Annotated in this window: 47 protein-coding genes, 1 tRNA gene and 2 pseudogenes (1 of these 50 only partly in view); 13 read left to right on the plus strand and 37 right to left on the minus strand. The window is 39.4% G+C overall.

Translation table 11 applies throughout. The features are described from left to right. Nucleotides 1-64: 64 nt before the first annotated feature. From dmsD to CYG50_RS16820, 4 genes and pseudogenes are all read right to left on the minus strand, one after another. Entirely contained in the window at nucleotides 65-697 is a 633-nt protein-coding gene (gene dmsD, locus CYG50_RS16805; protein WP_102138123.1) for a Tat proofreading chaperone DmsD, read from the minus strand. A 62-nt stretch (nucleotides 698-759) separates the two neighbouring features. Next, the gene (locus CYG50_RS16810) at nucleotides 760-1,611 is read right to left on the minus strand and encodes a DmsC/YnfH family molybdoenzyme membrane anchor subunit (RefSeq protein WP_102138124.1); all 852 of its coding nucleotides are present in this window, start codon (nucleotides 1,609-1,611) and stop codon (nucleotides 760-762) included. A 1-nt stretch (nucleotide 1,612) separates the two neighbouring features. Further along, nucleotides 1,613-2,230, minus strand: coding sequence for a DMSO/selenate family reductase complex B subunit (locus CYG50_RS16815; protein ID WP_102138125.1), 618 nt, complete (start codon nucleotides 2,228-2,230; stop codon nucleotides 1,613-1,615). 11 nt (nucleotides 2,231-2,241) lie between these two features. Continuing rightward, nucleotides 2,242-4,686: pseudogene (locus CYG50_RS16820) on the minus strand (DMSO/selenate family reductase complex A subunit). A 531-nt stretch (nucleotides 4,687-5,217) separates the two neighbouring features. Between CYG50_RS16820 and CYG50_RS16825 the strand changes: the two are divergent. Together CYG50_RS16825 and CYG50_RS16830 are read left to right on the plus strand one after the other, a co-directional pair. After that, nucleotides 5,218-6,096, plus strand: a complete 879-nt coding sequence (locus CYG50_RS16825; protein WP_102138126.1) for an SMP-30/gluconolactonase/LRE family protein — start codon at nucleotides 5,218-5,220, stop codon at nucleotides 6,094-6,096. A gap of 68 nt (nucleotides 6,097-6,164) precedes the next feature. Beyond that, nucleotides 6,165-7,505: an MFS transporter gene (locus CYG50_RS16830; RefSeq protein WP_102138127.1), complete on the plus strand. Its 1,341-nt coding sequence runs from the start codon at nucleotides 6,165-6,167 to the stop codon at nucleotides 7,503-7,505. 135 nt (nucleotides 7,506-7,640) lie between these two features. On the opposite strand, the gene CYG50_RS16835 is transcribed toward CYG50_RS16830, so the two are convergent. The 25 genes and pseudogenes from CYG50_RS16835 to CYG50_RS16960 form a co-directional block, all read right to left on the minus strand. Continuing rightward, nucleotides 7,641-8,381 carry an SDR family NAD(P)-dependent oxidoreductase gene (locus CYG50_RS16835; RefSeq protein ID WP_102138128.1) on the minus strand — a complete coding sequence of 247 codons (741 nt, stop codon included), beginning with the start codon at nucleotides 8,379-8,381 and terminating at the stop codon, nucleotides 7,641-7,643. 1 nt (nucleotide 8,382) lies between these two features. After that, the gene (locus tag CYG50_RS16840; RefSeq protein ID WP_102138129.1) at nucleotides 8,383-8,634 is read right to left on the minus strand and encodes an acyl carrier protein; all 252 of its coding nucleotides are present in this window, start codon (nucleotides 8,632-8,634) and stop codon (nucleotides 8,383-8,385) included. A 19-nt stretch (nucleotides 8,635-8,653) separates the two neighbouring features. Beyond that, nucleotides 8,654-9,463 (minus strand): hotdog family protein, encoded by an 810-nt coding sequence (locus CYG50_RS16845; RefSeq protein WP_102138130.1) that lies wholly within the window; start codon nucleotides 9,461-9,463, stop codon nucleotides 8,654-8,656. Continuing rightward, nucleotides 9,460-10,713, minus strand: coding sequence for a beta-ketoacyl-[acyl-carrier-protein] synthase family protein (locus CYG50_RS16850; protein WP_102138131.1), 1,254 nt, complete (start codon nucleotides 10,711-10,713; stop codon nucleotides 9,460-9,462). Before CYG50_RS16850 ends, CYG50_RS16845 begins: the two co-directional genes overlap by 4 nt. After that, nucleotides 10,710-12,122 (minus strand): efflux transporter outer membrane subunit, encoded by a 1,413-nt coding sequence (locus CYG50_RS16855; protein ID WP_102138258.1) that lies wholly within the window; start codon nucleotides 12,120-12,122, stop codon nucleotides 10,710-10,712. Before CYG50_RS16855 ends, CYG50_RS16850 begins: the two co-directional genes overlap by 4 nt. Before the next feature lie 2 nt (nucleotides 12,123-12,124). Further along, nucleotides 12,125-14,095, minus strand: coding sequence for an ABC transporter permease (locus CYG50_RS16860; protein WP_375373106.1), 1,971 nt, complete (start codon nucleotides 14,093-14,095; stop codon nucleotides 12,125-12,127). After that, the gene (locus CYG50_RS16865; protein ID WP_102138132.1) at nucleotides 14,095-15,279 is read right to left on the minus strand and encodes an efflux RND transporter periplasmic adaptor subunit; all 1,185 of its coding nucleotides are present in this window, start codon (nucleotides 15,277-15,279) and stop codon (nucleotides 14,095-14,097) included. The genes CYG50_RS16860 and CYG50_RS16865 overlap by 1 nt, the downstream gene beginning before the upstream one ends. After that, on the minus strand, nucleotides 15,276-17,477 hold the full coding sequence (locus CYG50_RS16870) for a peptidase domain-containing ABC transporter (protein ID WP_102138133.1): 2,202 nt from the start codon (nucleotides 17,475-17,477) through the stop codon (nucleotides 15,276-15,278). Before CYG50_RS16870 ends, CYG50_RS16865 begins: the two co-directional genes overlap by 4 nt. A gap of 6 nt (nucleotides 17,478-17,483) precedes the next feature. Next, entirely contained in the window at nucleotides 17,484-18,440 is a 957-nt protein-coding gene (locus CYG50_RS16875; RefSeq protein WP_102138134.1) for a lysophospholipid acyltransferase family protein, read from the minus strand. Further along, the gene (locus CYG50_RS16880; RefSeq protein WP_229597488.1) at nucleotides 18,437-19,123 is read right to left on the minus strand and encodes a DsbA family protein; all 687 of its coding nucleotides are present in this window, start codon (nucleotides 19,121-19,123) and stop codon (nucleotides 18,437-18,439) included. The genes CYG50_RS16875 and CYG50_RS16880 overlap by 4 nt, the downstream gene beginning before the upstream one ends. A 79-nt stretch (nucleotides 19,124-19,202) precedes the next feature. After that, nucleotides 19,203-19,400 (minus strand): DUF4762 family protein, encoded by a 198-nt coding sequence (locus tag CYG50_RS16885; protein WP_102138136.1) that lies wholly within the window; start codon nucleotides 19,398-19,400, stop codon nucleotides 19,203-19,205. Nucleotides 19,401-19,510: 110 nt separating this feature from the next. Continuing rightward, nucleotides 19,511-21,181 carry a PglL family O-oligosaccharyltransferase gene (locus CYG50_RS16890; RefSeq protein ID WP_102138137.1) on the minus strand — a complete coding sequence of 557 codons (1,671 nt, stop codon included), beginning with the start codon at nucleotides 21,179-21,181 and terminating at the stop codon, nucleotides 19,511-19,513. Between the two features lie 11 nt (nucleotides 21,182-21,192). Then, entirely contained in the window at nucleotides 21,193-21,756 is a 564-nt protein-coding gene (locus CYG50_RS16895; protein ID WP_229597489.1) for a fimbrial protein, read from the minus strand. Between the two features lie 8 nt (nucleotides 21,757-21,764). After that, on the minus strand, nucleotides 21,765-22,886 hold the full coding sequence (locus tag CYG50_RS16900) for a fimbrial protein (protein WP_102138139.1): 1,122 nt from the start codon (nucleotides 22,884-22,886) through the stop codon (nucleotides 21,765-21,767). A gap of 2 nt (nucleotides 22,887-22,888) precedes the next feature. After that, a complete protein-coding gene (locus CYG50_RS16905; RefSeq protein WP_102138140.1) occupies nucleotides 22,889-23,503 on the minus strand; it encodes a fimbrial protein in 615 nt (204 codons plus the stop codon). Between the two features lie 10 nt (nucleotides 23,504-23,513). Next, on the minus strand, nucleotides 23,514-24,266 hold the full coding sequence (locus CYG50_RS16910; RefSeq protein ID WP_102138141.1) for a fimbrial biogenesis chaperone: 753 nt from the start codon (nucleotides 24,264-24,266) through the stop codon (nucleotides 23,514-23,516). A 41-nt stretch (nucleotides 24,267-24,307) separates the two neighbouring features. Next, a complete protein-coding gene (locus tag CYG50_RS16915) occupies nucleotides 24,308-26,785 on the minus strand; it encodes a fimbria/pilus outer membrane usher protein (protein ID WP_102138142.1) in 2,478 nt (825 codons plus the stop codon). A gap of 70 nt (nucleotides 26,786-26,855) precedes the next feature. Continuing rightward, the gene (locus tag CYG50_RS16920) at nucleotides 26,856-27,395 is read right to left on the minus strand and encodes a fimbrial protein (protein ID WP_166264108.1); all 540 of its coding nucleotides are present in this window, start codon (nucleotides 27,393-27,395) and stop codon (nucleotides 26,856-26,858) included. An 83-nt stretch (nucleotides 27,396-27,478) separates the two neighbouring features. Next, nucleotides 27,479-28,021: a fimbrial protein gene (locus tag CYG50_RS16925; RefSeq protein WP_102138144.1), complete on the minus strand. Its 543-nt coding sequence runs from the start codon at nucleotides 28,019-28,021 to the stop codon at nucleotides 27,479-27,481. A 199-nt stretch (nucleotides 28,022-28,220) separates the two neighbouring features. Then, nucleotides 28,221-28,541: a helix-turn-helix domain-containing protein gene (locus CYG50_RS16930; RefSeq protein ID WP_102138145.1), complete on the minus strand. Its 321-nt coding sequence runs from the start codon at nucleotides 28,539-28,541 to the stop codon at nucleotides 28,221-28,223. 874 nt (nucleotides 28,542-29,415) lie between these two features. Further along, a complete protein-coding gene (gene msrQ, locus CYG50_RS16935; protein ID WP_102138146.1) occupies nucleotides 29,416-30,024 on the minus strand; it encodes a protein-methionine-sulfoxide reductase heme-binding subunit MsrQ in 609 nt (202 codons plus the stop codon). Beyond that, nucleotides 30,024-31,034, minus strand: a complete 1,011-nt coding sequence (msrP, locus tag CYG50_RS16940) for a protein-methionine-sulfoxide reductase catalytic subunit MsrP (RefSeq protein WP_181489904.1) — start codon at nucleotides 31,032-31,034, stop codon at nucleotides 30,024-30,026. Before msrP ends, msrQ begins: the two co-directional genes overlap by 1 nt. A gap of 85 nt (nucleotides 31,035-31,119) precedes the next feature. Further along, nucleotides 31,120-32,484, minus strand: coding sequence for a heavy metal sensor histidine kinase (locus CYG50_RS16945; RefSeq protein ID WP_102138148.1), 1,365 nt, complete (start codon nucleotides 32,482-32,484; stop codon nucleotides 31,120-31,122). Then, nucleotides 32,481-33,152 carry a heavy metal response regulator transcription factor gene (locus CYG50_RS16950; protein ID WP_102138149.1) on the minus strand — a complete coding sequence of 224 codons (672 nt, stop codon included), beginning with the start codon at nucleotides 33,150-33,152 and terminating at the stop codon, nucleotides 32,481-32,483. The genes CYG50_RS16945 and CYG50_RS16950 overlap by 4 nt, the downstream gene beginning before the upstream one ends. Nucleotides 33,153-33,445: 293 nt before the next feature. Then, nucleotides 33,446-33,929 (minus strand): annotated as a pseudogene (locus CYG50_RS16960) (tyrosine-type recombinase/integrase); the annotation flags it as partial. A gap of 436 nt (nucleotides 33,930-34,365) precedes the next feature. Between CYG50_RS16960 and CYG50_RS16965 the strand changes: the two are divergent. The 3 genes from CYG50_RS16965 to CYG50_RS16975 all read left to right on the plus strand — a co-directional run bounded on the left by CYG50_RS16965 (nucleotide 34,366) and on the right by CYG50_RS16975 (nucleotide 36,187). Further along, nucleotides 34,366-34,833, plus strand: coding sequence for a nickel transporter (locus CYG50_RS16965; protein ID WP_102138150.1), 468 nt, complete (start codon nucleotides 34,366-34,368; stop codon nucleotides 34,831-34,833). A gap of 96 nt (nucleotides 34,834-34,929) precedes the next feature. Then, a complete protein-coding gene (locus tag CYG50_RS16970; RefSeq protein WP_102138151.1) occupies nucleotides 34,930-35,394 on the plus strand; it encodes a hypothetical protein in 465 nt (154 codons plus the stop codon). Next, nucleotides 35,378-36,187: a hypothetical protein gene (locus CYG50_RS16975; RefSeq protein ID WP_102138152.1), complete on the plus strand. Its 810-nt coding sequence runs from the start codon at nucleotides 35,378-35,380 to the stop codon at nucleotides 36,185-36,187. Before CYG50_RS16970 ends, CYG50_RS16975 begins: the two co-directional genes overlap by 17 nt. Before the next feature lie 47 nt (nucleotides 36,188-36,234). On the opposite strand, the gene CYG50_RS16980 is transcribed toward CYG50_RS16975, so the two are convergent. The 6 genes from CYG50_RS16980 to CYG50_RS17005 all read right to left on the minus strand — a co-directional run bounded on the left by CYG50_RS16980 (nucleotide 36,235) and on the right by CYG50_RS17005 (nucleotide 40,986). Beyond that, on the minus strand, nucleotides 36,235-37,071 hold the full coding sequence (locus CYG50_RS16980) for a DUF932 domain-containing protein (protein ID WP_102138153.1): 837 nt from the start codon (nucleotides 37,069-37,071) through the stop codon (nucleotides 36,235-36,237). A gap of 61 nt (nucleotides 37,072-37,132) precedes the next feature. Further along, nucleotides 37,133-37,579, minus strand: a complete 447-nt coding sequence (locus CYG50_RS16985) for an antirestriction protein (RefSeq protein WP_238706808.1) — start codon at nucleotides 37,577-37,579, stop codon at nucleotides 37,133-37,135. A gap of 169 nt (nucleotides 37,580-37,748) precedes the next feature. Further along, complete coding sequence (locus CYG50_RS16990; protein ID WP_004907556.1) at nucleotides 37,749-38,090, minus strand: hypothetical protein; 342 nt, start codon at nucleotides 38,088-38,090, stop codon at nucleotides 37,749-37,751. A gap of 158 nt (nucleotides 38,091-38,248) precedes the next feature. Next, on the minus strand, nucleotides 38,249-38,713 hold the full coding sequence (locus CYG50_RS16995) for a YfjT/YkfB family phage-associated protein (RefSeq protein ID WP_102138154.1): 465 nt from the start codon (nucleotides 38,711-38,713) through the stop codon (nucleotides 38,249-38,251). 303 nt (nucleotides 38,714-39,016) lie between these two features. Continuing rightward, on the minus strand, nucleotides 39,017-39,904 hold the full coding sequence (locus CYG50_RS17000; RefSeq protein WP_102138155.1) for a GTPase family protein: 888 nt from the start codon (nucleotides 39,902-39,904) through the stop codon (nucleotides 39,017-39,019). Between the two features lie 131 nt (nucleotides 39,905-40,035). Then, the gene (locus CYG50_RS17005) at nucleotides 40,036-40,986 is read right to left on the minus strand and encodes a hypothetical protein (RefSeq protein WP_102138156.1); all 951 of its coding nucleotides are present in this window, start codon (nucleotides 40,984-40,986) and stop codon (nucleotides 40,036-40,038) included. Nucleotides 40,987-41,637: 651 nt separating this feature from the next. Here CYG50_RS17005 and CYG50_RS17010 point away from each other — a divergent pair. The 7 genes from CYG50_RS17010 to CYG50_RS17040 all read left to right on the plus strand — a co-directional run bounded on the left by CYG50_RS17010 (nucleotide 41,638) and on the right by CYG50_RS17040 (nucleotide 55,020). Beyond that, the gene (locus tag CYG50_RS17010; protein WP_102138157.1) at nucleotides 41,638-42,213 is read left to right on the plus strand and encodes an inovirus-type Gp2 protein; all 576 of its coding nucleotides are present in this window, start codon (nucleotides 41,638-41,640) and stop codon (nucleotides 42,211-42,213) included. 202 nt (nucleotides 42,214-42,415) lie between these two features. After that, a complete protein-coding gene (locus tag CYG50_RS17015; RefSeq protein WP_102138158.1) occupies nucleotides 42,416-42,631 on the plus strand; it encodes a helix-turn-helix transcriptional regulator in 216 nt (71 codons plus the stop codon). Between the two features lie 371 nt (nucleotides 42,632-43,002). After that, a complete protein-coding gene (locus tag CYG50_RS17020) occupies nucleotides 43,003-43,917 on the plus strand; it encodes a restriction endonuclease (RefSeq protein ID WP_102138159.1) in 915 nt (304 codons plus the stop codon). Between the two features lie 207 nt (nucleotides 43,918-44,124). Continuing rightward, complete coding sequence (locus CYG50_RS17025) at nucleotides 44,125-46,716, plus strand: type I restriction-modification system subunit M (protein ID WP_102138160.1); 2,592 nt, start codon at nucleotides 44,125-44,127, stop codon at nucleotides 46,714-46,716. A gap of 1 nt (nucleotide 46,717) precedes the next feature. Continuing rightward, nucleotides 46,718-47,938: a restriction endonuclease subunit S gene (locus CYG50_RS17030; protein WP_102138161.1), complete on the plus strand. Its 1,221-nt coding sequence runs from the start codon at nucleotides 46,718-46,720 to the stop codon at nucleotides 47,936-47,938. Nucleotides 47,939-47,947: 9 nt separating this feature from the next. Then, the gene (locus CYG50_RS17035; protein WP_102138162.1) at nucleotides 47,948-51,184 is read left to right on the plus strand and encodes a type I restriction endonuclease subunit R, EcoR124 family; all 3,237 of its coding nucleotides are present in this window, start codon (nucleotides 47,948-47,950) and stop codon (nucleotides 51,182-51,184) included. A gap of 809 nt (nucleotides 51,185-51,993) precedes the next feature. Continuing rightward, nucleotides 51,994-55,020 carry a DEAD/DEAH box helicase gene (locus CYG50_RS17040; RefSeq protein ID WP_102138163.1) on the plus strand — a complete coding sequence of 1,009 codons (3,027 nt, stop codon included), beginning with the start codon at nucleotides 51,994-51,996 and terminating at the stop codon, nucleotides 55,018-55,020. A gap of 213 nt (nucleotides 55,021-55,233) precedes the next feature. Here the strand turns inward: CYG50_RS17040 and CYG50_RS17045 are convergent, their stop codons facing one another. Together CYG50_RS17045 and CYG50_RS17050 are read right to left on the minus strand one after the other, a co-directional pair. Beyond that, complete coding sequence (locus CYG50_RS17045) at nucleotides 55,234-56,490, minus strand: tyrosine-type recombinase/integrase (protein WP_102138164.1); 1,257 nt, start codon at nucleotides 56,488-56,490, stop codon at nucleotides 55,234-55,236. Between the two features lie 197 nt (nucleotides 56,491-56,687). Next, nucleotides 56,688-56,772, minus strand: a tRNA-Leu gene (locus CYG50_RS17050). Between the two features lie 414 nt (nucleotides 56,773-57,186). Between CYG50_RS17050 and ampH the strand changes: the two genes are divergently transcribed. Beyond that, a protein-coding gene (ampH, locus tag CYG50_RS17055) for a D-alanyl-D-alanine-carboxypeptidase/endopeptidase AmpH (RefSeq protein WP_102138165.1) crosses the window boundary here: on the plus strand, nucleotides 57,187-57,671 show its start. The gene runs 739 nt beyond the window's last position; only the first 485 of its 1,224 coding nucleotides appear in the window; the start codon lies at nucleotides 57,187-57,189; its stop codon lies beyond the right edge, outside the window.

Consider the following 57,671-nt stretch of genomic DNA (forward strand, 5'->3'; position numbering starts at 1 on the left):
ATCAATAGCTGATTGATATGAAAAACCAATAGCACCGTGCAAATGATAGCGGTGCTATTTTTATTTATAACGTATCTTTGTAAAACACCACTTTCTCTAATACAGGCAATGTTAACTGTTGTTGATATCCATCCAATGTTTCTTTGGCCAGTATCGCCAATGCGCAGTAAAAATCGCTGTTAGCCGAATCTATCAATACTTCGAGAAAATGTGCCGACCAAGGTAATAGATGCCAAGCGAGTAACTCTTCTAAATCAGCTCTGCGATTTTGCTCAGCGAGCCAAGCCGCTAACATCAAAATCAGCCCAAAGTGGTCTTCTGGCTCTTTTTGTGTTGTCACTGGCTCAACACCTTTAGTACGCATCCATTGGCGCAGCTCAACGGTTGAGTCACCAAAAACAATCTTTTCTTTATCTAACCAGACTGAGCCCCAAGGAGGCGCGGGTAAAGCATAAGGCCCGATAAACAAGCGCTGCCATGCTTCACTGAGGGGTTCATTCTCCTGAGCACTGGATTGTAAAAGCTGGCTAATTTTTGCTAAAGAAGGTAAGGAAAATGGCCATTCTTCATGCCAAGTTGGCTCTTGTAAAATCGAAATAATCTCTGCGTTGTTTTCATTTTCTGGTGAGAAATAAAATAAAGACCCCAGAACTCGCCCTGTGACTGCGACGTGCTCAAGAAAGTGCGCTTCTTGCATATTGATTGTCTCTGAAGTTATCAGCGCAGGGAAACCATCTCCTGCGCTGAAAGGTTTACCAATTAAGCCACAGCCATACCGACTGTCATATGTAAACCATAGAATAGCCCACGACCGATAAATTCACCAATCAGTACCAGCACGGTACCCAGAAGTAGACTCAATACTGAAGGCTGATTTTGTCGCACAACAGGCAAAATCCATAGCAGTAACCCAAGACTGGTCACCACTAAGCGTATCACTTGTAAAACACCAAAATCAGGGACTAAATCCACTGCTTTTTGAACAGAAGTGGCAATTAATGCAATTTCTCCGCTTTGCAGTAGTACTGACGCGATAGTCACAATATAAGCCACGATACTAATTGCTGCTAACTTACCACTATTAAACGGAAATTTAGCTACGCGTAATAAAAGTGCGCCTAAAATTGGCCCAACAACAAACAAAGTCATAAAGAAACCAATGGTGGTATGTGGCGTATTCCATGTTGGCACCGTGCTTATCATATAAACTCGAGTCATTGCCCAAACAAATAACAGCCCCACCAGCATGGTGATGATTAACCACACTTTGTCTAACCCTGTTGGCATTTTTTTCATTGCAGATAACAGCCACCATAGGCCGCCCAAAGCAAAGAAAATGGAGCCAAACAGCACTTCGTTACTTAATGATGACGCAAACACACGGTTCATCGAGTTAAATGCACGCATCGGTGAGCCCATATGCATCATGGATGCGAGAAAGCCTAAGCCCATCAACACCCATAACGCCAACATTGCATTCACAATGCGCTGTTTTTGGGATTTATCATCTGTCGATAACCAAGCAAGCCCTGTCACAATCACGCCACCTGCAATACTTTGGCCTAATACCGTAAATAAAATCAGCGGCCATTCGTGTAATCCATTGCCCATGTTATACCTCCCGAGGATTGGCTAAATGGCCTGTCGTATCATTGACAGGACGGCTATTGGCATTGGGTTTAATGACAATATTGGGCTTGGTATAATGCGCTTCAGGTAGTGGCGCAATCTCTGCCAAATTGCCATGTTTTTCACGTAACTCTTCAATGGGACCAAAATCTAATGCACGCAGTGGGCAAGACTCAGCACAAATCGGTTTTTTGCCAACCGCAACACGTTCATAGCAACCATCGCACTTGGTCATATGCCCTTTTTCGCTATCAAATTGCGGCGCACCGTATGGGCAAGCCATATGGCAATAGCGGCAGCCAATACACACACTTTCATCCACAACGACAAAGCCATCTTCACGTTTATGCATCGCGCCACTTGGGCACACTTTCACACAAGCAGGGTCTTCGCAGTGGTTACATGAAATCGACAAATAATAACTAAATACGTTTTGATGCCATACACCGTTATCTTCTTGCCAATCTCCCCCTGCATATTCATAAATGCGTCTAAAATTCACCGCAGGAGATAAATTTTTGTAGTCCTTACACGCTAATTCACACGTTTTGCATCCGGTGCATCGTGCGGAATCAATATAAAAACCATATTGTGTTGTCATGATTTATCTCCCTATACCCTTGCCACTTCAACCAAATTACTGTGTTGCGGATTACCTTTCGCTAACGGTGACGGGCGCTGAGTCGTCAGGACGTTTAGGCTACCACCATGGTCCACCTTGTTTTCATCAGGTGCGTACCATGCCCCTTCCCCCATAGCCACAACCCCTGGGATGATGCGTGGGGTCACTTTGGCAGCGATCTGCACTTCCCCTCTATCGTTGTAAATACGCACTATGTCGCCATCTTTAATATTGCGACGTTTTGCATCAATAGGGTTGATCCACATCTCTTGTAAACAAGCAGCCTTAAGCACATCAATGTTGCCGTAAGTGGAGTGAACTCGTGATTTATAGTGGAAACCACTCAGTTGCAGTGGGTATTTTTCGGTGAGCTTATCATCATGGCTTTCAAAGCCTGGTGAATACATTGGGAGTGCTGATATCAAATCACCTTCTGCGAGCGTCCATGTTTTCGCGATATCCGCTAATTGAGATGAATAGATCTCAATCTTTCCTGACGGGGTATTTAATGGGTTTGCAATTGGGTCTTCGCGGAAGGCTTTATGTGCCACGACATGCCCTTGTGGGTTCATTTTTTTGTAAATCCCTTGCTGCTGGAATGTCTCAAAATCAGGTAGCTCAGGTAACTTTTGTCGTGAGATTTCATACAAATGGCGTAGCCACTCTTCTTGGGTTCGCCCTTCGGTAAATTTCTCTTCAACCCCCATACGGCGTGCGATTTGTGTACACATTTCATACACCGTTTTGCTCTCAAAACGTGGTTCAATGGCTTGGCTGGCGAAAATCACATACCCCATATTACTAGCAGCACCATCCAAGCAAAAATCCATTTGTTCAGACGCGGTACAATCTGGCAGGACTAAATCCGCATATTTCGCTGAAGCCGTCATATGGTTATCAATCACTACTATCATTTCACATTTTTTATCATCCTGAAGGATGTCATGCGTTTTATTAATATCAGAGTGTTGATTGATTAAACTGTTGCTGGCGTAGTTCCAAATAAACTTAATCGGAACATCCAGTTTATCTTTACCTCTTACCCCATCATGAGTTGCGGTCATTTCAGGGCCGCGCTCTATCGCATCGGTCCATAAAAATACGGAAATACTTGCTTTGACTGGGTTTTCTAACGTTGGCATCCGCTCAAATGGAATATCATAGTTCCCTTCACGAGCCCCCGTATTTCCCCCATTTATACCCACATTACCGGTTAAAATCGGTAACATCGCAATCGCACGTGCGGTTTGCTCGCCGTTCGAATGGCGCTGTGGCCCCCAACCTTGGCTAATATAAGCAGGTTTTGCGGAACCGATTTCACGCGCTAGTTTGATGATTTTATCAGCAGGAATACCGGTGATTTGCGCAGCCCATTGTGGTGTTTTTTCTACACCGTCATCCCCTTACCCTAAAATATATGCCTTGTAGTGGCTATTTTTCGGAGCATCTGCGGGTAGCGTTTTCTCATCATAGCCGACGCAGTATTTATCTAAGAAAGGTTGGTCAACCATATTTTCAGTGATCAGCACATGAGCGATCCCTGCCACCAATGCGGCGTCTGTTCCCGGACGGATTGGGATCCACTCGTCTTCACGCCCTGCTGCTGTATCAGTATAACGCGGGTCGATCACGATCATTCTTGCATTAGAACGCTCACGGGCTTGCTCGAGTTGATAAGTGATCCCACCACCGCTCATACGGGTTTCGGCAGGGTTGTTTCCGAACAGAACCACCAACTTGGAGTTTTCGATATCAGAAACGCTATTACCCGCCCCGCTACCATAGGTATAAGGCATCGCACAGCTGATTTGTGCTGTACTATAGGTACCGTAATGATTTAAATAGCCGCCCATGCAGTTCATCAAGCGGGCGATTGGTGAATTCGCTGGCGGCCATGAACGTGCGACTGTGCCACCTAATGTGCCTGTTCCATAGTTCAAGTACACCGCTTCATTGCCATAATCGGCAATAATCCGTTTTAGATTGTCGCTAATTAAATCGTAGGCTTCTTCCCAACTAATTTGTTTGAATTTACCTTCACCACGTGCCCCAACGCGCAGCATCGGGTATTTCAAGCGGTCAGGGTTATAGACACGACGGCGCATTGAGCGCCCGCGTAAACAGGCTTTAACTTGGTGCTTATTACCGTAAACATCATCACCGGTATTGTCAGTTTCGACATATTTGATTTCACCATCAACCACATGCATACGCAGTGGGCAACGGCTTCCACAGTTAACGGTACATGCGCTCCAAACTATTTTTTCTTCAGGTATGGCTGTTTTGGGTGTGATTTCACTGGTATCAGCAACACTATTAAAAGGTAAACTTAGCGCTCCACTTGCAAGTGCGAGTCCCCCGACGGTACTGGTTTGCATTAGCTTCCTGCGGCTGATCTCCGATTGGAGTACTCCCTCAGATAATGCTTTACTCATAATCTGCCTCACTTAACATTGCTTCAGCGTTTTAAAATGGCTTTTTTGAAATTTATTTTTATCTTTAATTTATTTATCGACTTCCAATTACCATTCTATAACCGAGGCACCGCGGGGTATTGTGCACGATCAACAATCCAGCACAAAAAGTATGGTTTTTATCCATTAGCAATCATTAAATAATATTGAAAATAAAACCATCCCAGTTTTTATCTTTAAAAATTAATTTAATTAAAATAAATATAGTGAGATTATTTCTTAAGTTGAGTTGATTTAACTATTTTAAAGCCTTTTTATTTAATAAATATTTTTTACTTAATAAATTGCGCCATTCATTTCTATTGTGCAAATGAACAAACAAATTAACAATTGGCCGTACAATAAATACAGCTATCTTCACATTATTTTAATAGTACTTCCCTACTATTAAGATTACCTCTAACCAATAGCCAATCATATATATCACATCATATCTAAATTAATTAGATACATTCCTTTTAATCAATCGATATTATTAATAAGGCTGTAAAAATGAAAATAAATGTATTATTAGATTTGAAGAATAATTTAGGGGAAGGCCCTGTTTGGGATATTCAACAGCAACGCTTATATTGGATTGACAGTTTAGATGGCCGTGTATTTTCCTGTACGGAACGTGGAACTGAAATTAAAAGCTGGGATGTTAGGCAGAAAATTGGTTCAATGGCTTTATGTAAAGATGGAAACTCCGCAATTGTTGCACTCGAGAAAGGAATTTATCTTCTTGATTTTGCTACGGGAGAAACAAATCTTCTGCACTCACCTGAAAGTGATAAACCTCATAATCGATTCAATGATGGGAAAGTGGATAGGCAAGGACGCTTTGTTGTCGGTTCGATGGATATGCAAGAAGAGACCCCGTCAGGTGCGTTATATCGGCTAGATACGGACTATTCCCTTCATAAAATTGAACAAAGTATTATTGTTTCAAATGCGCCTTGCTGGTCGCCTAAAGGCGATACTTTCTATTTCGCTGATACATGGACAGGTGAAATATGGAAATATGATTATGACGGCTTAACAGGCAATATCAGTAATCGCCAAACATTCTGTACCGTTAACACCTCATCGGGTGGAGCTGCTGATGGTGCGACCGTTGACAGTGAAGGCTATCTTTGGAATGCCCTTGTATATGCAGGAAAAGTCGTTCGATATAGCCCTACTGGCGAAATTGACAGAATTATCGAAATGCCTGTTAAGAAAGTCACCAGCGTCGCTTTTGGAGGTGAAAACTTAGATATTTTATATGTCACATCGATGGCAAGGCCGCCTTTACCTCGCTTTCCTGAAGATGGCCAATTACGCGGTAGTGTCTTCTCCATACATAATCTTGGTGTGACCGGTATTCCTGAAAAACGGTTTGGGGGTTAAATAACGTTTAAATCAAAAATGAATATCAACGGTTCACAAATTATTATACTTATAAAAGAGCTACAATTATGATTAAAAATAATGTTTCAAATAATAAAATATCATTTAAGAAAATACATCGTTTCTCGTGGGTCTCATTATTTGTTTGCTGGCTTATTTGGTTATTAAATGCTTATGATAGAGAAATGATATTAAGACTAGGCCCTGTTATTTCTCAGGAATTTAATTTAAGCCCTGAAGAATGGGGGAATATCGTTGCTATTATTATGATAGCCCTCGCTATTTTAGATATACCCGGTTCAGTTCTAAGTGATCGATATGGTTCAGGTTGGAAACGTGCTCGTTTTCAAGTTCCTTTAGTATTAGGTTATACCGCTATTTCATTTGTTTCTGGTTTTAAAGCTATTAGCCATAATTTAACCTATTTTATCCTATTAAGATTTGGAGTGAATCTCGGTGCCGGTTGGGGTGAACCTGTTGGAGTAAGTAATACGGCAGAATGGTGGCCAAAAGAAAAAAGAGGTTTTGCACTTGGTGTACACCATACTGGATATCCCATCGGAGCTTTATTAAGCGGTGTTGTTGCAAGTTTTATTATCTCTGAATTTGGCGAAGCGAACTGGCGATATAGCTTCTTTATACCACTCGTGGTCGCACTGCCTATTATGATTTTTTGGGCTAAATATTCAACCGCAGCACGGATCTCAATATTATATGAGCATATTGAAAAATCAGGCATGACCAAACCAGCAGAAAGTAGTAGTACTCAAGTACAAAAAGGCCAAGGATTTAAAATTTTTATTAAGACACTAAAAAATAGAAATATTGCACTAACAGCTGGGAATACATTATTAACTCAGATTGTTTATATGGGGATCAGCATGGTATTGCCCTCCTATTTATATCATGTCTCTGGGTTATCTTTAGCCGCTTCAGCGGGGCTGAGTATCATCTTCACATTAACGGGTGTACTCGGGCAAATTGTTTGGCCTTGGCTATCAGACATATTAGGTCGAAAAAGAACCTTAATCATTTGCGGTTTATGGATGAGCATTGGTATCGCTTTATTTTACTTCGCAACGTCAATGCCAAAAATTATCGCTATACAGCTGTTCTTCGGCTTGGTGGCTAATGCCGTTTGGCCAATTTACTACGCTATGGCATCTGATAATGCCAATGACCAATCCATTTCTACTGCAAATGGTATTATCACCACATCCATGTTCATTGGTGGTGCATTATCCCCGCTATTAATGGGCTGGTTAATTAATCTTGGTGGAGGCTGGAATAGCTCTTTAGGCTATATTTATACCTTCTTTGCAATGGCTGCCTGCGCACTACTTGGTGTCATATTACAGCTCTTTACTACCCACACATCACTGCATGAAAACCATACGGCAGCTGAATAAATCACTTTAAATAAGGTTGTTTAAACCCATAAAAAAACCCCTTAAACGGAAATTTACTAAAACGTTTAAGGGGAAATATAAAATATAAATTATCGAGTGAATATTTGTTCTGCTAACCGTAATTAAAACAATCCATTACGCAGTTAGGCCACCATCTAAGACCAATGTTTGCCCTGTTAAGTACTGGCTATTATCGCCAATCAAAAATTCAACTAGCTCTGCCACTTCTTGGGGTTGCCCTAAGCGGCGTAACGGGATGTTTTGGCACATAGCTTTTAATTTAGCTTCAGGCATTGCACGGGTCATATCACTATCAATAAGCCCCGGAGCAATACAATTCACACGTAACCCAAAACGCCCAACTTCATGAGCCAATGAACGCGTCAACCCCATCATCGCCGACTTACTCGCTGCATAAGCTGTTTGGCCAATATTGCCTTTTAGCCCAGTAATTGATGACATCAATACGATCGAGCCATTCCCCGTCATCAACATTGCAGGTAATAATTTACGGTGCCAATTCATCACGGAAATGACGTTGTTCTCTAGCACGTCTCGCCAGATTTCAGCATCTTGATGAATATGTAAGGCATCCCTAGTGATACCTGCATTATGAATAATAGCCGTAGGAGCCCCAAACTGTTCCAATAACGAGCTAGAAAGCGCATCAACTTGTGCTTCATTCTTGCCATCACACGGGGATCCTTTCACCCATGTATCTAAATCGGGGTTTTCAAGACTCGCTTGTGTTTCATTAACACCATCAACGTTACGCCCAGTAAAAACCACATTCCAGTGGCGTCGCAATTCACTAACCAGTGCGAGTCCAATTCCTCGGCTTCCTCCCGTCACGAGTATCCATTGATTATTTGCCATTTTAAGATTTCGGTTCCTTATCAATATGTTCACACAGTGCTTTTACCGAAATTTCTGGATGTTCTAGGAAAAATTCAGCATCTAAAACAACATTAAAGTCACGTTTAACAAGCACCATAAGTTCAACATAATCTAAGCTATCAAACTCTAACTGGACTAAAGTCATATCCGCATTCAACTCTTCTGCTTCTATATCTTTTGCGTCACAGATCATGTCACTAATTTTGATATAAATTTCTTGATATTGGCTCATTTTTTTTATCCTTGCATTCTTATTGAGTTATTGAATTAACTTTCAATGTTATTGAATTGTTTATTATTTTTTCCCCGTAATGGGCAGTGATACTGATACTTACTAATCGGCCACTCTCACTATCCGCAATGACTAAGGCGGGTAAAATACGTAGGTAAATAGGTTCAGGAGAGGTGATAGGAACCCATTTAGTCAGAAGTGCATGGTCAAAAACCACTTCTTGGTGGGTTTGTACGATAGGATAACGGCAAAAAATATCTTTCAACGTTGAGCCGGCTGGCAGCCATTGCGCGATCTCTTGTTGTTGAAATAAAGAGCTATCATGAATTAAGTACCAAAACAAAACTGCATCAATAAATTGCCATTCATACATTTCGTTGGGAAACTGAGAGAATATTGACTGCAATTTCACAAGTTCGGCGGTCGAAATCGTTATCTCATTTGCGATTTCATGTAATCGCGGTGGGGAGGTGACCGACAATTGGCAAGTTAAACAATTTTGTTGCTCATCAGAAGAGAGTAAAGCCACAGATCCCGCTTTATTTCGTGCAACTAATTGATAATCTTTATCGTTCCATAACGGATTGCGTAACCGCACGACACATTTGATAAACTCAGAGTCGATAACCTCTTGTGAAGCCAATAGTTCGTGATTTAATGATTCACTCGCAAATTGTTTCACATCGAGTAGTGCACGCATGCCATGTACACTCAGTTGCTCTCCGCCCTTCGCTTTGACCCATTCAAGGTCAAAATGAATCGGGTTATCATCACCAGAAAATGATGCCCACTGTTTTGCATCCTCAACGGTATAACGTAATGTCCTCATGACGCTTTCTCTAAAATCAGCGCCGCATTTGCCCCACCGAAGCCAAAACTCAGGTTTAGTGCACGCTTAACTTCACCAATACGGTGTTCGTTAGGGATATAATCGAGGTCACATTGCGGGTCCGAGTGATGTAAGTTAGCAGTTGCAGGCATCACGCCATGCGCCATCGCTTGCAAGCAAATAATGGTTTCAAAGCTACCAGCAGCGGCAATTAAGTGTCCGGTATAGGATTTAGTACTAGACATTGGGATTTGATAAGCTGCCGCACCTAATGCCTTTTTCAGTGATTCTGTTTCATTTAAGTCATTAAGAGCCGTTGAGGTCCCATGGGCATTGATATAATCGATAGATTCAGGAGCGGCTCCCGCTTGTTGTAAAGCCATTTCAATGGTTTTCACTCGGGCGACACAATCTTCTGCTGGTGATGTAAAATCAAATGCATCAGAAAAATTCGCATACCCTGTAATTTCACCCAAAATAGTGGCGCCACGTGAAATAGCGCTCTCACGCTCTTCTAAACACAACACGGCTGCACCTTCAGAAAGCACGAATCCACTACGGTCCGCACTGAATGGGCAACATGCACGAGTCGGGTCTTCCGCTTCACGAGTTAAAGCACCAAGAACATCGATATTCCATACAGCACAATCGGTCCGCAAGGACTCTCCTGCACCAGCGAGCATCATATCGGCTCGTCCATGACGGATCGCGTCAAAAGCATCACCAATCGCAATAGTGCCTGTCGCACAAGCCGCGATGGTCGTATTTTGATATCCACGCAGGTTCCAAAACTGGCTGCAAGCCGCTGTTGTCACACTTGGCATTGCATAAAAACAGTTGAAAGGCGAGGTCATCCCTGTCGCTTCGAATTCACTTACCGACATATAATTTTCATCAAGCCCTGCCCACCCCGATCCCATAATGACGCCACACATCAGAGGGTCATATAAATCCGTTAATGGCGTGTCTGCGAAGGCCATGTTCATGGCCTCTCGTGCGGCCCCCAAAGCTAAGCGCGTATGGCGCGGTAAACGACGACGAATAGCCGCGGGAACCCCTTTTAAGCTGGGTTCATTATCAATAAGCCCTAAAAAATGACTGTGGATATTTTGCGCAGTTTTATCAACGTAACGATAACCGAGCTTTTTATCCATAATCGCTTGCCAACATGCTGAAGCCGTATCCCCCAATGGAGTGACAGCCCCATAGCCTGTGACAACAACGCGTTTAAAGTGAGATTTTTGGTTCATAATGGGTTGTCCTCTTGTCGGGCGCTACCGCCACCTTGTGCTAGCCAAAGTTGCAGCGTTGCATAAAGATAATCGTATTGATTTTGAGCTAATGTGTTCTCAATAGTTAAAAGGTCATCTTGCGCATTAAGCAGTGTTTGATAATTCGCGGCACCAGCTCGGTAACGGCTGCTAGTGAGCTTTAACCGCTGCTGGCTAAGTGATAATGACTGTTGCAATTGCTGACGAATTTCATCCGCGGCAAAACGGGCTTCCATCGCGTTATCGACTTCTGATAATGCGGTATAAGCCGCACGACGAAATGCCACCGCAGCTTGTTGCACTTGTAAGTCGGATTGTTCAATGGTCAATTTCACCGTGTTCCACTGAATAAAAGGCAGAGAAATCGAACCTCCAACAACTCGTGTCGGGTCACTAAACCATTGAGAAAACAATTGGCTACCCGCATTAAGCGCACCTTGCAAAGACAGTGTCGGGTAGAAACTCAATTTAGCAGCGTCAGAGTCAGCAAGCGCGGAACGAAGACGTGACTCGGCAGCTTGAATATCTGGCCGCTGTGCTAATACGGACAACGGTGTTGCGTTAAGAATTTCAATTCGTTGATTTCGATTAAGTGCGGTGAGCTCACTGGCATGCTGCTCTGCAGGGCGGTTCAACAATAGGGCTAGCGCATTACGGGAACTGTCACGTTCTTTAATGATTCGTCGCAATTCATTTTTTCGACTAATCACAGTTTGCTGCGATTGTAAAAAATCCAGTTGGCTAACTTTTCCTGCCAAATACCAAGACTTAATTTGCTGCTGACTTTTTTCTGCAATCTTTTGGCTCGCTATCAGGTTATCAATCTGTTGATTTAACAGTGCAATATTCCAATATAATTGTGCTGTCGTATTAATAACCACTAATGCTGTTGCATGGTAATCCTGTTCGGTTGCTATTGCTTCCCACTCATTCTTTTCACGAATACGTGCAAGCTTTCCCCATAAATCAACTTCATAATTTAAGTTTAGATTTGAGCTATAACTCTCTTGAGGAGAGGTTCCATTGCGAATAGATTTTGTATTGCTTGCAGAGCCCCCAAGGGAGACATTTGGGGTTATATTAGTGTTTGCTAGCCCGGCCGTACTTCGCGCCAGCTTTAACTTAATTGCCGCTGCGGCTAAATCATTATTATTCTCTAGTACCTGGTTGATCAGTTGAGATAGCTGAGGATCTTTAAAGTTATCCCACCAATTTTCAGTTAGGTTCAATGACTGAACTGACGTCACTACGTCATTTGCACCGGATTGGTGTATTTTATCATCCCACTGCTGTGGCAATGTGAGCTCAGGACGTTGGTATTCCGTACGCGTAAAACTGCCGCAGCCATTTAGCAAAAATAAAGCAGAAATGATATAAAGCGATTTGATATTCATTCGCGTGCCAATGCCTCCGTTGGGTTGAGTTTGGCAGCCCGACGAGCAGGAAAATAGCCAAAAACAAAACCAATTAGAGCGGAAAAACCGCACGCTAATAAAATAGGGAACAGAGTAAACACCATCGTAAATTCAGTGGTGAGATAAGAAAAAACCCACCCCGCTAACCATGCACCGACAATACCAATAAACCCGCCAAGCGAACAAATCATCACGGCTTCTATCAGAAATTGGTTCATAATATCTTGAGGACGCGCTCCGACCGAAAGGCGGATCCCGATTTCATGAGTTCGTTCCGTCACAGAAACCAGCATGATATTCATCACCCCAACGCCGCCAACCAATAAGGAAATAGCAGCAATCGAGGTGATCAGTAATGACATAGAATCGGATGTTTTTTGTAATGCATTTGCGAGCTGGTCATCCGACTGAATAAAAAAGTCCTTTTTACCATGTTCGCGTAATAACAAACGCTCAACCTGTAATTTAGCTTGTTGAGAAGTTAAGCTTTCAGGGAAACGCAACGAAATAAATTCAATGGGTTTGTCCCCAACCACACGTTGCTGTAAGGATGAGTAAGGCACCCACCCCATAACAAAGCCACTCGACATTTTGGGCCCCGGTTTACGGGCAATACCAATAATTCGCCATGGTGAATGGCCAATTTGCACAATTTGCCCTAATGGTTCTTCTTCTGGTTGAAAAAGTACCTCTCGGCTTCCTTCATCCAACACGATAACGGGCTCACTGTCTGCCATATCGAGCGTACTGAATAAGCTACCATGTAAAAGCTGAAACCCTTGTGCCGCAAAATATTCTTCTGAAACCCCATTAAGCATGATTGAGTTATCCAAGCCTTTATTAACGACCATCGTCATGCTACTCGCGACGGGGGAAATAGACTCAACCCATGGCAACTGCTTTAGGCTTTTGACATCATTTAACGATAACGCACGCTCCATATCAGGCCGCTTAGCCCCCCACCCAGTGCCAGGGCGAATTTCCAGAGTCGTGCTGCCGAGTTTCCCGATTTCATCCATGATGGAGCGTCTTGCTCCTTCCCCCACGGCCATTGATGACACCACAGAAGAAATACCGATGATAATTCCCAACATCGACAAAAATGCACGCATGCGATGACCGAGTAAGGCCCGCCATGCCATACGAATAGACTCAATAATATTGCGCCACACCGATGCACGGCCATTATCTTCAACAGTAGGAAGCTGGTGTCGTTGTTTTGTGCCTTTCTGCGCTTGGTTCTGCTTATCAGAAACAATTTTTCCATCACTAATTTCAATAATTCGCTGAGTTTGCTGAGCGATATTTTTATCGTGGGTCACAATCACAACAGTGTGCCCATCGAGATGAAGTTGATGTAAAATATCCATCAATGCGTGACCACTAGCGCTATCTAATGCCCCTGTAGGTTCATCCGCAAGAATAATTTGCGCACCATTGACCAAGGCGCGACAGACACTGACACGCTGCTGTTGCCCACCAGATAATTGATAAGGTTTGTGATCCAAACGCGTTTGTAACCCTAGCTTTTCTGCTAATAAAGCAACTCGAGCGCTCCGCTCATCTTCTGGCATTGCCGTATACAAAGCGGGGATCGCAATATTTTCCTCTGCAGTCAGGTAGGGCATTAGGTGATAACGTTGAAAAATAAACCCAAGATATTGGCTACGTAATTCCGCCAGTTGGTCGCTATTCACCTCATGAACCGCAATCCCATTAATAAATACTTCCCCTTGAGAGGGCTTATCTAAACAACCAATGATGTTCATCAGAGTTGATTTACCTGAACCTGATGCGCCAATGATAGCGACCATCTCTCCTTGATTAATTGATAGCGAAATATCATTCAAAACAGGAATGGTTTGTGTACCAGCTGAAAACTCACGATAAACATGATGAAGTTCAATCAGAGGACGAGTTAAAGATACATTTCGTGTCATCGCCATTATTCACTCGCCACATTATCTGATTGAATAACAACTTGTTCACCCTCACTAATTCCCTCAAGAACTTCGACAAAATGGCGGTCATTAATGCCCACTTTGATGGTGCGCGTTTCCGGTTTTTCATTTTTGATCACGGTCACTTCATATTCGTTTGCACCCATCACACGCCCCAGCGCACTAGTAGGGAGTCGAATGGCATCTTTTACTTGTGCAACACGAATAAATACTTGTGCTGTCATTGATGTCTTTAATGCACGATCAGCGTTATCAACCTCGAACGTTCCGTTGTAATAAATCGCACTGTTCTGTTGCCCCCCAGAATTATTATTATTTTCATCAAGCGCTTCGGGCGGAATGGGTTGAACATACCCCATCGTACTCTCGTAGTGCGTTTCCGGGTCTGCAATCACATAGAACGTGAGGGGTTGGCCTGGGCTAATTTTTTGAATATCCGCTTCTGAAATTCGTGTCTGAACCTGCATTTTATCCAGGTTCGCCAACACTAAAATGGTTGGTGCTGTCTGTGAAGAAACGATGGTTTGCCCTTCGTTCGCCACAATACCCAGCACTTCACCACTGATCGGCGCGACGATCCGTGTAAAATTGAGGTTAGCTTGTGCAGTTTGTACGTCCATTTCTGATTGCGTGATTAACGCCTCATTGACATTAACCTGCTGTAATTGCGCCTCATATTGTGCTTGCGCTTGTTCATATTCACTGCGAATACCGGAACCATCTCGCTGCATCACTATTTGACGCCGATAGGCTTTGATGTACTGTATTAAAGTTGCTTCTGCAGCCCGTTTTTGCGCCTGAGCACTGGATAACCGGGCGGTTGCATTTTTGAGCTCAGACTGTTGGATAGTCGGGTCGATTTCTGCTAATAACTCCCCTTTAACTACTTTGTCGCCTTGTTTTACATACAATTTTCTGATTTGCCCGTTAACCTGAGCCCCTACGTTAACTTGCATTGAGGGCTTTAATTTCCCCGTTACCATAACGATTTTTTCTATATCGCCACGTTCCACCGATAAAATTACGTTTTCATACAATACTGGGGCGGGTGATTGCCAAACAAAACGGCCGATCACCACGATCAACACAAGCAGTGCCACCAGCCCACCTAAAGTGCGTAATCGTCGGGCCGTTAAACCCAATATTGGTGTTACGTGACGAGAGGTCATAAGGGAGTACCTTCCATTACCGCTAATAAAGAAGGTTCAGATTGAGGCGTGCCTGCGGTGACAGAAGGGTCTTTATTGGTGCTTATCTCAAGACTTAATTTCCCATCCACGATTCGGTAAAGTGCATCAAAATTAGCCGCTAGCTCTTCACTGTGAGTGACGACAATCAATGTCTTACCTGTTTTCTGGCAATGTGATTGAATAGTCGCCATGACTATTTTTGCTGTTTCTTCATCCAAATTGGCAGTGGGCTCATCCAATAATAAAATAGGACGGGCACTGTACAACGAACGAGCTAATAACAAACGTTGGCGTTGCCCAAGTGACAGTGCCGCATGGCTTTCTCTTATTAACGCATTCACTCCACCAGGTAATTGATTAATCACTGCACCGAGTGCCAATTTATCGAGCAGCACTTCGACTCTTTTTTTATCTTTTTCACGGAAATTAGGGTCAAATAGCGTAATGTTATCTAAGACTCTCGCATTGAATAGAATATCTTCTTGGCTTTGCAAGCAAACCAATTGCGTAAGCTGCTGCACACTGACGGCTTCCCCATTGGATTCGCATATTCCTTGCTGTGGGCTGAATAAACCCGCAATGGTGCGTAATAACGTGCTTTTTCCTACCCCAGATTCCCCAACAATGGCAACCTGTGAGCCTGAAGGTAAGTCTAATGACACATTATTTAAAATCGGTTTTGCAGGGTCATAACAGAAATGAATCCCCTTGAAAGATAAGTGTGGTGCATTTCCTTGCACTGAGGCTTGTTTCTCGTGGAATGGTTCGGTGTCCTGCTCGCTTTTCTTAGGGAATAAAGAATGGGCGCGTGTATCAATAATATGCAGTTGTGACTTATGTATAATCGCATAAAAAATACGCGTCACATAATTGGTGAAAATTTGACGTAAGAAACTATAAGCAAAGAAATCCCCCAACGAAATTAACTCATTGGCCACCATAGGTAGAACCACCAACATAAAAATGACCATCTCCAAACTACCGATTAATTGATAGATGCCATCTTTAATTTGTTGATACACATTTCTGCGTTGCATACAGGTAAACAATTCACGGTTTAACCATGCAAATTGCGCCTTACGCTGATTTTCTATCCCTGCTGTTTTTATGGTCAGAATGCCTTGCAGCGTCTCCATAAAAAAGTCATTTAATTCTGCTGATTTTAGCTGTAACTGCTGGGTGTACCACCGGTCACGAATAATCGCCCATACACTAATTAAGCCCATCACGGTAACACCCGCAGCCGAAATAGCGGCTAACACGGGGGCAATCCAAAACATGGTACCTAATGCGATTGCACAAATAACCCAATCCGTTCGTAACCCGTTATCCAGCTCAATTTTTTCGGTTAATGCCCTCTGCCAAGCAACAAAACGGCTAAAAACATCCCCGGGTGCGCGTTTTTCAAAAAAGCGCAATGGATTACTCAATAAACGGGAAAAGCCAACCCCGCTTTTAATCAACACAAAGTGTTTTACGAAACGCTCGCTGAGCATTCTCACGCCAAGGGCTAATAGTGTTGCAACCACAAAGGCAACAATAAACCAGCCATAAGGGAAAATGGCATTTTTAGCGTCGGAAAAGGCTTGGTTAATCGCATTGCTCACCATGGCTGGCATTAAAAATAGCGTTAAAGAAACCAAAAAAGCGAATATCATCAACCAATAAACACCGCGAATCTCTGAGGTTTCTTTCAGGCTCATTGCATGAGGAGCTTTCTTCCCATCCCCATCATTTTTGTCTTCTGGTGCTAGCGATTCAATTCTTTCCAGCGCGGTATCCGGCTCTAAAATTAATGCATAGCCGCTGATTTCCGCTTTTAATGCAGAGAAAGGTAACCATTGCTGCCCAATTGCAGGGTTCATCACGCACACGTTATTTCCCTTACGATAAGCAAGCAGCACAAAATGGTTTGCTCCGTAATGTAAAATAGCGGGAAGCGGTAAGCTATTGAGCTCTTGGTGCTCAAATAGCACCGGTGTCGTCGCAACACCGTAATTAGCTAAGATGGACGAAAGATCAATCAAAGAAGTTCCATGATCCGATGCCGGATACATCTCTCGCAGCGTTTCAAGAGAAACGTTGAGGCCTTGGGTTTGTGCTAACATCGCAATACATGCTAAGCCACATTCATTGGTTTCTTCTTGAGAAACAAAATTTGGAATAATATTTTTCATTATTATTTAATGGCTAATAAAATAAAGTGAATGGCTATGCCATAAAAGCCAATCATTGGGATAATGACGAACTGCATTTTCAATAATGGCTGGCATTTGAGTTGCAACATCTTTTGCTGCAACAGGCGGATAAACTTTGATTTGTAAACCGTTTTGGTAGTACAGATGATAAAAAACTACCTGTGCCGAAATCGCACTGGATAAACGCACGACACCATTTTGTAACTTTGCTGCACGGTTAAATAAATGGCACGATAATTTGCTCGACGCCCCTTCCTCAGTTTGAACCGTGTAATCAGGGGTAATATCAGGGAAAACAATCATATTCTTTTGCCCTGTCGCCGTTTCTGTCATCGCGGTCATTAATTGGCTAGCTAATACTTTATTTCCCTGATGAATAGAGCAATAAGATAAATTCACCTGACCTAGCTCACGTGCCGAAGCGTTATACTTTTGCTGCTCTGCGCTCGACGAAACCACCACCGTCGCATTGCCAGGAGTCACCCCCGCCCCAACCATTGTGGCTAAAACATCAGAAACCATATGCAACGGAGCAAGTACAACGGGTTTATTTTGTTGGTGCAAAGGCGCAACAACGCTATCAAGTTCAAGGGTACAAACTCGAACTTGCGCCATGATTTCTTGGTTTTGTCCCCATGTGGCTGCCTCTTCCAAAATGAAGCGTCGAATAGCTATCCAGCTCATATCAATATGCCCTTTCGTTTCCATTAAACTACGAAAGTTTTCCGTGGCGACTTTATTACGATTACGATATTGACGGCCTAATAAACCAGCGCGACATAATAAATTAGAAACAAATAATACCGATGTGATATAGCCCCGACGCAATAACAACCGTAAAAAGGCAAGCCCACTATGATTAAGTTTTTGATATCCTTTTTTAAACGGCATCAAACAGTTTTTCGCTGTAAATACCGTCCAAACAATGAAAAACCGGATCACCGTAACTCCTCATTACTTTTGTCTAATAACTCAAGCATATAGGTAGTAAAGTCTGCAAAATCGCGGTCTTGATAAACAACATAGCGTTTATTGATAATAAAGGCAGGTGTTCCAGTGATTTGATAAAATTTGCTAATTTCAAGCATATATTTAAGACGTTCTTGAACGGCTTGGCTTTCACTGGTTTTTAGGTATTGAGTAGAATCAATATTGTGCTGTTTTAACCATTGGTTTAAGACATCTTTGTTAGCTAAATCAAGCTTATCGCTGATAACGGCAGTATAAAGATCCTGACGGTATTGAGATTCCACACCCATCTCTTCCAATGTCGCAAAAATAGGCGCATAGGCAGCCAGCCCTAGATTATTATCCTTGGCTAAATGAATGACTTTAAAGTTGACATTCTCAGGGAGTGTTTTTTCGAATTGGCTGACATTGTCATGATTTACTGCACAATAATGGCAACCATAAGAAACAACTTCTATGATGCTATTATTTTCTTTTATTGGACTCAACAGAGCTTGTTCACTATTAAATTCAATAAAAGAAGAAACTTGTGCATCATCATTTGAGAAAGTATTAAAAACAAAAATATGATAGGACAAAACCGTCATGAGTGAAGAAACGATAATAACAAATAGAGTATAAAGTGTAATAGTTATTGGTTTAAAACGAGTATTCATAACAGTTAATTCCATTCAGGTACGAAAAATACATGGGGATAGCTCCCCATGTATCAACTAATAAAAATTAAATTTAATATTATGGAGCTGTTACATCACAGTTTGGTGCATCAACAGCTTTCGCTGAGTATGTTTTGTTACCGTGCTTATCAGTACAAGTTGTTACTAATTGGCAAGATTTAACTCCACCAATAGTGATGCTCTCATAAGTATCAGTACAAACTTGTTCTGTTCCACCAATTACAGCAGCAGCTTCGATAGCATTTAACTTTTTCATGTTATTTCCTTTTATATAGATTTAAATTAATAAAACACCCTATTTATTGATAATGGACATCAATAAATTCTTTAGATTTTTAATTAACACATGAAGTACCACATGAATAATTAAAAATTCAATTCTTCTAATTTTTCATTATTATCAAATAAAAAAATCGCTTTTTCTTTGACACTTTTCGCTTTCTCTCTCTCACCTAATTCATTTAAAACAAGGATCCAAGAAAAATAAACATTAACATCTAACCAAGAACGTGAATAACTTTCAGCCCAAGATGAAAACAAATTCAAATAATAAGGGTCTTGCGTCTCATTATAGCGTAATAAATATCCCATATTGAGATCTAATTTATAACGATCATCGATTAAGTAATATTTCCATTCGCTATAATCAGGCTCATTTCTCGAAAGAAGAAACTGTTGCCCTGTTTTTTCTATATAGGTTAAATATTGCTGCGTTTGCAAAGTAAAATACAGCAACCCCATTGATAAAAAACCACCTAACGCAATAACTATTTTAGAACAATACCCTACAACTTTATTCAAATGATATTTTTTAGTTGGAATATCAGCACAACGTATTAGCAGTATCAGTACCACCCCATGAGGTATTGATAGCCACAATGGAAACTCTGTCATCATGTGTAAAACAATTGGTAATGCAATAACTAAAAAAACATAATTATTATTTTTATTTTTTAATGAAGAATAAAGTAGATACCCACCACCAATAATAACTAACAATATCGCAGCAATGCCAACTAACCCACCTTCAACCATCCAACGTAATATCTCATTATGTGGATGTGACATGCCCCTTACTTTGGTTTCTAGTAACCCACCACCAAAGCGCTCTAAAAATACAGATTCAAAACTACCAACACCCGTACCAAATAAAACATTCTCACTGAATAAATATAAACTATGCTGCCACAATACCCATCTAATATGCGATGTCTGTAATTTACTTTCAGAAAAGTCAGAAATATTAAAAGCAACTTTTATTCCATAACCAACAATAAGACCGATAACAATCGCTATTACAGAATAAAAAATATATTTACGATGATACTTTGCAAAAAAATAAAAAACAACAACAATTAATAATAAATTTAAATATCCAGTTAATGATTGAGACAACGATAATACGGTGCTCATTAAAATGAGACTCACAATGATAATAGTAGACGCATACCATGTGATGGTTCTTATTAAAATAAACATACCTATTGCACTGGCAATGCCAACACAAATAAAACTAGAAAGAACATTAACTTGTTGGAATACGCCATATGGCCTATCCCCTGATATTGGGAAAAATTTAAAAACTTGTGCTATTGAATATAGGCTCTCAATAATAGCAGCAAATAATACACTGCAAACAATTATTTTCAATACGGATTCTGAAATATTTATTTGCAATAAAACTTGATAAAAAAATAACGCACCCAATAACCAATATGCAGTCAAGTATGCATTAAGCTGGTAATCTTCAGGTGAAAAAAAACATAAACCTAATAATAACACCAACCCAAGCGTAATATAATTACTCGACTTAGAGTAATATAATTTTGAATTTTTAATTTGTGTAATATTAACCACTATAATAAAAAAAGCAATAAAAAAACTACTAATTATATTAAATGGTAATGACAAACCTGTTCCACCCATATTCGGCAAATAAATATGCAATATAATACCAAAAAATATTATAACAAAACCTAAAAGCCCCCATGGATAACTTTCTTTTTTATTATTTTTATTTTTTATTGCAAAAATCATATTTTCATTCGTTATTGATAATTTAATGTATAGTATGCTGTACTATAAAAATTCCCATAAGTAATAGTTTGGTTAACTCTCGCTTCAGGCTCAGCCTCGACATAAGCCTTAAATTGAATTTCCGTATTATTTGTTGCCAAGTTTTGCGCTAGTGATGGCGTATTCAATTCTATGGGTGTTTCATTTAAATTTAATAACCCAATACCAATACCGCTAGCTTCACTTTGGTCACTAATCGCAAGATGGTCAGGAAGATTCCCATTTTCAATTCCATTAAATGTCACTGTCACCGATTTAAATATAGTCGTATTACAATTCGCTAAATGAATTGAGAAATTTAAAGGTTTCGATTTGCCTTCTTTATAAAGTTCTTTAACCGAGATTTGTTGAAAACTAACAGAGACCTTCTCACTTCCAGGCGCTATCTGACATGGCGTAGCAACAACCATGCCTTTGAATGAATAGCTACCCATATTACTCGGGATCACACTCGCACTCACCGCCCCCGAGACTAATAAATATAAGCCAATCGACAATAAATATTTTGTACGTTTTAACTGATTATTATTTCGCATGATCGGCCTCATTGGAATTCAGCAAGAATGGTTCCGGTACTTGTAAACTCACCTTCTTCCACACTACTTCCAGGCGCTGCTATTGGCGCAGCCGTTAAGTTCCAAGTACCTTGGTTATTAATAAAGTTAGGCACTTGGTATGCTTGATTCGGTTTTACCAATGTACCCGTCACATTATCAGTCACCACAATGCCAAGATTTGTGCGTTTCACACCATTTTTTAATGTACCGAAATAAGCAGGGTTAAAATCCGCACTACCTGACGCCCCTGGTAAGAGTGACAGCTTGATATTTAAATCACCTGTCGTAAAACTCCCACCGCTACATTTGACTGGGATCTTAAAGGGCTGAGCATAATTAACTCCATTTAACCGTTCACTCGTATTTGCTACATCAAGAAAATCAATATTAATTGGGTTACCTTGATTAATCGTACACTCATCAGCAACCGTGATAATCCCTGCTCCTAAAACAACCCGAGTTGAAGGGATTGATGCATAAGCTGTACTGCCATTCGCTGGGCTGCCTTTTTTAGCAAAAACCTGTACCAGTTCAGCTTGGTTGATGGTAATGCCATTTATAATCGGTTTTTTCAGTCTAAACGTGATTGTTCCGCTCGATCCCGTCCGTAACTCGACGCCATAATCACGGCTATTGACACTCGGTGGAATACACTCTATTGGCTCAGATCCCCCATTCCATATATCTTTAACAGGAACAGGAACTTTCTGACCAATCGTTCCCCCAATTTGAATTTCAACTTTTACATCAAAATATTCATTAAGGTTCAGATACCCTGGGTTTTGCATTGATGTAGGAATGGTTGACATTAAATCAAATGTCATTCCTGAATCAGGATCTGAACTCCCAGACCCTCCTGTATTCATTTTTTTTTGGCAATAAATATCGAAAAAAGGCCAGTTACCTACATCAAAATTGAATACTGTTTCGGCATCCTTCTCATTGACAAGTATCTGATTATTCATCCTTGCTTCGAATGTATAAGTCCCCCCAGTAGGTATAACCGAGCCGTGAGGAAAGCCCAAAGCAGATAACGGGAAAGCCCCTATTGTCAGTAAACCAGCCACAAGAGTCATATCTTTTAGTTTTTTGTTGTTGGATACAAACATGGTTATAAATACTCCAGTTTTAGCCTAATTAACCCACTAAAAGTTCCCGCTGAAACAGACTGTGCTGTAGATTCTAATGAGGCATTAAGTGTAATGTTGTTATCACCAGGTTTGATCACCCATGAGCTTGTTGGCTGATTGACCATTAGGTTTTGATGTTCCTTACTGGAAATACGTAATCCTGCGCCTCGAATATCACCTGTAACTCGCACGAGCTCAGGGTTAAAAAAATTCGAATCTCCTGCAATACTCAATGAAACAGCACTTTCACCTGTTAGGTAGTAACGCTGCGCATTTTGAGTTGACTCTCCAGCAGCATTCACAAATGACTTAGATGCTCCTCGCTGACAATCTTTGAGTCGAATATTAAATGCAACAGGCGCGCTTCTATCGCCAATACGACGAAACGCTCTAGCATTAATCTCACCTAAATCAATATATTGCTCTTGAGTCTCCAATTCGAGGACACAAGGTGATGCATAAACGCTCCCTGTAAAATGCACAGTACTATGAACGTCTAGCAACGTTTGGCGTGATAGTTTTTCATCCGCAATATCTGCAACCGCAGAGAAACTTCCTAGCCCTAACAATACGATCCCTAAGCACCTAATGTTCATATGAATACTCCTAGCGAATCTGTTGTTCTGGTGGTAACGCTTTACACGTATTTCCGCTACAACTGTATTTCAGTTCTGGATGACCACCATAATCATTCACATACATCATGGTGAAACTATCAGCTGAGCTATTGACCTTAATATCGAGATTAGATTTAGGGGCGATCATTACGCCAGGAAAATCAGTCAGTTTTTTTCCGCCGTCTGCCACAAGTTTATTATTCAGGCTAATAATGGTCACAAAATAAGGTGTTGGGTTTTCAGCACGCCAATTATTCCCCTGTTTATAAAATGTCACTTGGTCTTGCCAAACCGCACTTTTAGATTCAGGAATAATAGCTGTCGGCCGATAAAATAATTTAATGCGCGATTGCATCGCTAGCTGTAAAACATTTGGTTTATCAGGCTTCGGTGGAACTTCACGCACATTTAAATAAAACAGACTTTCTCGGTCTTGGGGGAGCTTATCTATTTCGGCTGTTTTTGAAACACGAGCAACGCCTTTTTGCCCACCATTAATGCGTTGTAATGGAGGTAATACAACTAATGGCGATGTAATTTTTTTCCCATTGGCATCTTCAACCCATGACTGAGCAAGAAAAGGAATACTTGAGCTGGTGTTTGATAAATTAGCACTCGCAGAATTTTCATCGCCTTTAATGATCAGTCGTGTTCTATCTAGTGAAATACCTGCATATGATTGCCCTACGCCAACCATCATAACTAGCAAACCACCTACCCATTTATTTATACGAATCGCCATTTTCTCTACCTTATAAGATACTTTTTCAAACTGTCATTACATTATTGGCAAGGCAGCAAAACTGACATACCCGAATTAATTTTTTCAGGCAGTTGAATTTTACATTGCGCTTTTCCGCCCCAAGATACCGTTAATGTTTCTTTAGGATTTACTGCCATCAAATACGCCAATCCATTTTCCATTAACATGGCAATATTAATACCATCAGCGTTTGTCACATCAGCACCAAACGGAGGTACCGTATCGTTATAACGAATAGTTGCGATGAGCTTTTCACCTTCTGCTACATCAAACCGCTGATAACCGATTGCACCTTCTGTTAATGTCGATGTTGCTATCGCCTTATTGGTATCAACGTTATTTTTTAACTTATCGACATCAATACGTGTGTCGAAGCTGTAATAGCTGACAATGTCAGGCACAACAGAAATACCAGCCCAGTTAGTCCGCGTTTTTTCATGGTTAAACGGCACGCCACCAACACCGTTGGTATCGACCATAATTCTTGCTGTATCCGTTGTACCAGTACTGTTATGTAATGCAGAGCCATGTTTGGTAGCAGTAAAACCACCGCGTAATGTCCCGTTGATCGATGCCGTTTGCCTTTCTTGATAGCTGACATTGGTATTAACTTCAGCAAGTTGCGTCCGTTTTTGATAATATCCATCAAACCGCACGCGATCATCGCTGCTTCGGCCGGCTCTAACTCGCCATAAGTTATTCATGTCCCTGTTATCACTGTAAGAGAGCATGTGGCTGGTCTTACTGCCGCTGTTTTGCAAGTCGTATCCTGCCCAACGGCTATCACCAACAGGTACTGAAACCGAAAGTGAAATGCTATCGTCACGTCGGCCTCGGTAGTCAGAACGGTAAGCCGCAATATTGGTTGAGACACCATCGATGCCCATTAGACGAAATGTTCGACCCACAGATAAGCCATACCTATCTTGAGATGTTTGGTCCCAAAAAGTCTGATGGGTATAAGTTAGGAATACCGTCGTTCTCCAATCAGGATCATCAGCCCAAAAAGTTTTATTCCCTGTCACGGTATACATCTCTTTTTGACGGCCAATACCCAGATATCTGTTCTCACGCTCATCTAAGTATTGCGACAGCGTTCTAAACTTATCCTGCGAGAAGCGGTAACCCGCAAAAGTAATCGTACTGTTAAGTTCATCAAATGATTTTGAATAACTCAGGCGATAAGAAGAACCCGTTTGCGTGTTATCACCTGGCATTCTGCTAATGGATTGTGTGACATCTGCAGAAAGCGCACCAAATATAGATAAATCACGCCCTAACCCAGCAGATATTGCGGTGTAATCCCTACCAGCAAAAAGTAGCCCACCAATGAGTGACCAGTTATTGCTCAGTCCCCAAGAGAAATCTCCCGTGGCAAACATTGGCCCCTCAAGCTTGTGATTAAATCGAGATGGCTTACCGACCGAAGCGTTGTAACGCACATAACCTGGGCGCGTTAAATAAGGGATATTTGCCGTATCAACTTGAAAAGTCGATACCTCGCCGTCATCGCCTTCAACTTTGACATCCAAGGTTCCACGAACGGAGCTTTGCAAATCTTGAATACTGAATGGCCCCGCAGGTACCGTCGTTTCATAAACGACACGCCCAGCTTGAGTCACAACAATTTTTGAATTGCTTTTCGCGATACCATTAATCTGTGGCGCATATCCCCGTAGATTCGGTGGTAACATACGTTCATCACTGGCCAGGTTAAAACCGGTGAAGCGGATCGTGTCAAAAACCTGAGAATTTAAATAAATTTCCCCCAGTGTCAGCTTAGCCGCCATGTGGATCAGAGGACGATATGCATAAAACTGGTTCCAATCGAATTTTCTATCACCGCGCTCGTTATAATTAGCTTGATAATCAGCTCTAAAGCGCCACGCCCCTAAGTTAAACCCGGTTTGGCCATATGCTGACAATGAGTGCTTGTTTGTATTTGTCGTCAAAGAACGAGAAATTGACCCTGTCAGGTTATAATCAAATATAAGGCCTGAAACCCCTGAATCCCAACGCTCAGGCGGTACCCAACTAGGATCGGAATATTTCATCCATGCCTGTGGAATAGTGATATCCAGTTTGCCTTCATTATTATTAATTTTAACGCCTGAAATAGGTAAAATATTTGAACATTCAGGGGATATGGCTTGGATTTTTTTTAACGCATCTTCTTTGAGCGCTAACATTTCAATTTGCTTAGGAGTAAAACAAACTAATGATTTTTCACTATCTTGAGGATCGGTAATATAAGTGACTTTCTGCTGCGACAATGATTGTCCATTAATATAGACATCTAATAAATAAGTCCCAGGAAATACAAAGTTATCTTTAGAGAATCGAGTTAAATCAATATTGTTACGATCACCAACATCTAATACGTCAACGTTAAACTCAACAAGATCATTTGCAGACATATTTGGTGAATAGCAAAGTACTGCAATATATATTGCAAATAGTCTTTTTATATTATTTATATTTCCATTTAAAATAATCATTTTAATTACTCAGTATTCACTCGTTGGCTAGAGATTTAGTTCAATTCTCTTTTATATGTAATTATTAGTTTTAGAAATAATCCATCCTAAACCTTAGAACCCCTTCGAAATCACCTGCCTTAATATGCTTTTGATAAGCAACTAAAACAGCAGTAAAATCTAATCTATTGCGCCCTTCTAATAATGTGTAATCCGGCATTTTTCTATTAAGCTTAAGTATTTCTCCGTGAGAATCTCTAAATTGAATTCCAAATCCTTCTGAATCACCACTCACTTGTAAAATTTGGTCATCATTAACAGAGGTTCCCATCATGGTTATTTGCGCGCGCGATGCACTACCTTTGTCATTAGAAGGCAACGTACATCCAACGAGCTTTATATCAAAATCCTTACTCACCAAAATATTGATTTCTGGGGTAATCTCTCGGGCACTAATTTCACCAAAATTAACCCAAAGCTCTCGGCTTTCAGGATCAATCGTGCATGAGGCTTCTATTAATTCACCTTGCATTACAATATCACCAGGGGTGTTATTGCCGGTCATTCCCCAACTTAATAGAGGCCATAACAAACTAGAGCCTAGTGTTATTTTTGCAACCCGACTTATCATGGACAATACCATTTAGTTATTGGTAGGTTTTATTAATGCGGAGTATTAAATACTCCGCACATTGATATAAAACCAATTACAAATTATTGGTAATCAATTTTAAAATTGATAGTTGAATCAAAGCTACCTGGAGTCACTGCATTAGATGCATTATCAGATTTTAAATAAGCAACGAATGGAATTGCAGTTTTACCATTAGATAAGTTAACAGAAGAAGAAGCTTGTCCCCAAACAACATCTTTATTTCCATTGTCTCTTAAACCAATACCAGCACCACTTGCAGTACCTGAAGTGAACGCTGCTAATGTATTATCATTAGGGTTAATAGTTGATGGTGTGTAAGTTACTGTTGCTGTTTGTGCAACGGTAGTATCACACCCTTGCAGAACGATATCTTTCTTGATATTACCTGCACGCTCACCATTTTTTAAATTAGAAATAGGGATCTGATAAAAGTTAACTTTTACAGGACTTGATTCTTGACTTAAACCACAAGCAGAATTCACTAACTCACCTGAAAATTCGATAGTACCGTTAGTAGGAGTACCAGTATAAGCAGCCATTGCTGCGAATGAAGCAAAACCTGATGCAAATACGGCACCCATTACAAATTTATTCAATTTCATGATTATTTAATCCTGTGTAATTCTTACATGATGTATGTTTCAACGTAACAGTTGTTAATAACAACTTTAGATAAAAATAATCATTAACTTTAAAATTAATTAATGATTATTTTTAATAAAGTTTTCATTTTAATATATTACATTAGTTATGTTTAACAATTTCCCTTCACTAAACGAATTAAACTATTTATTAACCTAATTATCGCCACATTTTCTTAATATCTTTATCTAAAATAGAAAAATAATTATTCCCATTTTTCATGGTGTACTGTAATCTTTCATTATCATATTTATCTATTACGTGGTTAAAAAAATCTCTCCAAGACTTATTGAATATGATTAGGATTGTATCCATCATTTCAAATGTTAGCTTTGTTTTCCCCGTCTCGTATCGAGATATCTGCTGCTGGCTAATATTCAATCTTCTTGCTAACTCTCCACCAGTTAAGTTTTGCTCTTTTCTAATTCCTCTCAAATACTGTCCTATCTCTTTATTTATCTCATTAGAAAAATAAGTCATTTAATTCAACCTTTGTATTAAAAATTAATTATAGGCACCAATCTGAACCATAGATACCGTCCTAAAATTTTTAATGATTATATGGTTGATTATTTGTTTTGTATAATCGATAAGGCAAATTGATTGCTATTAAAAACAATTTATTGCCCTATTAATACGAAGTAAATGTAACAAAACAGCTCAACAGTAAAATTAATAATATAAATAACAATATGTTATGGATGCAAAATTAGATTTACTCATATTGGAAATTACATTTTGGTACATTTTAAAATATTGAAACACAGATTTTACTAATGAGATGTATTTTATGGTGAAATTTCAATCGCAAAATACAACTTAAGAATGCAGCATTACTCGAATTTTGCGTTTGTAAATTATATGAATTTTTTTTAAGACTTATCTGAGCTTTGTTATTTATAAACACCAACAAATTAATTATAAATTACCGTAAAGTTTATCACCAGAATTATAGACCATAGAAAACATCACTAACACCCAATAAATTCCAACACAATATAAAAAACCAGAATATTTATTACTCCGATAATGAGTATTAAGATATTATATTTCATATTTGTTAATTTTATACTTTAATAAAGTGTACATGAAAGATTCGTTTAAACATTTCATCCCTGTAGAAAAATAAGAATTTAGCCGAGTCACACTAAGTTTGGGTTCAATTCAAATAGTAACGATATAACCGTTACCACAAGAAGGGGATGAGCAAGACGACAAGCACTTATCATAAAACGATGTACAGATTTGCTTTACACAATATTGAGATACATACCAAATACCTAATACTGAGAAACTCCAGTACTGACATTTGATAGTATCAGGAAAGAATACGATTAAAGCGCGTCACCCTTTATTAAGGTTTTATTCGTTGTGTTTGCTGGCTCCGCATGCGATAAGCAAACGCACTCCCCACAACGGCTAAATAGATAAATGGTTCAGGCGTTAAGGTTTTTAGTGACAAAGTATAGTGGCAAAGCGCCAATATGAGCGTAGGGTAAAGCAGCATATGAATTCTTTTCCACCATACGCCCAAATAAAGGCGTATACGGTTGAATGAACTAACTGCCATTAACAATAAACACAACCAAGCTATCGCTCCAATTGCTAAATAGAGCCGCGAAAAAATCTCTTCGAAAAATAACGCCAAATTATTTACGCCAATTTCCAGTAATAGATAGCTACTTAAATGCAGCGCAGCCCAGAAAAAACACCATACCCCCAGTAATTTTCGCATCTGAAACAATACGGTAAATCGCAATAATTTTGCAACCAGTGGGATCAATACAATAATGATGAGCAAACGCAAAGCAGCTATTCCTGTAAAATGTTGGATATCTTTAGCTGGGTCGGCTCCAAGCCGTTGGGTCTCGACTAAAAAAATTAGCCATACTAGAGGGAGCAAAGCAATAAGGTGAAAGCTCCCTTTGGTTAATCCAACGATGAACTTATTGTCTTGGGGCATCAATAATATCTCCGCAAATCCATTCCTTGATACAAACTTGCCACTTGCTCGCCATATCCATTAAACAACAATGTTGGCTGTCGGGTCACTTGGCCTAAGCCTCCAGCACCAATAAAACGCTCAGTGGCTTGTGACCAACGAGGATGGTTTACACCTGGATTCACATTGGCAAAAAAGCCATATTCGCTCGGCGCTGATAGGTTCCATGTCGTGTCAGGCATTTGCTCAGTAAGGCGAATTTTGACGATAGATTTAATCCCTTTAAAGCCATATTTCCATGGTACGACCAACCGGATCGGTGCTCCGTTTTGGTTGGGTAATGTCTTTCCATAAACGCCAGTCGCCAGCAAAGTCAGTGGATTCATGGCTTCGTCTAAGCGTAGCCCTTCAACATAGGGGTACGATAAACCACCACCAATATAACGACTTTTTTGTCCTGGCATTTGTTCTGGAGCGTAGCGTGTTTCAAAAGCCACATATTTGGCTTTGCTAGTGGGTTCGACTAAAGCCAATAGTTTCGCTAAAGGGAAACCAACCCATGGAATAACCATCGACCAAGCCTCAACACAGCGCATGCGATAGATGCGCTCCTCTAAGGGAAACTTAGTGTTTATATCATCTAAATTAAGCGTAAGAGGACGATTCACTTCGCCGTCTATTGTCACCGTCCACTCATCCGTGATTAAAGTATGAGCATCCTCAGCAGGATCGGATTTACCGAGCCCAAACTCATAAAAATTATTATAACCAATCACTTTATCTTCTGGTGTGAGGGTTAAAGATGGCTGAAACTCTTCAGGTTGAATAAATGTCAGAGATTTTCTTGGCGTCATCGGAGTTGTTGGCGTATCGTCGTTAAACCAAGAAAACAGCCCTGCATTAGCTGTCGCCGCAACGGTTAAACCTGCAGCGCCAATGCCTAAAGCCTTAAGTAACTGACGGCGTTTCATAAAAAAGAGGGTTTCATCCGTGATTTGAGATGTGGGAATTTTAGGTAACTTTTTCATCATGCGCTCCATAGCAAAAAGGATATGAAATTAGTTATACCGAAAGCGCAGTAAAAGTGGCTGACAGTAAGATGACAAATTTGTCATCTTACTTAATTGTAGGAAATTTCAGGGTAATGGTACTGGTTCCTGCATGGTGCTCAAAACTCACTGACCCGCCATGTAATTCGACTATCGCTTTCACAATTGCTAACCCAAGTCCTGTTCCCTCTGTAGTTCGAGCATTATCACCACGCCAAAAACGCGTGAAAATTTCATCACTATTTTGTAGAGGTTCTCCTTGGTTAGTCATTTTAATTTCTCTCTGTTGCGGCAGCGCTATAATTTGGGTAACGACACGGGTGCCCGGGTGAGAATATTTAATCGCATTGGAGACAATATTCACTAAAACTCGGCTGAGTAATACAGGGTCAGCATCAAGAGTCAGGGATAAGGGCTCGCTATGCAGCTCAATCTGTTTTTCTTCTGCATAGGCAGAAAAGAGCTCATAGACATCGTTAACTAACGTATATAAAGAAAGGTTTTCTCGATTTAAGGTAATATTTTTATTTTCAGCACGGGCAATAAACAAAGTACTTTGTATCATTTGTGACAGTTTATCGAGCTCCTCAATATTACTGACTATCATCCCTTCATATTCGCTAACACTGCGCGAACGCTGAAGTGTTATTTCATTTTGTACCCGGATCGCATTAATTGGGGTTCTCAGCTCATGCGCCAAGTCATCGGCAAATTGAGTAAGTTTGACAAAATCATGCTTTAACCGCTGGCGCATCGTATTCATTGATTCGCCCAACTCTTTCAACTCCTGTGGTAACTGGTCAATATCAATTGGATCATTTAATGCGTGAACGTCTGTTTTGACCGTTATCTGGCTCAATGCTTGAATGTCGGATAATCCTTTTTTCAACAGCCATAAGCTGAGTAGCCCCATCAGCAAAATTGAGAAAATAGAAATCACTACGCTTTGGATGAGATATTGAGTCAACACGCCACTACGGTCGACAGAAACTTTACCAAGAACGACATGGAGCGGCCCTATTGGGGAATTCATCGAGAAATAAACCGCAGAAATAGGGATACCTTGAGCAGTTTGCCAATGGTTAATGGCATTGATATTTAGCTGCTCAAGGTTGACTAACTGAAGAGGTTGGGAGCCCAATAACTCTTGTTTGGTAGTAACCAGTATTTTCCCTGCTGCATCAGAAATTTGGATCAAGTCTTGACGCATGTCCATCATGCTTTGGAAATACATGGGAAGTGTTTTGATATCAATACCACCAGCGATGAGCTTAGCAAGTTGCTCCGCACGGTTAACCAGTAAATTATTATCTTGTTCAGATAGCTCATTTTTGAGTGAATGATACAAAACCCATGTCACCACCCCAGCATTAGTAACCATAAGAACGATAAACAGAGAAATAAGTTTGAAGCGAAGTGACTTCTTTTTCATTCTATAGGCCTATTTAAACGGTATCCCATCCCTCGAATGGTTTCTATGAGTTTAACGTCAAACTCATCATCGATTTTTTTTCTCAACCGACGGATAGCCACATCAATAATATTCGTGTCACTTTCAAAATCAATGCCCCAAACTTCGCTAGCAATTAAAGTTCTAGGTAAAATTTCATCGCAATGTAGAACGAAGAATAGCAATAAGGAAAACTCTTGCCGCGTTAAGGTGATTTTCTTTCCCGCACGCTCAACATCATGGCGAGTTAAGTCGATTTTTAAATCCGCAATAGTCATGGTGGTTGAGGCTGGTTGGTTAACTTTTAATTGGTTTTTAACCCTAGCTAATAATTCAGAAAACGAAAACGGCTTAACCAGATAGTCATTGGCACCAAGCTCTAAACCTTTAATTCTGTCATCAACGGCATCCCGCGCAGTGAGGCAAATTACCGGTATGTTTTTAGCTGTACGTAAGATTTTTAAAATTTCCCAGCCATTCATACCAGGCAGCATGATATCGAGGATCACCAACTGATAACTGTTTTCTAAAGCAAAATAGAGACCATCGCGACCATCATTAGTCACATCAACGAGAAAACCCGCTTCTTCTAACCCATTTTTGACCCACACTTGGGTTTTTAGGTGATCTTCAATTAATAGTATTCTCATGGAAACCTAACAGTGACTTTATTTGACTTAATTTCATCTTAAAGAAATTTTTCCTTTAAAGAAACGGGTAGGAATTAAACTCAACAGGAAATATCTCGACTTTTAATCGCTTGTTATTTGTCGCAATATCTCGAACGTAGTTCTTGCTTAATTTATATGTGCTTTATACAGGGTCTAAGGGCAAGCGAATGCAACGGGCTTATATGAAGCATTCTGTTCACAAAAGGAACCTCTATTTAAACCGATTTCATCCCAACGAGCAAAATACAGTTCACTGGAGCGAATGAAGGCTAAACTAATAAGGTGAGTTTAACGACAAGGCTAGTTAAAGGTCTTCCCTTATAATCATCAATGCGTTGTAAGAACTCAGGTAGGCGTTTAAGCTCTAATGCGGCTCTATGGACTCGTTTACCTGTTGCCACTGCGCCAACCATATCTTGCGCGGGGTTATAGTCGATTAAACCACTTTGTACGGCATAGCGCATAATGGCTGTCACACGTTGTTGTAGACGTGCAGCCACGTTAAGACGTCCAGACATTTTTACGGCTTTAATGAGTTCGAGGAGATCGCGGGTTTTCAGTTCGGCAATATTGCGTTAACCAATAGCAGCGAAGATATTGTCCTCAAGGCTTTTGAGCACTCTATGGCTATGGCCTTCTGACCACTTCTTTGCATTTTTCTCTGGGATCAATACCATTTGCTATTAACTTTCTACCCGCATCTCTTTTCTTTCTGTCTTCTGCACATAAAATATCAAGGTAAACACCAATAATTAAACCAACAGTAGGTACTTGATGTGGGTTGACCTTAGTATACTTGGGAAGACTGAAAAGTGGGGAAAAGCCTTGTAAAACTGGGATTTCAGATACAAAAAAAGACGTCGGTTGACGTCTCTTGATGTTCTTATGGTGCGAAGGCCGGACTCGCAAAGAAAGACTAACAACATGAAATTTAAATAATATATTTTTATAGTATATTTTTATACCCGTAAATGTACCCACTATAAAAATATCTCTGACATAAACCAACTCTAACTATAAATTTCCCCCCCTCAGCACTGGTGATGAATATCAATATTAAAATCAGTAAACACATTCAGAGGTAAAAATTTAATGCCAGTACTTGAAACAGATCACCTTTATTCTTATTTTTATCCCCAAGATATAATTAAATTGTATAATAATGTCATTATGAAACAGAAAGGTAAAAATAATGAAAGATTTCAATCAGTTAATATCATTGGCAGTAGAAAATTCAGGTGCAGATGACTCAATCAATAAAAAACTAACAGAAGTATTACAAAAAGAGCTTAACGACTATGTTAATCTTGAACTTCTTAAAGCTAAGCTTGAGGTTTTGTTCAATTACGAAAAAAGTTATCTCGAACTTGTTAAAGAATACAAAGAAGAGATCAAGTTTGCTAGTACTTTGCAAGAAGATTTACGTAAAGAACGCTCCAAATTCTTTTCTGAAACACTAAAAGAAGTTTCTGAGACACTGAATCAATCTCAAGTCGACAGTCAAGTTGCTTCAAAATGGTTAAAAGAACTTGTTGGTAGTTATACAAAAAGTTTAGATTTGAGTAGTAATCTAATCGAAGAGCATACTCTTGATACCATTGGAAAAATTCGTCATGAAGCTAAGTTAAATAAACCAACAATAGTTCCCGATAGTAATTAATAACAGAGAAAGTGTACAATTAAAAGAAGGGGTGAACCTCCCCTTTATTTGATCCAAAAAACAAAAATTAACAGAACGACAATAGCTTAACATACAATGAAAAAAATATTATTAGAGCTATTATTAGCTTTACGGGAGGCGAGGGAAGACCTTGTTTCTCGTACTATTAAAGAAACTCCCCAATTATTTTCATCTTTATTTCAATATGAAAATAATGAGAACCTTTTATCTCTTTCATTTCAAAGAGAATATTCTATTTTCATCAATGATAATCTAGAAAAACTATCTATTCACATTACTAATGCTGAAAATAATGATACAAAAAAAGAGTTAAAATTTATTGTAGAACAGTTTGTTAGCTTTAAACAAATTCAGAATACTTCAGTTATAGACACTTTTTTTCTTAATGATAAAATAGAACAAATCGAAAAAATATTTTCAATCTTTGATAAAGATAATGATCGGATCGAAGAAATCAATTATATAAGAAAAAAAGAACAAGTTCTTTTTGAAAGAAAATTTAAAATATTATTAGGAGAAAAGGATGAGTTGGTTGAGTAAAATAGGTGGAGCACTTCTGAATTGTGTCAGTAAACCTATTGAGGTTTTATGTGATTGGGCAGGAGAACCACTTAAAAAAAATCACCACAATAGGGATGAATCTGCTAAAAATTCTGCCCACCGACGCGATATTGAAAGGTTAACCGCTCAATCTAAATCCGAACACGAAATCAAAATGAGAGAAATGGAGTTTGAGCATGATCTAAAAAGTAGAGAAAAGGAACTTGAAGTAAATCTAGAAGTTCGCAGGGTTCGCGAAATTGAAAAAGCTGTAGCTGAAATTCAAGAATGGAAAAAAGAAAAAGAATTTGAGCGAATGGAGAGAACAACTGCTGCAATAGCTCTTTATCTTAAACAACTAACAAAGCTTAACGTGGAAACCATCAACGCAATTGGTCATATGCAACTTGAACTCAAAGAACGAGCCCAACAACTTGTTTATGAAAAAACCATACAATATAAAGAACTTCAAGATACAGCTATTGAAGAGGCTATGAATGATTTCCTCAGAATTGAGGAAAAATTTGGTAATAATGAAAGAGCAAAAGATATTCTTATTAAAGCCGTTGATACTAAAATGGGGAATATTATTTCTACATCAACTCGTTTCTTAGAGGAATTAAATAGAGATATTGTCAATCTTAACGAAAGCATTGATAGACTAACAAATCAAGGTCAAAAATTTATCGAAAACCACTTAGAGCGCTTTCATTCATCAAGTGTCAGTACCCCTATATCGTTTACTAAAACAAACGATGATAAACGAATGCTCCCAATTAAAGAGATAAATTAGTTTATAATAGGCACATTATTTGATGAAAAACAATGTGCTACTATTTTCTATATTCTCTCTCTTCCAGAGAAATGTCCATACATCTTTTCAGTCATTACCCACAGTGCTTTGTTCAATTTAATATCCCCATCGATGCCATTCACTGAACGAGTGCGAGCTCGCTTACCTTTTGCATTTCTGCCCGATAATCCGCCTTTGATTAAATTCTCCTGCAAGCGTTGATATACCGTCCACAGATCATCTTTCTTATCTTCCCAACGGCGAGGCTGTAATACTTGCTCTTCGGTTATTGGTTGATGTTCCTCACCAAAGCGATATGTTAAAGCTGCTTGTGCCAAGGCTTGCTGTGCTGGTGGAGGTAACATGAGGGATTGCATTTGTTCACGCTTTTCAGCAACCGTATCAAAGGTTTCCAATACTTCATAAGCCCCTTCAATCACCTTGCCTACCACATCGCCTTTATGGGGTACACGAACTTCGCCAAAAGTATCACCACAAACTAAACCATTTTGGCATACTGCTCTAAATAACCCCGGCAACATTTGATAACTGCTTGAACCATCATGGCTATTTAAAAGAATAATTTCAGGAACTTGTATACCCGTGATTTGGTCATGGCGTCTTAGCCGTAGCATATGCTTCGTGTGCTCCCGACGACTAGTATCACGTACACGAGTTTGGCAAGCAAAGAACGGATAAAAGCCTTCTTTTTGAAGGCTATCCAGTAAAGTAATGGTGGGGATATAAGTATATCGGTCACTTCTAGATTCGTGTTTCTCTTCAGAGAAAACACTCGGTACGGTACGAAATAATTCTTCTGTGGTTAACGGGCGGTCGCGGCGAATACTATTCGCTGCACCAAAGCGGGAAGCTAAACGAGTCATAATTAATTTCCTTGAAAATAAATAAGATAGGTAAAACTGAAAGAATGAATTAAGAAAGGCGTTAATCGATAAGATGGAAAATAGCTGAGCTTTCAGGATGTTGAATGGCGTAGTCACGAAGCTGGTAGAAACGCTCGACCAGCAATTCACTTTCAGTTCTAAATGACCACTGGCTATACAGCATCAAACAGATAGCCACACCAGCCGCTTCAGGGCTTAGAATCTCTTCATTGCCATTGTGCATATTGAACAGTGTGAGTTTTTCAGAGCCCAAATCAGGATAAATAAATGCGCCACCGTTGGGTAAAGTGCAGTACTCCCAATAGCCGCCCGTATATTCATCACAGAACTGGCCCATGATAGTGAATATCACTACTTCAAACGTGGCGAAGCCTTTCACTGTACCAAAGTGGCTTTGCCAGAAATTTGGTCTAGCTGAAAGCGGCACGACATTAGCGAGAATAAATGAGTTTGGTTCTAGCGCAGAAGCAGAATAAGAGGAAGACATATGATTTCTCCTGTTAATAAATTAATAACGGGTAATAAAAATGATGAGTGAACAGGACTACAAACCACCTGTTTGACTACCGATACCTAAGAAGTGTCATGACGACAGTAAACAAAAAGGCCTGCTGATAAGCAGCAGGCCTTTAGTGGTAAGAATTGACATGATCACATTAGGGATTGAAATCAAATGTCCAAACGCCTTGGTTGGTATCCACGGCGACCTCGATGACATTGCACGGTACTCCTGGGCTTTTACCCGTAAATAGACGTGTGTAGGTATTACCAAAATTCAGCCTAATGGGCTTCCAAGGACGGTATTCCGCATCCTTACAGTTTCCGCGATTAACTAAAATTTTTTTGATGACCACGCTATCAACGTTTGAGGTGATATAGATTTTACTGTATGAACGCCCGGCATTGCTGGGCCCTTCACTGAGTCGAATAGGCGCCTTTTCTGCATAGGCGAAACACGTCATCAGCCCCAGCGAAAGTGCAAAAATGAGTTTTTTCATAATGAGTATCCTTATGATGGAATGAGCGTAAAAATCACGGATATGTCGGACTTGAGCTCGAATAAGGAGACATCCCCCACTCGATCAATGCTGTCACGGTTTTTACTATCCCGTGGCTTTAGTGAGTTAGGTATCTTATCGTTGAGCCCAAAGGGTACTTAGAGGATAAATTGAGTCCAGCAGCCGTTATCCCCGATTTCAGGGATAACGCTTGCGGCCCCCTTTAAGGTAAAGGTCACGGGCTGGCCGCCGTCAGCGGAGACGGTGACCTGTTTTTCATGACGTAAATTATCCCAAGCGACTTCGACGTGACTTGAGCCGGCTCTGCTTGCGCTGTCACTGATTTGATATACCTCCTTTCCGTCAAATTTCATTTCCAAATATTGGCCCGTATCCATGCGGGTTTGATGACCATTGATATCCGTAAACATAATTTGAATGGGTTTATCCCCTTTGTCTTCACAAGACAGATAAAGCTGAGATTTGCCCTGACCCAAAATGACAAACTCGGTCACGCCTTGTGTTTTGTTACTCGTCCAAGTGTGTGAGTTACCAAAAGCGTGAGTGAATGTCGGTGTTAAAGCCGAAATAAAAAGTGCAGAAATAATAAGTTTTGTTTTCATAATATTTTCCAATTAGTTATTTTTCCTATTCAGATATAGGGTCGTAAGAACTCGTTAATGCGAACAAAGAATAAGCTCTAAATAAGAGGCTGATGGTTTTCCATTCTTAATAACGTGACAAACCCTGCGTTTTATCGCATTGATTTTTATAAATAAATTTAAGTCATTGATACCTCTGAGAGATTGTATAGCCATCATTTCCGTATGGATAATGAAAAAAACCGATCGGTTCGATCGACAAATTCGATCATGACAACGTAAAATCGTTTACTGATGGCTCAATATGACAATCATTTCATTGAATTAACTAAAGAAAAATGACCAGACAGAGCGCGCTGCTCGAGCAATATGATGAGTTGTTGATTTGAGAGCGTGCCGAGCGACTTGAGGAAGTGGAGCGAAATCAATCACTCGCTCAATGATATCTACGACCGTATCACCGAAAGAGCTACTCGCATGATTGATAACCGTTGTGGTCTGATAGGTGTTTTGTAGATGTGGGATTAAGGGACTACGCGCCTGCTTTGGGAGACGAGTAATAATCGCCTCCACTGATTGGGGAAGGTGATATCTGCCTTTAACAGATATCGGAATGATGGTATCTGCAGATATATGCATTTGTTTGGCGATAGCATGCCGTTTCAATGTGATATGAACTTGCTGCTGTTTTGAAGGCTGTGCGGATTCCCAGTGCCACTGCTCTACAGGCTCTATCTTATCGACTTGATTCAAAATCCAAGTAATAGCCGGTAGCTCTCCGTTATACTCCGTGAATACTGTTTGATAAAACTGTTCTTCAATAGAAAATGCGCGATCATCGGCTTTCAGAACCCAAAGCACCATATCGAGTTTAGGTATCCACTCACGATAGAGCTCACGATACTCCTCATCACGCTGTTGGCTTTCTCCTACACCCGGTAAATCGACTAGCGTTAGTGTGTGCCGTCCAAAACGTAATTTGACCTGTTGGGGCTGCCGAGTACAAGCTTCAACAGCATTGACAGCACAAACTTGACTGCGAAATAAGGCATTACACAGACTGGATTTTCCCACGCCAGTTTTTCCCATGATGCCAATCACAGGCTGATAGGTAACAAGCTGATTGAGCTCTTTTAATAAGGATTGACGCAGTGAACGCGGGTAGCGCCGCAGATGGCGACGAATAAGGGCATAGCCTGATAATTTTTTCATATTAGCCTCAAAACAAATCAGCCATCATAATGGATGGCTGGTGGTTTATTGAGATATCAAGGATGAGATATCACTAAAATGATATATATCTGAAAAAATTTTAAATTAGCCATTGAATATAAATAGAAAGGCTATCCTTTTTTATCATACTCACGCTCTATCAAGGCATTGACGACTTCCTTTTTTGACATCAAATTAAGGCGTTTTTTAAGTGTTTCTAACTTTGGAATATTTTCCTTTTTGATATCAAAATGCACATCAACATAACCTTCTTTATTCCTTCTATTTCTCCAAGAGGAAAGCGCATTAGCCATTTTCATTTTTAAATTTTCAGCCGCAAGAATACCGTTTCTTGATGATAAAAATAAATAGTCAAAAAAAGCGATTATAATATCTTTTTTTCCAATGAGCTCTTTCTTACCTAAAAGAATAAAAGCATCAATATGCTCAGGCAATATAAAAACATCAATCGTATTTATACCTAATTCTTGTATGTAATTAAAACAATAGTCTATTTCAACTGGGCTGTTAATTTTAGAAACCCATATAAAGGCCGAATGATCCGTGATATGATACCAATCATCCATTAGTGATTTGATGTTATTTTTACTATCATCATAATCATCATAAGAACTTACCATTTTATCAAACCATGAAATTATTGAATAATACATCGATCCAGAATTTAGATTTATATAATCTTCATTTTTTAGTTTATTTATTTCTCTTTCATTTTCTTTTGAGTAAATTATTAAAATATTAAGCAACAACCAATAACAGGCACGATCACTGTTCTTTATCCACGAAAAATACTGTTCTTCAAATGCTAAATTCAGAAAATCATCCTGCATGTCATTCATTAAATTTTCCACATTTATTTTATGTATAAAAAGCTTATCTAATGCATTCTGAATCTTAATCTTTATATCTTTTAAATTTTTATAGTTAACACCTGATATATACTTACAACTTTTTATATCTTCCTGCAAATAATTAAGATAATAAATTAACTCTCTTTCGCTTCCTTGCAATAGTCTATTGCAATCGTATTTCAATTGTTTACTACTTTCATTTGAATTCATTACACCCACCAAATCACGCCGTGATAATGACAAGATATTACCATTAAAATTTCATGATTTATACTTGTTTTTCACATCAAATTTCCATGATTTATTCATGACTAATTTTAATGAAAACAAGCTAAAGCCCAGGTATTCCATCACAAAAAATGCTTTTTATGGGAGAAAACAATTCTAATGTAGTACCTACTTGTCATCAAGGAGCGCTTAGTCAAAGTCTGAACATTCAAAGCACTCAAATCCTAGGTAAGTCAATCAATGCTTTTCCTATCCATTTTTTAGTTAAAATATTTCATTAAGGTTAATTAGTATTATTTAATAAAGAAGGTAATTGACTAATCTATCTACCCCAAATAATGGTGAATTCAATCTAGTTGCTTATTCACTACCATTACTATGAATAATAATTATCAGATTAATAAAAGATGAGTGCAGCATCCACTCTCTCATCTCAATGCTATTAAACTAAACTCGAAGAAATATTTGAATCATTACCTACTGATTTTTTAATTTTCACTGATTGAATAAAATTCCTTAGTGTTCTCATGATTGATGATAAGTTCCCTCATAGAACTATCATGACCTATTTCATTCAAAATTTAAATAATTCCGTTATCCCATGAGAAACATTAATCACTGAGGATAACTATTATGAAAAGCACAATTAATTTTAATCACAAACCGGACTATTTATTACAACATGATTTATTTAATCATCAAGATGAACTATTTGAGCATTATTCAAAACTCCTCATGTTGCGTATCGATTTTGCTTATCGCAAAGACAGTAAATCATTTAAATATGCCGATACTTATCAAATTACAGCTGATATGACATGGCTGATTGAACAGGTAAACGGTATTTCTGGCATTGTGGGTTTTGCCTGGGTATTAGAATACGGAGAACAACATCGCTATCATATTCACGCAGCATTTTACATTAATGGCCAGCGTCATCAGAAGGTATGGAGTTTTTGGAAAGATATTCGCGATATATGGGACGAAGTTACTGAAGGTGAAGGTTATGCACACCACTGTGAACCAAAACCATATTATCCAGTTCGTGGTGAGCGTGTTATTGAATATTTCGATGAGGATGGTCGTAGTGATATGAAATATATATTAAGTTATTTAGGCAAAGACAGCCAGCGTACAGAACGTCGTATTTATCAGGTCAGTGATATTCCAACTGAAAGGCAAATTGGAAGAAAACGAAATAAAAAATAGATAAATGAAAACTGACATCATCATTTAATACCCCCTGAGTTAGGGGGTATTTTTTCATACATGGACAAAAGTAATTAAACTCAACTTCATCTTTCATGCTGAATCAAAAATAACGCCAGCCAGTTATTGTTTGAAGGATTGCCGCCACACCCATTATCCCTTTTCGAATCCTTCTCCTTTTCAATTATCGGAGAAACAAACAATGACTATTCAAACGACTGACACCCCACTACTGAGCGATCAATTCATTGACATGAAATTTATCACTAAGCTAACGGGCTTAACGGATAAATGGTTTTATAAGCTGATTCAAGATGGTGAATTCCCTAAGCCTATCAAACTAGGACGTAGTTCTCGTTGGTTACGAAGTGAAGTTGAACAATGGTTACAAAATCGTATTGCTGAATCTAGAAGCTAAAGATATTCAGCTTAATCAGAAACAATGCTTACCCCCATACCAACATCTTGTCCTGCAAAAGCTCCAATACAGTGATAAAGAACACAATGAGGCGTTCCCTTTTCGTGATGAGAATTTGTTACCTCTTATAAAAACTGGCTGAACAGTTTCACCAAGTTATCCATTAGTTAAGACTATCAGCTGATATTCGCATCCCTGATACCGACAGCACGCCCGCTGTCGTATCCGCATATCTGTACCTCTTAATTCATGGTAAAACGCTTACTGAGCCATTATCTGTGCAATCTGATATGAATATCTAACTTAACATCCGTGAAGTTAGATGCCATAGTATAGAAATTCATGTTAAGTATCTCTTATAGAGGGTTTCCATGGCAGTTCCAACCTACGATAAATTTATTGAGCCCGTATTACGTTTTTTAAAACACCATCCTGAAGGTGTTGCCGCCAAAGATGTCCATGAGGGCGCAGCTGAAATCCTAGGATTAAATGACAATCAGCGTTCTGAACTCATTTCAAGCGGTCAGTTAGTCTATAAAAACCGTGCTGGCTGGGCTCATGATAGATTAAAACGTGCAGGGCTTTCACAAAGCTTATCACGAGGAAAGTGGTGCCTAACAGAGACAGGTTTAGAGTGGATTAAAAATAACCCCTTCCCCCTAACCCAAGAACAAGTTGATCATTTAGCTTTTGACTTTATGAACATAAAGCTTAAAACCAATCCTGATATAGTCCCACTAGATGAAGATACACAAATAGATCCTGACAATCTTCAGCAAGTTCGTAGCCCAGATGATCGTCTAAACGATGCGCTAAAAGAAATTCGTGAATCTGTCGCCATTGATTTACTGGCAAATTTACTTCAAGTATCCCCTACCCGCTTTGAATTCATAGTACTAGATGTATTACATAAATTAGGTTATGGCAGCCATCGTGATGATTTACAACGTGTTGGTGGTACAGGCGACGGTGGAATTGACGGGATCATTTCGTTAGATCAGCTCGGATTAGAGCGAATTTATGTGCAGGCAAAACGTTGGCAAGGCACCGTCGGTCGTCCTGACTTACAAGCCTTTTATGGCGCGCTTGCAGGGCAAAAAGCCAAACGCGGCATTTTTATTACGACCTCTGGCTATACCGCTCATGCGATTGATTTTGCTAAATCCGTTGAGGGATTAGTCCTTATCGATGGTAACCGCTTAGTTAACCTAATGATGGATAATGAGATAGGCGTTAGCTCACAAGTTATTAAGCTACCAAAGCTGGATATGGATTATTTTGAGTAGCTATATCAAATATACAAAATTTGCCGCTCATCCGATCAAAAAATAACAGTTAAGTCTATAAGACCTATTGCCTAACACTATGTTTCATTAAAGGTTTGCAGACTTTATGGTTCCAATAGTGTTTAATATATAAATACCCCTATTTCGATACCTGATTGCCCATTTAAGGCGTACTAGTCAGGCTCAAATGAACAATTAGAGTAGAACATGAATAAACAACAACTGGCAGCCAAAATCTGGGAATCTGCCAACCAGATGCGTTCTAAAATAGAAGCTAACGAATACAAAGATTACATCCTCGGCTTTATTTTCTATAAATATTTAAGTGAACAGCTTGTGCAGTTTGTTACTAAAGAGGGGATGACGGCTGAAGATATCAAAGCCCTTGATGAAAAAGATGCAGAAACCGTTGAATATATCCAAAGCAATCTGGGCTACTTTGTTGCCTATAACAACCTTTTTTCCACATGGATTGATCCAACATCTGAATTTGATGAATCTAACGTGCGTGATGCGCTGTCTGCGTTTAGCCGTTTGATTTCGCCAACCTACAAAAAGCTGTTTGACGGTATTTTTACTACCCTAGAAACAGGTTTAAGTAAGCTAGGTGAAAGTGCAGGCAAGCGTACCAAAGCCATCAGCGATTTACTGCACTTGATCAAAAGTATCCCCATGAATGCGAATCAAGGGTATGACGTACTGGGTTACATTTATGAATATTTGATTGAAAAATTTGCGGCTAATGCGGGCAAAAAAGCAGGCGAATTTTACACGCCTCACGAAGTGTCTGTGCTGATGTCGAATATTGTCGCTCACGAATTACAGCATAAAGATAATATCGAAATTTACGACCCAACGTCGGGTTCGGGTTCGCTGCTGATCAACATTGGTGAAGCTGTCGGAAAATATGCTAAAAATAAAGACAGCATCACTTATTATGCTCAAGAATTAAAAGCTAACACCTACAACCTAACCCGTATGAACCTGATCATGCGCGGTATAAAAGCCAGCAACATTAAAACCCGTAATGGCGATACCTTAGAAGATGACTGGCCGTATTTTGATGAAAACGACCCACAAGGTTCATATGAGACGTTGTATGTTGATGCGGTAGTTTCTAACCCACCATACTCACAAGTTTGGGATCCCAGTTTTAAAGAAAATGACCCACGTTATTCACGCTTTGGTCTAGCCCCTAAAACGAAAGCCGATTTTGCTTTTTTACTGCATGATCTCTACCATTTAAAGCCCGATGGTATTATGACCATCGTGTTGCCTCACGGTGTGTTATTCCGTGGTGGTGAAGAAGGGGAAATTCGCAAGCAACTGATTGAACAAAATCACATTGACACGATTATCGGTTTACCGGCCAATATCTTTTTTGGCACGGGCATTCCTACGGTGATTTTGGTGCTGAAGCAAAAACGGCAAGACACAGATGTATTGGTCGTGGATGCCTCCAAGCATTTTCTAAAAGAAGGCAAAAATAATAAACTGCAAGCCAGTGATATCAAGCGCATTACTGATGCGGTGATTAACCGCGAAAGCATTGACAAATTCTCGATACTGGTGAGCAAACAAACCCTGCGCGACAACGACTATAACCTCAACATACCGCGCTATGTCGACTCTTCTGCTCCAGCACAACATTGGGATTTACACGCCACCATGCTAGGCGGCATCCCCAACAGCGAAATTGCTGAGCTAGCCGAGTATTGGCAAGCCTTTCCACAATTGCATGATACGTTGTTTACACCAAAATCTGACGCTTACAGTACGCTTGCCATCGACAAGCAAGCGGTTAATGCCTGCATTAGTCAACACCCGCAAGTGTTGGCGTTTATCTGTAGCTATAACCAAGCCTTTAATGGCTTTGATGATCAGCTAAACACTGAGCTAATTGATAACTACGAATTCGTAAAGCGTAACCAACAAGAAGCCGCGCTCAGTGACGAGCTATTTAGCCGGCTAGCGCCCATAAGCTTGATTGACAAATACCAAGCCTATCAATTTTTGAATGACCAATGGCAAATCATCAGCGCCGATTTAGAAATGATGCAAACTGAAGGTTTTGCCGTCACCAAACAAGTTGATCCTAACATAGTTATCAAGAAGAAAAATGGCCAAGACATCGAAGTGCAAGAGGGTTGGAAAGGCCATATATTGCCGTTTGATTTAGTGCAACAAACTTATTTGAGTGATGACTTGGCAGCGTTGGCTGAGCAAGAAAACCGCCTAGCGGAAATCGCCAGCAAATTGGAAGAAATTCTGGAATCCCTCAGCGAAGAAGACAAAGAGCAAGAGACAGTCAAAGAGAGCAAGGATGGCTTTGCCAATGCCGAAGTTAGCAAGGCTGCTAAAGTGTTCTTAAAAGAGCAAAGAGACAGCAAGACTAAGTTTGCAGCAGACAGTTATGAGGCAAAAATTATTTCTGCCAATAAGCTTATTGATGAAGAAAAAACCCTGAAAAAAGCCACCAAAGATGCCGCTACCGCGTTACATTTGAAAACAAAAACTATCATAGAAGCCCTCAGTGATGAACAGGTGAATAATCTACTGCATTTAAAATGGATTACACCATTAAGCACTGAACTCGCTGCAATGCCAAATACGGTCATTACCCAGCTCACTAGCCAAGTGCAAGCCCTTGCCGATAAATATGCCATCACTTATTCGCAAGTGGCCAATGAAATCAAAAAAACCGAGCAAGAACTGGTACAGATGATGAGCGAGCTGACGGGTAATGAATTTGATATGCAGGGTTTAGCTGAACTTACCCATTTGTTGAAGGGTGAATAAGATGAATATGGATAAGAAAGTACCTGAGATTCGGTTTAAAGGGTTTAGTGGGGAGTGGTTAAATAATCCAATTGGAACAATTTGCGGTACAACTTTTGGGGGAGGAACTCCTTCGACTAGCGAGAAAAGCTTTTGGCAAGGCGATATTCCTTGGATTCAATCCTCTGATCTTCAAAATAATAGTATTAGCTCAGTCAACGCTAAAAAGTATATCACTAAAGAAGCAATAAATAAGTCAGCGGCTAAGTTGGTTTCAGGTAATTCGATAGCAATCGTTACAAGAGTAGGTGTAGGAAAGCTTTCTTTAATGGAAGATGAGTATGCCACTAGCCAAGATTTTTTATCCTTAAGTGATTTGAAAGCTGACCCACAATATTCGGCTTATGCTCTCTGGATACAACTACAAATTGAAAAAGAGCAAGTTCAAGGCACATCGATAAAAGGCATAACCAAGAATGAATTATTGTCAAAAACAATAAACTATCCTGAAATAAAATCTGAGCAAACGGCCATCGGCAGCTACTTCAAAAAGCTCGATAGCCTAATCAACCAACACCAACAAAAGCATGACAAACTCAGCAATATTAAAAAAGCTATGATTGAAAAAATGTTTCCTAAACAAGGCGAAGCCGTGCCAGAAATCCGTTTTAAAGGGTTTAGTGGGGAGTGGGAGGAAAAGAGCGTTAGCCAGCTTGGGGAAATCATAACTGGTTCTACACCATCAACTCAGAATCTAGCTAATTATTCTAATGATGGAATACCTTGGGTTACTCCGACTGATATTTCTAGAAATGTTACATTTAATACCGCAAAACGATTATCACTAGTAGGTTGTAAAGTAGCGCGTATAGTACCCAAAAATACAATTTTGGTGACATGTATCGCCAGCATAGGGAAAAATACAATTTTAGGTTCACAAGGTAGCTTTAACCAACAAATAAATGGTGTTGTTCCAAATGAAAAAGAGAATAATCCATATTTTCTATATTCAGCTAGTGTATTATGGTCAGAAAAATTAAAAAGATCCGCCTCTTCTGGAACCATGCAGATTGTAAATAAAACAGAGTTTTCCGAATTAAAAAATCGTGTACCAAAAAAAGAGGAACAAATCGCTATCGGCAACTATTTCCAAAAGCTCGACGTGCTGATCAACCAGCACCAACAGCAAATCACTAAACTCAACAATATCAAACAGGCCTGCTTGAGCAAAATGTTTGTCTAGGGAGTGACCATGACCACGTTTAAAACCGAAGCACAGTTTGAGCAGGCGTTTATTGAGGTACTCACCCAAAAGGGTTGGGAGCCGCAGATCCTTAAAAACAAAACCGAAGCGGAATTGCTGCAAAATTGGGCTAACATTTTATTCGAAAATAACCGCCAGCAAGACAGATTAAACGATGTGCCGTTAACTGATAGCGAAATGCAGCAGATTATTGAGCAAATCAAAGAGCTTAAAACACCGCTCAAACTCAACGGTTTGATTAACGGAAAAACTGTCGCGATAAAACGCGATAATCCTGACGACGCCTTGCACCTAGGCAAAGAAATTAGTTTAAAAATTTACGATCGTCAAGAAATCGCCGCGGGGCAAAGCCGCTACCAAATTGCACAACAGCCAAAATTTGAACGGGGTAGCCCATTAGGTAATGATCGCCGTGGTGATGTGCTGTTGCTCATTAACGGGATGCCGGTCATTCATGTCGAGCTAAAACGCAGTGGTATTCCGGTTAGCCAAGCTGTTAACCAAATCGAAAAATACAGCGCAGAAGGTATCTTTAGTGGATTGTTTTCACTGATCCAAGTATTTGTGGCAATGGAGCCTAATGAAACCAAATACTTTGCCAATCCGGGATTAGACGGTAAATTTAACCCTGACTATCAATTTAACTGGGCTGATTTTAATAATGAGCCTATGAATCATTGGAAAGATATTGCGTCCACACTGCTATCGATCCCGATGGCACACCAGTTGATTGGTTTCTACACCGTCGCTGACGATACCGACGGCATACTAAAAGTGATGCGTAGCTACCAGTATTACGCCGCCAATGCGATATCCGATAAGGTAGCTAAAACCAATTGGCAGCAACTGGGTAGCGCGGCCAACAATCTCGACCGTCTCGGCGGTTACGTGTGGCATACCACGGGTTCAGGGAAAACCATGACCAGCTTTAAATCGGCGCAACTCATTGCACAATCGAAAGATGCCGATAAAGTGATTTTTTTAATGGACAGAATTGAACTAGGTACTCAGTCTCTATCAGAATACCGAAACTTTGCTGGCGATGGCGAAGACGTACAAGCCACTGAAAATACCTACGTCCTGATCACCAAGTTAAAAAGCACAGCCCCTGCCGATACCTTAATTGTTAGCTCCATTCAAAAAATGAGCAATATTTTTGAGGAAGTCAACGATGAAGGCTCTGCCACGAACGCAGTCGATATTGAAAGAATACGCGCCAAACGCTTGGTGTTTATTATCGATGAAGCGCACCGTTCGACGATGAGTGGCGGCAAAGAAAACAAAGAAGGCATGCTGGTAAGGATCAAAAAAACATTCCCCAAAGCACTCTTTTTTGGGTTTACTGGCACACCGATTCATGATGAAAATCAAATCAATAGTAATACTACCGCCGATGTGTTTGGCAACGAGTTACACCGTTATAGCATTGCTGATGGTATACGTGATGGCAACGTGCTAGGTTTCGACCCTTACAAAATATCCACTTTTAAAGACGGCGATCTAAAAAAAGAGGTTGCCTTAGCACAAGCCAAGGCCAGTTCTGTGCAAGATGCCATGGATGACCCTGCCAAAAAGAAAAAATTTAACAACTTTATGAAAGATGTACCGATGGCTGGCTATAAAGACGCCATCGACAAATACCATAAAGGCATCGAAGACTATGTGCCTAAAAACCAATATTTAATGGACGATCACCAAGAAAAAGTGGTCACTGACATCTTAAATGAATGGGATGTACTTAGCCAAGGCTATAAATTCCACGCACTTTTTGCCACCAATAGTATTGCAGAAGCTATTGATTATTATCGCCGCTTAAAAGCCGCTAAGCCCGAGCTTAAAATATCCGCTTTATTTGATCCACATATTGATAACGATGGCTGTGATGATCGTGGTTCTACCTTTAAAAGTGATGGTCTAGAAGAGATCATGAGCGACTATAATGCGCGCTATGCTCAGGATTTTGATTTTTCCCGTCATGCAGCCTTTAAGAAAGATTTAGCGGCACGTCTTGCCCATAAAAAACCTTATGAGCGTATTCATACCGAGCCTTCAAAACAATTGGATTTACTAATTGTCGTCGATCAAATGCTCACCGGGTTTGATTCTAAATGGTTGAATACGTTGTATTTGGATAAGGTCATTAAATACCAAAATATTATTCAAGCTTTTTCACGCACTAATCGCTTGTTTGGCCCTGACAAACCTCATGGCATTATCCGTTATTACCGCTACCCACACACGATGGAACAGCATATTAACGATGCGGTAAAACTCTACTCAGGTGATAAACCTATCGGCTTATTTGTTGATAAATTACCAAGCAATATTAAAGCTATGAACGAATTGATGGCAGAAACTAATGAACTGTTTATCAACGCAGGAATAGCGAATTTTGAAAAATTGCCTGATGATATTGAAGCCTGTGGCAAATTTGCAAAACTGTTCAATTCCTTTAACCAACATTTAGAAGCTGCCAAAATACAAGGCATGCATTGGGATCAATCCGTCTATTCATCTACCGAAAGTGATGCCAAATATGAAGTGACGTTGAATACGGACGAACAAACCTATTTAAGCCTAGTTTTACGTTATAAAGAATTGGTCAGCAAAGGCGAGAGCGCTGGAGCAGGTGGTGGTGACGTTCCTTTTGATATCAGTGGTTATTTAACAGAAATAGATACTGGTAAAATCGATGCGGACTATATGAACAGCCGTTTTGATAAATATTTAAAGGAACTAAAAGTACATCAAGACTCTGCCGATATTGAGAATACGTTGAATGAACTACATAAGTCATTTGCATCACTCACGCAAAGTGAACAAAATTACGCAAAACTATTCTTACATGACTTACAACGCGGCGACGCACAATTGATAGACGGTTATACATTTAGAGATTACATCAATACTTACAAAAATAATGCTGAAAATGCATTACTCAACACAGTGGTTGATGCACTTGGTTTAGATAAAGGGCTGCTTATTGCATTAATGTCTGATAACGTAAGTGAAAAAAACCTTAACAACTTTGGGCGCTTCGATGCATTAAAAAATTCGGTAGATAAAACAAAAGCTAAAGCCTATTTTGATAAACAAGATGGCGTGGCACTCCCTCCGTTTAAACTAAATATGCGTATTGAACAGTTTTTAAAGCAGTTTATTTTCGCACAAACGGATGCTGTCTTAGATGATATTGTTGGTGCGCCAAACGGTGTATTAGAATAGCCATGAATAGCGCAAAAATTAGGATTGACTCGCTTTCTCAATGAGTTTACTCAGTAAAGCACTAACTGCCGATTGTACTTCTTAGATTATTCAATTTGATAATAAATCATAAATACAAAAGCAGTTTTTTCCTCTGAAGGTAAAAGCTGCTTTTATCATTTAAAAAATTACACTTACGACGTTATCCCTTCCAACTCATCTACACAGTTTGTTAAAACTCCAGTAGCACGGATCGCATTCTTATCGATATAAGCCACTACAAGCAGTTAAATTTACCTGCATTTCGAAAAGATGATTATCGACGTATCGAACTGGAGCAAAAAGTAATGTCTGCTCATCTAGAGCACAATAGAGAAAAACGTAAATTTATCGTAGAAGGAGTAAAAAACTGGATGAATAAATATTGACCAAATAGAGTAAGCTACTTTTTGACTAATTGCCTTACCGCATAGGTTAATTGTAATAACAGACTGATAGTCAAAACAAACAAAAAATGAAACTAGGCCTCCAAAAACTAGTCACGATGTTCTTGAGTTTGACTGAGTCTGTGTGGTGTGCACTTACTTTGAAGGTAAAGTTTACCACCGTTGTATAATAGAGCGTATAGTGGAGAGGGACAAGAACGAGTATTAGTTGAATGCAATAAACAAGCTGCTGATGATTTACATTTGAATAGCCTAGTACGGCAGCTTACCTAGACCATATTGCTCCGTGACATGAACAAGATGTGATTCGAGAAGATCTCAATGTGAACCAAGGTGATTGATTATAAACCTTCTTATGATAATTGAATATGTAAAGGAGATTACATGCAAAAAAATTCATTAAAATACTTGAAAGTTCTTACTGGTAAAATTAGAAGATGTCAAGAGGAAGCCATTAAGATTTTCTTTAAATTTAAGAAAAAAAATGTTACTGATAAAGCACTTCTAATAAACTTGCCTACAGGGGCGGGTAAGACAGGTGTCATAAGTTTAATGTCCCACTTAAGTAAAGAGCGAAAAATTTTAATTATTTGTCACAGAAGAGCGGTTAAAGAGCAATTATACAAAGAGGTTTCTAATAAGTTTTTTAGAGTTACACTAAACGATCCAGATATAAAATTAAAAAGGGTTTTTAAAAACATTAATAATCTGAGTGAAGAAGGTATATATATTTCAACATTTCAAAAACTATCTATGTTAACACCAGAAGAACTCTCTATAACTCAACAGTTCTTTGAATTGATTATTATTGATGAAGGCCATTCTGAACCATCTCCTGTATGGAGAGAAATTGTACGACAATCAGATGCAATTAAAGTTGTAATCACAGCAACACCTTATAGAAATGATCTTTTCGAATTAAACGTTGATTTAGAACATTATTTTATATTTACATTTAAGCAAGCTATTTTGGATAATATAATAACTGAGCCAAATTTCATTCAAGTCAACTCAATGGATGGAATGCTTCAAGAAGTACAGTATTTTCTAGAAAAAAATGAAAAGACAAAATGTATAATAAAATGCAAAGATGCTAATGATATATCATTATACCATGAAGTGGTTTCTAAAAAATATAAAACAGCAAGTATACATGAAACATTTAGAAATGACGAAGCTAACGGTAAATTTAAATCAGTAAACTCTGCATTAAAATCTGATAACATAAGAATTCTAATTCATCAACATAAACTTGATGAAGGTGTAGACTTGCCTGAAGCAAAATTATTAGTTTTAACCTATCAGGTTGGAAGTGGTAGAGAATTAGTTCAAACAATTGGGAGGGTCGTTAGAAATTATAATTCAATAGACCCGATCGTAATAGATTTAGCAAGTTCATCTAATGAAAGAATGTGGCAAAGCTACCGTACATTTGATGATTACATATCCACATCTGTCGGTTCAAAAGGTTTTATAAAATCACTAAGTACAACTAATCTAATCAAAGGATTTCTTGATAATTTCCCTGAGTACAGCTACTTTTCAAGCCGTTTTAGAGAAAGGTTGGATTTACAATCTATAAATGTTAATGATATATCAATACCATTAGCATCTGTTTGTTTTATAGAAAAAGGCCTTAATTACTCAACCCCCCTTCTCTTGGATAAGATATATTGGGAACTGCATACACAAGGTTCACTCGTAAAAAAAATAAACAATGACCATAATGTATTCATATATCTATACATCTCATTCAATAGCTCAAGGTATCTTTCTGACAAATTATTCTTTGAGCCTAAATTAGAAATCATAATAGTTAAAGAGCTATCTAATAGCGTAGCTATTTTTGATAGCGCTGGAGTCAAGTATGCAAATAGAATCGACTTAAATCTTTCAAACCCAATAAATATCAATAGATTAACAGCATTAGCTGCTGCTACTAAAGTCCGTGAAATAAAAGAAGCCCACTCAAGAGCCATAGGCGCAGCAAAAAACAGACCGGAAGCGATGTCCTTAAAAGGTAAAAACCTAGAAAATATCAATAGTACTCAGCGCAATGCTATGTATGCACTAACGACATTGAAAGTAGTTAATAAGGATGAACAAGGAAAAAATGATAGTAGTTTCTATTTAGGGGCTAGATCTGGCCGTGTTTCTGACCAAATGGAGCGAAACTTCACCATCGAAGACTTATCAGAATGGATAATAAAAATAGATGAAAGCACATCTAAAGAAAATACCAATAGTGGTCGATTAATAAAATCATACTCACAACCTATTAATGAAAAACCTAACTCTCCAATAGTTTCACTTATTCTTGATTTATCAAACTTTGATATTGAGTTAATTTCTGAAAAAGAATTCCCCCCCGACTATTACTACATTGCTTACTCAGAAGAAGAAGGTGGAGAGTTATTCATTGGAACGCAATCATTCAAAGTTTTTGCTAAATATTCAGAAGAACAACATAAATTCTCTTTGGTAGTAGATGAAGAAAATTCTAATGGTAATGGTGATATTGACCAAATAATCTCCTATTTAAATAATAACTGTTATCGCATACTTTTTTTGGACGGAACAACATATAGCGACACAAAATTTTATAAATTTTCACTTCCATGTGAAAAAGGCATTAGTGCAGCAGAAAGCTGGGCTGGACGCTCTCTTATTAGCATTCCAAAACTGCTATCTAAAGGACTTAGCGAAAAGGGGGAGTATAATAAGGAAGAGTCTTACTTTAACACAACTAGTACAGAATTTGATAAAAACTCCATTTTTTATTTGATTGATCAATTAAGTAACTATTCAAATGATAATCCTACCATTACCGAGCTAGGGCCTTTCTATTCGTTTATCCCCAATTGCGATCTTGTTATTTGCACAGACATGAACACTGAACCTTGTGATTTCATCGTTTCGTCTTCCGAAAAATTATGTTTCATTCATGTCAAATGTGGGGATTCACAAATCTCGCCGAAATCATCTGCTGGAGCAATCGCAGAAGTCGGAAGTCAGGCAATAAAGAATTTATCATACCTGATATCTCACTCAACTAAAAATATACCTGGGAATTTTTCAATCTGGGATAAACCATGGCCTTCACCAACTGCAAAACATCGACTTAACTCACGATTCCGGCTTGCCTTCAATCACAAAGGAATAATTACAGATGCAAAAAATAAGCTCAAAGATAAAGCTTGGGAATTAATTTCAGAAAGAAGAAAGTCGCCACTTTGCAGTAAGGAAATATGGATAGTGATGGGCAATTCGTTCTCTAAACAACATTTTATTGAGCAGATGTCTAAAGATACTGACCAGCAATCTGAAACAATACAAGCATTCCAATTAATTGAAGATTGGCTAAGTACTGCTGATGAAATGGATGTGGATATAAAAATATTCACATCTTAGCTCAAATATGCCCCCACAAATTCATCATCAAGTGGGGGGCATATTCTTCAATTCAATAAGACCTATCCAGACTCTAACTTATAACTACTTGATAAATAATTGGTTTATTACCAATACTTTATCAAGCATCAAACATTCATGAGCACAATATTCTTAAATTCACTCCGTGATATTGAAACACAGCAGACAAATATTAATGTAATAAAGGAAGTGTCATACAGATAACTTTGCAAAATCAAACGGACTAACCCCCCTCTTCCTATTCGCATCCAGATAATCAGCCCACCATTGCACCATCAGTCGCCTTTCCTCAATATGTTCCGCCTTATGAATATAAGCAGCCCTCACTGAGTTACGTTCTTGGTGGCTCATTTGCCTTTCTACTGCATCCTTCGACCATAACCCTGACTCAATCAACGAGCTACACGCCATCGTTCTGAAGCCATGCCCACATACTTCTGTCTTAGTGTCATAGCCCATCACTCGTAATGCGTTGTTTACCGTATTTTCACTCATCGGTTTTCTAAGGTTGTGATCGCCGATAAATATCAATTCATGGTTACCGCTGAATTGATAGATCTGTTTTAAAATCTCAATGGCTTGTCGGCTTAAAGGGACTAAGTGAGGAGTACGCATTTTTGATCCACGATGGGAGTGCTTAACCCCTTCTATCGCTTCGCGTTCAGCAGGGATCGTCCACATGGCATTCTCAAAATCAATTTCATCCCAACGGGCGAAGCGTAGTTCACTGGAACGAATGAAGACTAATAAAGTAAGTTTGACTGCAAGCTTAGTTAAAGGCCTTCCCTTATAATCATCGATGCGTTGTAAGAACTCAGGGAGGCGTTTAAGTTCTAATGCAGCTCTATGGACTCGTTTACCAGTGGCAACTGCGCCAGCCATATCTTGCGCTGGGTTATAGTCAATTAAACCACTTTGTACCGCATAGCGCATAATAGCTGTCACACGCTGTTGTAAACGTGCCGCCACCTCAAGACGTCCAGACATCTCCACGGCTTTAATCGGTTCGAGTAGATCGCGAGTTTTCAGTTCGGCAATATTACGTTTACCAATAGCCGCAAAGATATTGTCTTCTAGGCTTTTGAGGACTCGATGGCTATGCCCTTCTGACCACTTCTTATTGGTCGCATGCCAATCACGAGCAACCTTTTCAAAGGTATTAAATTCCTTTTGTTGCTCTTCTTTCACTTCTTTGCGTTTTTCGCTGGGATCTATCCCACTTGCGACAAGCTTTCTTGCTTCATCTCGTTTTTCACGAGCATTCGCAAGGGAGACATCAGGATACACGCCAAATGCTAGCATCTTTTCTTTACCGCCAAAGCGATAACGGAAGCGCCAATATTTAGAGCCATTAGGATGAACCAGAAGAAATAGTCCGTTACCATCTGTCAGCTTGTACGCTTTATCTTCAGATTTTGCAGAACGAACTTTAGTATCGGAAAGTGCCATTTTAACTATCCTCGCAGCCGAATTGCGGGTACAAAACTTTATCGAATCGGCATATACCCGCAAATGTACCCACATCATTAACTTGATGTCGGTTGAGTTGAGTATACGTTGGTAGAGTTAAAATGCGAGAGGAACCTTGCAAACACTGGATTTTAGATACAAAAAAAGACGTCGGTTGACGTCTCTTGATGTTCTTATGGTGCCGAAGGCCGGACTCGAACCGGCACACCCGAAGGCGGTTGATTTTGAATCAACTGCGTCTACCAATTCCGCCACTCCGGCACGAAGTGATGTGTTTCTTGGAAAACGCTGTCATTATACTTGCCTTATGCCTACTGGCAACACTTATTCGTGAAGATGTTGTTTGTTCGATTAAAAAAAAAGCATATTCATTAGATTTGATAAAATCACAGGGAAAGCTTCTTTTGTTTATATATCTATTAATGAGTATGTTAACTTTTCCCAAATTATTTTTTTTATCGAGAGGCTCTGTGACTGGCGGCAGGTCATTATTTTTGTTAGTTTATCTGCAATCTAATGTCAATATTTAAGGTTTAATCATGGGTTTTGTTGGGTGGATAGCAACAGGTATCTTTATTGGCATCTTAATTGGTGTCGTCATGAAGATTTTCGCTAAGAAAAAATAATATTGGCTGAAAAGCTATTTGCAAACAATCATATCGGCTGGCTTCCAACATGAAGAAATCATTTCTAAAAGTTCTGTCTGTATCCGCATTATCTTTAGTGTTAATGGCATGTTCAAGTAAGACAGAAAAAGCACCAAAATTTCTGCAAAGTAATGATGTTGAATCCTCAGACTGGCAGGTTTTTGAGGGAGATAGAAGGACTTACGAGCGCGTCGCTAAGATTGTCGATTTATATGCTAATCGCATTTTTAATGAAAGTGATGCGCGAGGCATGGCGATTATTGTTATCGATAATAATCAGGCGCTATCGCGCTATTATGGTGAAACTGCGCCGGGTAATGGTAAAAAACCGGGCCCAAATTCATTAATTCGCATTGCATCAATTACAAAATTAATGACAAGCGAAATATTAATTAAGCTCGAGCAAGATAAGAAACTGTTAATTACTGATCCGTTGCAACAGTACGCCTACCACGGTGTTAATGTTCCTGATAATGCCAGTGGGCAACCTATTCGCTTATATCATTTAGCAAG

The organism is Providencia huaxiensis, from assembly GCF_002843235.3.
In the GTDB taxonomy this organism is placed as follows: domain Bacteria; phylum Pseudomonadota; class Gammaproteobacteria; order Enterobacterales; family Enterobacteriaceae; genus Providencia; species Providencia huaxiensis.

Bases quoted from the DNA above. Each gene is read 5' to 3' on its own strand.
- CYG50_RS16970 (WP_102138151.1), top strand. From the start codon at position 34,930: ATGAAAAAAATATTATTAGAGCTATTATTAGCTTTACGGGAGGCGAGG.
- CYG50_RS16900 (WP_102138139.1), bottom strand. From the start codon at position 22,886: ATGTTTGTATCCAACAACAAAAAACTAAAAGATATGACTCTTGTGGCT.
- dmsD (WP_102138123.1), bottom strand. From the start codon at position 697: ATGCAAGAAGCGCACTTTCTTGAGCACGTCGCAGTCACAGGGCGAGTT.
- CYG50_RS16930 (WP_102138145.1), bottom strand. From the start codon at position 28,541: ATGACTTATTTTTCTAATGAGATAAATAAAGAGATAGGACAGTATTTG.
- CYG50_RS17005 (WP_102138156.1), bottom strand. From the start codon at position 40,986: ATGAATTCAAATGAAAGTAGTAAACAATTGAAATACGATTGCAATAGA.
- CYG50_RS17000 (WP_102138155.1), bottom strand. From the start codon at position 39,904: ATGAAAAAATTATCAGGCTATGCCCTTATTCGTCGCCATCTGCGGCGC.
- CYG50_RS17010 (WP_102138157.1), top strand. From the start codon at position 41,638: ATGAAAAGCACAATTAATTTTAATCACAAACCGGACTATTTATTACAA.
- CYG50_RS16975 (WP_102138152.1), top strand. From the start codon at position 35,378: ATGAGTTGGTTGAGTAAAATAGGTGGAGCACTTCTGAATTGTGTCAGT.
- CYG50_RS16895 (WP_229597489.1), bottom strand. From the start codon at position 21,756: ATGCGAAATAATAATCAGTTAAAACGTACAAAATATTTATTGTCGATT.
- CYG50_RS17035 (WP_102138162.1), top strand. From the start codon at position 47,948: ATGACCACGTTTAAAACCGAAGCACAGTTTGAGCAGGCGTTTATTGAG.
- CYG50_RS16825 (WP_102138126.1), top strand. From the start codon at position 5,218: ATGAAAATAAATGTATTATTAGATTTGAAGAATAATTTAGGGGAAGGC.
- CYG50_RS17040 (WP_102138163.1), top strand. From the start codon at position 51,994: ATGCAAAAAAATTCATTAAAATACTTGAAAGTTCTTACTGGTAAAATT.
- CYG50_RS16925 (WP_102138144.1), bottom strand. From the start codon at position 28,021: ATGAAATTGAATAAATTTGTAATGGGTGCCGTATTTGCATCAGGTTTT.
- CYG50_RS16810 (WP_102138124.1), bottom strand. From the start codon at position 1,611: ATGGGCAATGGATTACACGAATGGCCGCTGATTTTATTTACGGTATTA.
- CYG50_RS16985 (WP_238706808.1), bottom strand. From the start codon at position 37,579: ATGTCTTCCTCTTATTCTGCTTCTGCGCTAGAACCAAACTCATTTATT.
- CYG50_RS16990 (WP_004907556.1), bottom strand. From the start codon at position 38,090: ATGAAAAAACTCATTTTTGCACTTTCGCTGGGGCTGATGACGTGTTTC.
- CYG50_RS16945 (WP_102138148.1), bottom strand. From the start codon at position 32,484: ATGAAAAAGAAGTCACTTCGCTTCAAACTTATTTCTCTGTTTATCGTT.
- CYG50_RS16880 (WP_229597488.1), bottom strand. From the start codon at position 19,123: ATGAATACTCGTTTTAAACCAATAACTATTACACTTTATACTCTATTT.
- CYG50_RS16950 (WP_102138149.1), bottom strand. From the start codon at position 33,152: ATGAGAATACTATTAATTGAAGATCACCTAAAAACCCAAGTGTGGGTC.
- msrP (WP_181489904.1), bottom strand. From the start codon at position 31,034: ATGATGAAAAAGTTACCTAAAATTCCCACATCTCAAATCACGGATGAA.
- CYG50_RS16885 (WP_102138136.1), bottom strand. From the start codon at position 19,400: ATGAAAAAGTTAAATGCTATCGAAGCTGCTGCTGTAATTGGTGGAACA.
- CYG50_RS16995 (WP_102138154.1), bottom strand. From the start codon at position 38,713: ATGAAAACAAAACTTATTATTTCTGCACTTTTTATTTCGGCTTTAACA.
- CYG50_RS17030 (WP_102138161.1), top strand. From the start codon at position 46,718: ATGAATATGGATAAGAAAGTACCTGAGATTCGGTTTAAAGGGTTTAGT.
- CYG50_RS17025 (WP_102138160.1), top strand. From the start codon at position 44,125: ATGAATAAACAACAACTGGCAGCCAAAATCTGGGAATCTGCCAACCAG.
- CYG50_RS17015 (WP_102138158.1), top strand. From the start codon at position 42,416: ATGACTATTCAAACGACTGACACCCCACTACTGAGCGATCAATTCATT.
- CYG50_RS16815 (WP_102138125.1), bottom strand. From the start codon at position 2,230: ATGACAACACAATATGGTTTTTATATTGATTCCGCACGATGCACCGGA.
- CYG50_RS16860 (WP_375373106.1), bottom strand. From the start codon at position 14,095: ATGGCGATGACACGAAATGTATCTTTAACTCGTCCTCTGATTGAACTT.
- CYG50_RS16915 (WP_102138142.1), bottom strand. From the start codon at position 26,785: ATGATTATTTTAAATGGAAATATAAATAATATAAAAAGACTATTTGCA.
- CYG50_RS16905 (WP_102138140.1), bottom strand. From the start codon at position 23,503: ATGAACATTAGGTGCTTAGGGATCGTATTGTTAGGGCTAGGAAGTTTC.
- CYG50_RS16910 (WP_102138141.1), bottom strand. From the start codon at position 24,266: ATGGCGATTCGTATAAATAAATGGGTAGGTGGTTTGCTAGTTATGATG.
- CYG50_RS16865 (WP_102138132.1), bottom strand. From the start codon at position 15,279: ATGACCTCTCGTCACGTAACACCAATATTGGGTTTAACGGCCCGACGA.
- CYG50_RS17045 (WP_102138164.1), bottom strand. From the start codon at position 56,490: ATGGCACTTTCCGATACTAAAGTTCGTTCTGCAAAATCTGAAGATAAA.
- CYG50_RS16850 (WP_102138131.1), bottom strand. From the start codon at position 10,713: ATGAACCAAAAATCTCACTTTAAACGCGTTGTTGTCACAGGCTATGGG.
- CYG50_RS16835 (WP_102138128.1), bottom strand. From the start codon at position 8,381: ATGGCAAATAATCAATGGATACTCGTGACGGGAGGAAGCCGAGGAATT.
- CYG50_RS17020 (WP_102138159.1), top strand. From the start codon at position 43,003: ATGGCAGTTCCAACCTACGATAAATTTATTGAGCCCGTATTACGTTTT.
- msrQ (WP_102138146.1), bottom strand. From the start codon at position 30,024: ATGCCCCAAGACAATAAGTTCATCGTTGGATTAACCAAAGGGAGCTTT.
- CYG50_RS16870 (WP_102138133.1), bottom strand. From the start codon at position 17,477: ATGAAAAATATTATTCCAAATTTTGTTTCTCAAGAAGAAACCAATGAA.
- CYG50_RS16980 (WP_102138153.1), bottom strand. From the start codon at position 37,071: ATGACTCGTTTAGCTTCCCGCTTTGGTGCAGCGAATAGTATTCGCCGC.
- CYG50_RS16920 (WP_166264108.1), bottom strand. From the start codon at position 27,395: ATGATAAGTCGGGTTGCAAAAATAACACTAGGCTCTAGTTTGTTATGG.
- CYG50_RS16845 (WP_102138130.1), bottom strand. From the start codon at position 9,463: ATGAGGACATTACGTTATACCGTTGAGGATGCAAAACAGTGGGCATCA.
- CYG50_RS16840 (WP_102138129.1), bottom strand. From the start codon at position 8,634: ATGAGCCAATATCAAGAAATTTATATCAAAATTAGTGACATGATCTGT.
- CYG50_RS16965 (WP_102138150.1), top strand. From the start codon at position 34,366: ATGAAAGATTTCAATCAGTTAATATCATTGGCAGTAGAAAATTCAGGT.
- CYG50_RS16890 (WP_102138137.1), bottom strand. From the start codon at position 21,181: ATGATTTTTGCAATAAAAAATAAAAATAATAAAAAAGAAAGTTATCCA.
- CYG50_RS16830 (WP_102138127.1), top strand. From the start codon at position 6,165: ATGATTAAAAATAATGTTTCAAATAATAAAATATCATTTAAGAAAATA.